Consider the following 57671-nt stretch of genomic DNA (forward strand, 5'->3'; position numbering starts at 1 on the left):
AATGGGTGCCACAGATTTAGGTGTAAACAGCCTGGATATGCTTTCAAATGCATCATCAGCAATTTCAACCATTGATGCAGCGATTTCAAAAGTATCTGAGCAGCGCAGCAAGCTTGGGGCCGTACAAAACCGCCTGGAGCATACAATCACAAACCTGCAGACAGCCAATGAAAATCTGACAGCGGCTGAATCACGTATCCGCGACCTGGACATGGCAGAGGAAATGACCCAGTTTACGAGAAACAACATTTTGAACCAGGCAGGACAGGCGATGCTCGCACAGGCGAATCAGCTTCCGCAGGGCGTTCTGCAGCTTCTTCAATAATTAAACGGAGTGAATACGAATGGAAATCCAGCGCGTAAATAGAGTTTCCGCGTCCCGGACCGAACGAAAAGAAGAAACCGCGAAAGCATCCGTGACGTTCACGGACGTGATCGCAAACAAGCGTCAAAACGCCGCACTTGAAAAAATGAACGGCATGATGAAGGAAATAGAAGTGCAGGGCGAAAAGCTTGCCGAGCACCGGACCATTGACGACCTGCGCAAGTACAAAAAAATGGTCAAGGAATTTATGGAGGAAGCCGTAAACAGCGGTCTTCAGCTGGAAGAACAGCGAGGCTTTAACCGTCGCGGCCGCACAAAGGTATATAAGATTGTGAAAGAAGTGGACAGCCGCCTGACGCAGCTTGCCAATGATGTAATCAACAAAGAAAAATCACAGCTTGATATTTTGAGCAAGGTCGGCGAAATTCGGGGCCTGCTCGTTAACATTTACACATAAAAAGGGGGAGCGTCATGCTCATCGAAACGCTCGAAAAACAGCTGGCGCTTCATAAAAGCCTGCTTGGGCTGGCTTATGCAAAAAGAGCCGCGATTAAAGAAAACAAGATGGACGAATTGAACCGGATTGTCCGAGATGAACAAAAGCATGTGAGTGCCGTAACCATTTTGGAAAAGCAGCGTAACGCCAGATCAGAAGGCACGGTCATGGAACAGCTGCCGCAGCTTTCAGAAGAGGAACAGAGCCGGGTCTTTGCGCTTCGTGATGAGCTGATGGCGGTACTGGCGGATTTGAGGGCTGCTAACGACTTAAATGCAGAGCTATTGGACCAGTCGCTTCAATTCGTTCACCTGCAGCTGGATTTACTCGCCCCGCAGGACGCAGGAAATTATGCGCCAGAGGGCGATGGGGACGGGCCGTCATCCGGACCGATATTTGATTCGAAAGCATAGGAGAGAAAACGATGACATCAACTTTTATGGGGCTCGAAACCGCAAAACGCGGTATGTTTACACAGCAAAGCGCTCTTTATACAACGGGGCATAACATTTCCAACGCCAACACGCCGGGCTACTCGCGCCAGCGCGTAAACTTTGAAACCACAACTCCTTATCCGGCTGTCGGATTAAACCGACCGAATATTCCAGGACAGATGGGAACAGGGGTCGAAGCCGGATCGGTTCAGCGGATTCGCGAGGGCTTTCTGGATGTGCAGTATCGCAATGAAAACACAAAGCTTGGCTACTGGAGCGCACGTGCCGATGCACTTACGAAAGTAGAGGATATTGTCAACGAGCCAACAACAGAAGGACTGGCGGCGACAATGACGGAACTGTGGAAGTCATTTCAGGATCTGGCCGGCGCTTCGGAAAACGAAGGGGCGCGTGGTGTTGTATTGGAGCGTCTTCAAGCGGCCGCAGACACATTCAACTACATGTCAGACTCTCTGCAAGCGGTGAAAAAGGATTTCGGTAACCAGGCGGGTGTAACCGTTAGTGCAGCCAATTCGGTTATTGAAAAGCTATTTGCGATTAATCAGCAAATTAGCGAGATAGAACCGAACGGGTATTTACCGAATGACTTATACGATGAACGCGATCGGCTCGTTGATGAATTATCCCAATATGTAAATGTGACAACTTCAGCAGAGCCAAGCGGCGGAAACGCACTGCCGATTGCAGAAGGTGTTTATACGGTCAGCATTTTACATGCGGACGGCACGAAAACAAACTTGCTCGACAAAGATTCTTACGCTCTTTTAAGCTTTAGCCAATCGTCAGTTGATACGTCTGTTCCAGCAAACAGCAACCGGGTGGACAGCTTTTATTTGATCGAGCACAACAAGGCAGGCCAGGCAGCAGGAGCCGGAACGGGAATTCCTTTTGCGGATGTAAACGGTACAGCCACATTTCCAAACGGTGAAATCAAAGGGCTGATTGAAGCTTACGGCTATAAAGGAATGAAGGATACAAATGGAGACGGAACAACAGAAGAAGCAACGGTTGGTATCTATCAAAATATGATTGATGAGCTTGATAAATTCGCCTATACGTTTAAAACGCTTGTAAACGATGTTCATAAGCTTGGTTTTGATGCGGAGGGCAATCCAGGAAAAGAAGTGTTCGCAACCGAAGCGGCTGCAGATGGACAGCCCGTTTACACAGGTGCGGCAAGCTCCCTTAGCCTGACAGGGATTACGACGAAGCAGATTGCAGCATCTGCGGTTGGTCCGGATGGAGCCGTCGTCAACATTGGCGATGGGAACAATGCATTGAACCTGTCGAATATTGGTGCGATGCTTTTAATACCGGGGCAGACGGTCGACCTATTAGGAACAGAGCAAGCCCACACAGTTCCTGCAGACCTGCCTATTAAAACAGGATCATTGAATTCGTTTTACGAAGGCGTCATTGGCCGTCTCGGCGTTGATTCCCAGCAGGCATCCCGAATGGAAAGCAATGTAGAGGTATTGCGTTCATCAGTCGTGACAAACCGCGAGTCTGTTTCTTCTGTTTCTCTGGACGAAGAAATGACCAATTTAATTAAGTTTCAGCATGCGTATAACGGTGCGGCACGTATGATCACCGTTATGGATGAAATGCTCGATAAAATCATTAACGGCATGGGTGTGGCCGGCCGCTAATAAGGAGTGAAAAAAATGCGTGTAACGCAATCGATGCTGTCATCTAATATGATGAACAATTTAACGTCCAGTTTATCTCGGCTGGACAAGTTAAATACACAGGTAGCGACACAAAAGAAAATTACCAAACCGTCAGATGATCCGGTTGTGGCCATGAAAGGCATTGTATATCGCCGGAGTCTTGAAGAAGTCGAGCAGTTTCAGCGTAATTTTAATGAAGCTTATAACTGGGTTGAAAATACAGATTCCGCACTCGATAAAGCAAAGCTTGCGATGGACCGGATTCGCGAACTCGTTGTGCAAACGTCCAATGACACGTACGATGCCGAACAGCGTGAAGCAACAAAAGCGGAAGTGGTACAATTAAAAGAGCACCTGGTTGAAATTGCCAACACAAAGTTTGGCGAAAAGTATTTATTTAACGGTACGGCGACAACAACAAAGCCGGTGGAAGCATCGGAAACAGGTGCCACCGTTTCAGCTAACGGGGGAAAAGTCGAGCTTGAATTATCAAAAGGCGTACATATTCAAGTGAATATTACCGCTCAGGAAGCATTTCCAGCCGGGTTATTTGAAGATGTGCAAAAAGTAATTGATACTCTCGAAGACGACACCAAAACAGGCGCTGACCTGAGCGCATTGCTTGATGAGCTGGATGTTCATCTTGCGGATAACTCAACGGCCCGTGCAAAAATTGGAGCCCGTTTTAACCGGATTGAATTAATAGAAGCAAGAGCCAGCGAACAGCAGGTCATAGCGTCTCGGATTTTATCGGAAAATGAAGACGTTGACTTTGAGCAGGTGGTCACCGATTTAACGGTACAGGAAACGGTTCATAAAGCCGCTCTTTCAGTCGGCGCCCGCATCATTCAGCCGTCACTAATGGACTTTCTCCGCTAATAGGAGGTTTTTCGTATGAATATCCCGGCCATTCAAATAAGCACAACACCGGCGAAGCTTGGTATTTCTTCCTCACCCGGCCGCTTGTCCATTGAACAGCCGGCCGCAACCGTTGACTTAAAGCAGCCAAAAGCAGAGGTGCATATTCAGACAACACCCGGCAAGCTGACTATTGACCAGACCCAGGCGTGGGCCGATATGGACCTGAAACATATTTTTACCCGCATTAAAGAAGCCGCCTCAGAAGGACGCCAGAAAGCACTGGAAGGCACCGGCCGCCGTGCAGCAGAAGGGCGCGAACTTGCGGATATTCATAAAAGCAGTAACGCTATTACCATGCAGGCGGCCCGTGCTTCGAACCGGACCCACGAATTGGGCATTGCGTACATCCCGTCTCCTGGCAGTGTGAAAACCAATTATCAGCCGGGCGACGTACAAATTGACGCCCAGGCCCGGCCGGTGGAGAACAACACCCGTGCCAACAAGCCGATTATCAATTATGAGCCAGGCAAAGTCAGCTTTCAGATGAATCAGTATCCGTCCATCCAGTTTCAGGCAGTGAATAAAACGATTTAAAGGATGATCTATGTGAAGATTCAAACGAAATACCACGGTGAACAAACCATTGAACAGAGCGACATTCTTACCTTTTCAAACGGTATTCCGGGCTTTGAAGGAGAAAAGAAATTTGTTCTGCTCGCTTTCCCGGACAATGATGTGTTTTCCGCGCTTCAATCCGTTTCCACACCAGATTTAAGTTTTATTGTCACTGATCCATTTTCCTTTTTTATCGATTACAACGTGAAAATTGATGATGCGACGATCGAAGCGCTATCGATTGAAAGAGAAGAAGACGTGAAGCTTTTCAACATTTTAACCGTACGTGATCCATTCCAGGAAACGACCGCTAACCTGCAGGCACCGGTCGTCATCAACAAAAAAACAAACAGCGGCCGCCAGCTCATCTTAACTGGCACGCCGTACGAAACACGCCACAACCTGTTTCAGGAAAAGGAGGCGTAACCGATGCTTGTGTTAACAAGAAAACCCGGAGAATCGCTCATGATCGGCGACGATATCGAACTTACCATTGTTTCCGTTTCCGGTGACCAGGTTAAGCTCGGCATCAATGCACCGAAGCATGTCGACATCCACCGAAAAGAAATTTATGTACAGATCGGTAATGAAAACAAATCGGCTTCGGCTGGTGTAACAGATTTATCTGGATTATTTAAACTCCCTCCAATGAAATAAATGGATGGGAGTTTTTTGTTGGTGAAATAAATTTATTCAAAAATAATTGCCTCCTCAATAAGAATATAAGTGACTTGCTCTTTCATAAAAGATGTTGAACAAGCAATAACTCTTTCCTTTTTCATTTCAGTTATTTTCTAATACAAGTAAATATCCAAAAATAATCTAAAAGTCTACCTAGTTATTTCACGAATTTGGTAAAAAAATAATTAAAATCTATTAAACATTTCTACACGGAGACGATAATACTAGTGTAAGCAAAAAGGAACAGGGCGGCCGACCTGGAACGGATTGCTGAACAAAAGAAAAACTGTTCACACGGATGTGAACAGCCACACTCAAGGAGGAAAAATCAATGATTATTAATCATAATATTGCTGCGATCAACACGTACAACAAATTCAGTGCTGCTGGTGCAAACCAAGCAAAATCAATGGAAAAATTGTCTTCAGGTCTTCGTATTAACAAAGCTGGAGATGATGCTGCGGGTCTTGCGATTTCTGAAAAAATGCGCGGACAGGTTCGTGGTTTAGACCAGGCATCGCGTAATTCGCAAGATGCTATCAGCTTGATTCAAACAGCTGAAGGTGCATTAAATGAAACACATTCTATTCTACAACGTATGCGTGAACTTGCTGTTCAAGCGGGTAACGATACAAACACAGATAAAGACCGTGGTGAAATTCAAAAAGAAATCAATGAATTGACTTCTGAAATCAACCGCATTGGTAATACAACAGAGTTCAATACACAGAAATTGCTTGATGGCAGTAAAGACGTAGCCACTAGTGGGCAAGCTGCAGTATCTGGATCATCGGGAACAACAGGTGTCTTTAAAATCGCTGTGGGTGACGTTGCATCAGGTGCTCAAAGTATTACAATTGATGGCGAAGCTTTAAGTATAACATTTGCTTCTGGTGGTGCATCAGGTGCGGATGCTACTAAATTAAAAGAAGCTATTTCAGGAAACACTGCCTTAAGTGCTAAATATGATGTTAAAGTAAGTGGTGGTACGAACGTTATCCTGACGCAAAAAACAAACACAACTGCTAGTACCTTAGCAATAAGTGGATCAGCGGCTTTGTCTGGTTCAACAGTTACATCTGGAGCAGCAGCTGTTGCAGCAAAAGCTGAAGTGAAATCAGGGGCTTCACTTCAATTCCAAATTGGTGCAAATGAAAAACAAAGCTTGACTTTAGACATTGCGGATATGCGTTCATCCGCTCTTGGCCTTACTGGAACAGGCTCAGGCTTTGCTAGTGATAATGGTGTGACAAACGGAACAGATAATACAAAAGCTGAAAAGGCACTTGATGTATCCACACATGCCGGTGCAGCAAATGCTGTTACGAAAATTCAAGAAGCAATTGATAAAGTTTCAGCTGAACGCTCAAAACTAGGGGCAACTCAAAACCGTCTAGAGCATACAATTAATAACCTTGGTACGTCTTCTGAAAACCTAACTGCCGCTGAATCACGTATTCGTGATGTAGACATGGCGAAAGAAATGATGAACCAAACGAAAAATTCTATTATGTCACAAGCAGCGCAAGCTATGTTGGCTCAAGCAAACCAACAACCACAAGGCGTATTACAGCTACTTGGTTAATAATAATACTAGATTCATAAAAAAGACCTTAGGAATCATCCTAAGGTCAGACTGTAGACAAACTCGAAGAAATTCGAGTTTGTCTGCAGTCTTTTTATTTTTTACAATAGAAATAAGATATTTTGGCTGAGGTGATGGAAAATGATGACGAGAAACAACCAGACAGAACGAGACCAACTAGAAGTGATTGCACTGGATCAGCTGGTGCCGCAGGACCACCTTGTGCGGAAGTTGGAGGCAGCGATTGATTTCTCCTTCATTTATCCATTGGTTGAAGATTTGTACTCGAAGTTTGGGCGTCCAAGTATAGACCCGGTTGTCCTATTTAAGATGACCTTTATTCAGTATGTGTTTGGCGTCCGCTCCATGCGCCAGACGATCAGGGAAATCGAAACGAATGTGGCATACCGCTGGTTTCTCGGATTTGGTTTCTACACAGAGGTTCCCCATTTCTCTACCTTTGGCAAGAACTATGAGCGCCGCTTCAAGGACACGGATGTCTTTGAGCAGATTTTCTACCGCATCTTGAAAGAAATTGCAGACCGGGGACTACTCAGTGCCGACCATGTCTTCATTGACTCTACGCATGTGAAGGCAAGCGCGAATAAGCGCAAATTTGAAAAGAAAGTGGTGCGCAAGGAGACACGCGCCTACGAGGCAAGGCTCCAGGAGGAGCTAAACCAGGACCGGATTGACCATGGAAAGAAACCATTTCCGCCAGACAAATTTGAAAAAGAGGAAACCAAGGAAATCAAGCAGAGCACGACAGACCCGGAAAGTGGCTACTATGTGAAAGATGAGCGCACGAAGCAGTTTGCCTACTCATTTCATGCGGCGACTGATCAAAAAGGTTTTGTACTGAGCACGATCGTGACGCCTGGAAATGTTCATGACAGCCACATCCTTCAGCCATTGGTGGAAAGCATTATGGAAAAAATCAAAAAGCCGCTTGCCGTTGCAGCGGACGCTGCCTACAAGACACCAGCGATTGCGAGTTTCCTTTTCGAGCACGGCATCCTGCCTGCCCTTCCGTACACACGTCCGAAAACAAAGGAAGGGTTCATGCGAAAAAGCGAATACGCTTATGATGAATACTACAACTGCTATATTTGTCCGCAAGGAGAGATAATGCGCTACACAACAACCACGAAGGAAGGATACCGCCAGTACAAGTCTGATCCGCTGGTATGTGCAAGCTGCCCGCTGTTGACACAGTGTACGCAAAGCCAGAATCATCAAAAGCTGATCCAGCGCCACCTTTGGGAAGGCTGCGTCGAAGAGGCAGATCATCTTCGCCATACATTGGCAGTAAAAGAAATCTATGCACGCCGCAAGGAGACTATCGAGCGTGTCTTTGCCGATGCGAAGGAAAAGCATGGCATGCGATGGACAACCCTGAGGGGACTTAAAAAATTGTCCATGCAGGCGATGCTAACTTTTGCTGCCATGAATTTGAAGAAGCTGGCCTGCTGGACATGGAAAGGTCCAGCAGCAGCCTAAAAATAGGCACTCGCAGAGGGCGGAGTGCACAATTCCTGCTTATTTTGCAATTAATTTTGAGAAAACCTCATTGAAATTTGAAAAGGGACTTGGAATGAGGGCATTCCAAGTCCCTTTTGTCTACAGTCTGACCTTAGGAATCATCCTAAGGTTTTTTTCGATTAGAAGAAGTCTATATTTTATGGAGAAGAAAGCTTGAAGATTAATCGTAATATTTTTTACATATAAAAGTGGAAACGAGTACACTCTTAAGATAACTTCGATATGTCTGATTGAAAGCATAACGGCTTCTAAATCAAGAAGTTATTTTCAAGACTAGTAACTCAGATGATGGTACCACAGAAAAGCAGTACCTGCAAGATATTATTAGGTAGTTTGAACTATAAAAATAAATCATTAATATTTTGTTTTAAAATCAACCCTGAAAATTTCAGGAAAGGAACCGATATAAAAGGTAGCCTATGCTAAAATTTAAAACAACGTATTATTTGGAGGAACCACATTGTGAAGCTTTTGTTTCAAGAACAAATCATTCAGTTTGAGCAAGATTCAACCGTAGAAAAAATCATGGAGCAAATAAATACCTTATTAGGCGATTCCTATTATTTTAGCCATCTTGTTGTAGATGGTATAGAGGTTTATGAGGAACCGGAACACTATTTAAACGAAAACTCTGAAAGTATTGAAAAGCTCCAGTTAATAGCCCGAACAGCGAAGGAGTTTACAAACGATATTTTAGTATCAGCTGAAATGTATTTAAAAGGAGCAGCAAGTGAGCTTGCTAAACTGTCAGACAGCTTTTATAATAATCCTTCTGCAAACAGCTGGAGTAACTTTTCAGATATGCTTGAAGGGATGCAATGGCTGAATCACATAATTAATTGCATTGATCAGATGAACGAAAAACCTCAAAATTGGGATGAGTATTTAAAGCTGGCAGCGGCACTTGAAGTTGAATTGAAAAACTTAGAAGAAGCAGTTGGAAATCGTGATAATGTTCTTATTGGAGACAGCATCCAATATGAAATAATGCCGCTGTATGATGCTCTTGAAACAGAAATTCAGACAACTATCGACACCGAGGGAGCGCGTCATGATGCTAACTGATAACCGCAACTACCTTCGTATTCATCAACGGCCACTTCTTGAAGAACTGACAAAATATGAATCTGTAGAAGAGCCTACTGTTGAAGTTGAACCATCACGCAAAGGTATACCAACTGCTAAAATGATGATTAAAAGTAAAGTTCAATACGTTCATAGTAAATACGATCCTGAATCCGAAGCAGCTAGACTGGTCGAAAAAATTAATGATATACATGCTTATAGTCACGTCCTTTTTATCGGTTCTGGGTTAGGCTATCATATAAAAAGTTTTTTAAAAGAGCACCCAAAGGTTAAAATATCCATTTACGAACCGAATCTGGAAATGCTCATTCAGTTTTTGACTCATCAAAACATAACTGATTTTCCAAAAGGGTCTCTACAAAAAATAATTACTACATCGAAAAAACAAGATTTAAAGCAAGAGATAGAACAACTGCACAAATTAACTGGAACAAAGACATTTGTTTATTTACTGCCTTCACTGACAAAGCTGTATGAAAATGAAGAAAAAATGATTTTAGAGTATGTCAAAGGTTTACTTAAAGAGAAAAGAAGTGAAATGGCAACCAACTTTTCCTTTCAAAAGCGCTGGACGATCAATTCCATTAAAAATTTTCCAAAAGTCTTGCAGACACCCAATATTTTACATGATATTGATAGAGAAGTGTTTAGAGGAAAGCCGGCTATTATTGCCGCAGCAGGGCCTTCGCTCTCTGAAGAGTTTGAGAACCTGCAGTATATTAAAGAAAATGGTTTGGCTTACATCTTTTCAGTTGGATCGGCAATTAATGCACTTATTGAACATAATATCTACCCTGATGCAGCATGTACTTACGATCCAAAAAGTCATAATTATACAGTCGTTGAGGCTATAAAAAATAAAGGAATTAAAGAAATTCCTTTAGTGTTTGGTAGCAGTGTAGGATACGAAACACTCGAGCGGTATCCCGGGAAAATGTTACATATGCTTACAAGCCAGGATACGGTAGCGCCAAGATATATAAATAATCCAGAAAATATCAATGTCGTTTTGGATGCGCCATCGATTGCTGTTGTGACTTTTCAATTATTACAAATGCTTGGATGCAGTCAAATTATTTTAGCCGGGCAAAACTTATCTTTTCAAAATAAAAAAAGGTATGCTGCAGGCATAAACTATGAGCACACTTCTAGTGAAATAAACGATGATGAAGAGCAAAAGCTGATTAGTATACTTGATGTGCACGGAAATGAAGTGAAAACTGATGAAACTTACACAAAAATGCGCCAACAATTGGAGGCGTACATTAAACTTTTTTCTAATCTTGAAGTAATTAATACAACAAATGGTGGAGCGCGAATAGAGGGCACGACCTTCATGCCGATGAGTCAGGTTATACAAGAGAAGTTAAGAGATAGACAAGTTGTGGGAAACTGGTATAAAGGAACAAATCAGTACGATTATCATTTTGTTCAACGGCAAATGAACAAAATGAACATTCAGCAAAAGGCCTGTGAGATATCTATTGAGCAAGCATTTAATGAGTTAAAAGAAATCGATAAGCTTGTTAAGTTAAAACGTACTACACAATTAGAAAGAAGCTTTATCCGATTTGATCGATGTTTTAGTGAACTGCGAGAAAACTTATTTTTCAAGTCATTCATTGAACCAATGGTGCGTATTCATCATAAACTTCTCTCAGAAAAAAGCCAGGAAGTTCGATTTGAAAAAGATTTAAAAGTAAAAGGTGAGACAATCGTTCACATATTTTTGAGTTTTCTTATTGACTGTCAGAAACATATAGAAGCCATTATGCCATATATTCAAGAAATGAACGAGGAAATAGAAAAAGTAACTAAAGAAAATAAATGATACTCCAAATGCTGTAAGGAAAAGCCATACTAGTAACTAACGAAACAGGTTCGTTCGGATAGAAATTTATTAAAAAGTGTTTGAACAGGCGTGAAAAAAAGCCATCGTTTTCAGTCGTGATGAATTGAAGCAATATGAAACGGCTCAGGAATTTACTGATCCGCGCATGCGTTTCTTTATTAGGGATATGATAAATAAAGAACGCTTGTATCGTGCATTTGATGGAGTGGATATTGTTATTCATGCAGCCACATTAAAGTATGTATTGCATGTGAATATAATCCTTTTAAAGCAGTTAAAACAAATATAAATGGTGCTCAAAACATTGAAGAGGTTGCCACTGATAGAAAAGTGGAAAAAGCTATTGCACTTAGTACAGATAAAGCGGCAAGCGCGGTAAGTTTGTTTGGAGCGATAAAATTAGCTTCTGATAAATTATTTGTAGTTACAAATTTCTATGTTGGCGAAAGAGACATGAAATTCTCTGTTATCCGTTATGGAAATATGGTAGGCAGCCGAGGCTGTGTTTTACCATTTTTAAAAAATGAAGGAAACAGGCCGCTTACCTATTACAGATAAGCGCATGAACCGTTTTTGGATTACATTAGATCAAGGAGTGGGATTTGTTCTGGATAACATTAAAAGAATGTCTGACGGTGAGGTTTTTATGCCGAAAACCCGCATATCTTTACGTTTTATGGCTTCCCTAATTCTGTTTGGCTCAGCCTTTATCGAATAAACCTAATCGAATCGTTTAATAAACAGATCGAGAAATATTACGAAGCGCAAGGAGCGCTTTCTTGTTTCATAGTTTGAAGACTACAACCAGTGTTTCGCTTTGCGGTGCCACATTGATTTCGACCAGGCGCGAACAGTGCGCGCAATCATGTTTAATTAAAAATAATTAAAAAAGCTGATTAAATGACAGCTTGCAGGAAAAGAAATTCTTCATTTATACAAAATTATTGGCGATTTCCATCGCGTAATCAAAATTTTTGTTAATTAATGAAAATAATATATAAAAGAGTGACAATATGGATAAACAAGTAAATGAAATCTTGAAAATGTACAACAAGTTAAATAAGAATATTGAGATTGCATTAAATGAAGGAAAGTTAAAAGAGGCGGAGTTGCTCATTAGTGATTATAAAATATTTAGCAAGGACAAAGATATTTATACACAAAAAGCCATTCTGTATTTTCAAAAGCAAGAAAATAATAAAGCTATAAAAATATTAGAAGAAGGACTTAAAAAGCATCCATTCAGCTACGATATTAACTTTAATCTAGGTTTTATTTATAGTGAAATTGGACAACGATCTGAGGGGTTTAAATATTACTTGTATGCTGCTAAATATGCTATATCGGCAGAGCAACAAAAAAATGCCATTCAAATGGCACAGGGCATTGTAGATAGAGCAAGTAAAAGAGGAGATCCTAATTTCAAGAATTTCGAGCAAAAAGTAGATGAATATCAGCAAGTTTTACAAGAAGTTGATGGGAGAATTTATCCACTAGACTATAATAGAAAAAGCATGATCCGAAAAGTTCAAAAAGCTGAAAATCATCAACAATACTTAGTGAATATGTATAAATCGTACTCTGTTCCTGACGTTGATTTAACTAGCCGGATGTTTTTTAAAAGTGAACTAATCAAGGGGACAGAAGTAAAAAATAAAACAACCCTTCAACTTGAGTTTCCTTCCGTAATACCTGTTTCTTTGATTCACCCTAATACAAGAATCGAATTTTTGATGGAAGAAGATAAATTTGTATTTAATAAGGGCGATTTAAGCCACAATAAATTTCATTATATCAATATTGATAAGCCGGGTAAGTTAATTATTAAAGCTGACAACAATATTTTTGTCGGAAATCCAATAGAAAGAACTGAGCCGGCAGCCGAAAAAAAAGTTGTTTTAAAAATATTTGTAGATGGGTTGTCCATGAAGTTCTTGGAGCAAGAAGGTTTGGAAAAACTTATGCCTAATACATACCGATTCTTTAAGAACGGATTTATTTCAACGAATTGTTATGGCACAAGTGAATGGACTTTGCCTTGTAAAGCGAGCGTTCATACAGGGAACTATGCAACTAAGCACAAACTGCTACACCCTAATTTTAATTATCCATTTGAAAAGTATAATAAGCTCATGGCTGAGTATTTTAAAGAAGCCGGATACCTAACAGCTAATATTAGTTCGAATTGGCGAATAACACCTACCTTTGGTTATTACAAAGGGTTTGATCGGATTATTTATCAAAACTTTTTGGGTGGAATGGATTGTAAGGACATTGTGATGGAAACAATAGAGCATTTAGAGAGTTTTAAGTTTAAAAATAATTTTTTGGCTATTTCCATGACAGACCTGCATAATGTGCCCGATGAAATAGAGAATCATTTGATGGCCGAAGTAAATACAGACATTTCTTATCGAGTAAATACAAACAATAAAGGAATAACGTCCGTTCAAACAAAATACGATGAACATAAAATTTATAAATATGGTTTAGAAATCAAGCGTGTAGATACATTCTTAGGTACACTATATGATTATTTAACTAAAAACTATAGTGAAGATGAAGTAGTTGTATTATTGCACTCGGATCACGGGCAATCCTTTTTGGAAAATAAAAATAGTATTTTGCACGACAGCAGGATTAAAATTCCTATGATGATTAAGGGGACTGGTGTTCCTGAAGGGTCTTCCGACGAGATTATTGAAATGATTGACATACTCCCTGTTCTACTGAAAACAAATAGGCTTGATATTCCTGAGAATATTGATGGAAAGCTGCCAAAAATTTTTGGAGGAGAAAATGAAAGAGATTATTCAATAGTACAAGTTATTCATCCGGGGCAGCCTTACAGAGCAATTATTAAAGATAAAGAACACAATTTTCATTTTGAAACCAAAGAAATTGTTAAAAATGATTTAACTATTTATATTGAGGACTATCAATCTTCTTTAATAGATCAGTTGACTGGCAAAGATGTAACAAACGTAAGTAAAGACATAAAAGAGAAATATGAATCGATTATTTTCAATCATATTAAAGAATTTATCAGGTGGGACAAATAAGGTTGGGAAGAAGATAGGAAACAGTAAGTTCATGGATTTTAAGTTGTTAATGAATAATAAAAATAGGAGGGGATAAGTTGGACGTTTTGATTTTTATCGAACAACTTAAAAAGGTTAGTGGTGATTTTTTTACAGGAGTTCCAGACTCACTGTTAAAACCGTTATGCAATTATTTAATGGATCATTACAGCATATCTAATAAGCATATCATTGTGGCCAATGAAGGAAACGCTGCTGCAATTGCAGCAGGGTATCACATGGCTACTGGTAAAGTCCCTTGTGTGTATCTTCAAAATAGTGGTCTTGGAAACCTTATTAATCCTGTAACTTCTTTATTGAATAACAAAGTGTATGGAATTCCTTGTGTCTTTATTATTGGGTGGAGAGGGGAACCGGGAGTACCTGATGAGCCACAGCACATATTTCAAGGCGAAAATACATTGGATATTTTAAAAACTGTTGATATTGATTATATGATCTTTGATAAAAATACTACTGAAAGTAAAGTTGAAGAAAAGATGGCTGAATTCCAATACTTACTTAAGGCGGGTAAAAGCGTAGCTTTTGTAATGAAGAAAGATGCCTTATCCTATAACAAAAAAGTAGTATATGAAAATAAATACGCAACTTCCCGTGAAGAAATTATTCATATCATTACTGATGCAGCAAAAGAAGATATAGTGGTTTCCACAACTGGCAAGACCTCCAGAGAATTGTTTGAAATAAGAGAACAAAAAGGACAGCCGCATAATCATGATTTCCTTACAGTAGGTTCTATGGGACACAGTTCTTCTATTGCTTTAGGTATTGCTTTAAACAAGCCTAGGACGAGAGTTTGGTGTATAGATGGAGATGGATCTGCTTTAATGCACCTGGGTTCTATGGCGGTTATCGGAGGTCAATCTCCAAATAACTTTATTCATATAGTCATTAATAATGAAGCTCATGAATCTGTAGGTGGACAACCTACTGTTGCGAAGAGTATAAATTTTAAGCAAATTGCTTTAGGATGCGGCTATAATGAAGCTCATTGTGCGGAAACTATAAATGATTTTAAGAATGTTCTTTCAGAAGTAGAGGAAAAAAAGGGACCTATTTTCATAGAAATAAAATCAGCAATAGGATCAAGAGGGAATTTGGGGCGGCCAACGAAAACGCCAACTGAAAATAAACAAGCCTTTATGAAGTTTCTTGCGGAGTGTAATGCATGAAAGCTTTAATTCTTAACTCAGGTATGGGTAGGAGAATGGGAGATTTAACAAAGATAAAGCCGAAGTGTATGACTGAAATCAAACAAGAGGAGACTATACTGAGTCGGCAGTTAAGGTTATTAGAAAATTTAGGGGTAACTGATGTAGTGATGACGACGGGCCTCTTCGATAAAGTGCTTACTGGTTACTGTAGCTCATTGGATGTTTCACTAAATTTTACTTTTGTAAAGAACCCTCTATATGATAAAACAAATTACATTTACTCTATATATCTTGCGAAAGATTATCTAGTTGACGATATTATAATAATGCATGGTGATCTTGTTTTTGATATTCGGGTTTTAGAGAATATGTTAAAAGAAAGAAATAGCTGTATGGCTATAAGTACATCGCAACCATTACCTCAAAAAGATTTTAAAGCCGTTATTAAAGATAATTTAATAAAAAAAATCGGTATCGAATTTTTTGAAAATGCTGTAGCAGCACAACCGCTTTACAAGATCAATAAAAAAGAATGGGCAGTATGGTTAGAGAGCATCAGGTTATTTTGTGAAAAAGGACAAGTAAGTTGTTACGCTGAAAAGGCTTTTAATGAAGTGTCAGCTAATTGTGCAGTTCATCCAGTTGATTTTAAGGATCAATTATGTGCAGAAATTGATAATCCAGAAGATTTAAAATTAATAAAAGATATTTTATCTCAATCAAAATAGTAAACATATAAAGGGACGAATACATCATGACTGAAAGAAAAAAAACAGTTTATATGAGTTTTAGTACGGATTTGATTCATGGGGGCCATACGACAATTATTCAAAAAGCAGCTGAGCTTGGAGAGTTAACTATAGGAATGTTGACAGATGAAGTAGTAGCGAATTATCGCCGGTTCCCTGTGTTAAATTACGAAGAAAGAGTGAAGCTTCTTGAAAGTATTAAAGGTGTAGCTAAAGTTATTCCGCAAAAAACACTTAGCTATAAAGAGAATTTACGTATGCTCAAGCCTGACTTCGTAGTTCATGGTGACAACTGGGTAAGGGGTTTTCAAAAATCGATTAGAGAAGAAGTAAAGCAAACTCTTTTGGAATATGGTGGAGAACTTGTTGAATTTCCATATTCAGAAAATGAAGAGTACCAAAAACTAGAGCTTAGCCAAAGAGAGCAGCTTGCTATGCCAGATGTACGTAGAACAAGGCTTAGAAAATTACTTGAAATGAAACCGTTAGTAAGCGTAATTGAAGCCCACAGCGGTATCACCGGATTAATTGCTGAAAAAACAACAGTATTAAAAGGCGGGGAAACGAAGCAGTTTGATGCAATGTGGTGCTCTAGCTTATGTGACTCAACTTCTAAAGGGAAACCGGATATTGAGTTGCTAGATATGTCGAAGCGTCTGCAAACAATCGATGAAATTATGGATGTTACCACAAAACCTATTATTGTCGATGCTGATACTGGTGGATTGACAGAACACTTCGTATATAATATAAAAACATTAGAGCGCATGGGCGTATCGGCAGTCATCATTGAAGATAAAACGGGACTCAAGAAAAATTCACTTTTTGGTACGGATGTTGAACAAACTCAAGACAGTATAGAAAATTTTTGTGCAAAAATTAAATCCGGGAAAGCTGCGTTGAAAACAAAGGACTTTTTCTTAATCGCAAGAATTGAGAGCTTAATTTTAGAAAAAGGTATGGACGATGCCTTGAAAAGAGCCTTTGCATACGTAGAGGCGGGAGCCACTGGAATCATGATCCATTCGAGAAAAAAAGATCCGGAAGAAATATTCGAATTCTGTGAAAGATTCAGGAGGAAAGATTCAACTACACCATTAGTTGTCGTTCCATCTTCTTTTAACAGTGTAACTGAAGAAGAATTTGCTAAACGTGGTGTTAATATTGTGATTTATGCGAATCAGTTAACACGCAGTGGGTTTCCAGCTATGCAGAAGGTTGCAGAATCTATTTTAACAAATGAAAGAGCTAAAGAAGCTGATGATATGTGCATGTCAATTAAGGAGATTCTTACACTAATTCCGGAAGATTATTAAATGTAACAGCGTCAGAAGTAATTGTAATAAGACCAAAATTATTCTAAAAATAGAAGTTGTAGAATGTAGATGCTTAAAGGAGAAGGATATGGAATATCAATCATTCTGTAATACAGAAATTTTATTTTCTAACATGCAAGAACTTGAGCAGACACTCCTTTCCTTAAATAAATCAAACATTGTGTTAGTAATGAGTGAATCATCAGTTTTAAGATGGGGCATGAGTACAGTTATTAAAAAGATAAAAATGAATTGCGAAAAGCTTAATGGTAGACTAACTTGGATAAAGGAAGTAGCTGCTAATCCAACACAAAAAGATATTGTAAAGTCTCTCAAGCAAATTGGAAATAGAAAACTTGGAATCATAATTGCTTGTGGAGGTGGCAGCGCTATAGATCTTGCAAAAGGAATAAGTGCTTTCCACAACAATTATAAAAATGATAAATGTACAATTGATGAGATTACAGATAGAATAAAAAATAAGAAGTATAGTGATAATGAATTTGTGGATATCATAGCCGTGCCAACCACAGCAGGAACTGGCTCTGAGGTTACTCAATGGGCTACTATTTGGGATGAAAATAAGCATTGTAAATTCTCAATTGATTCACCGCAACTTAAGCCTAAAAAGGCAATTATAGTGCCAGCGTTAACATTAACAGTATCTCCTAAAATGACATTGTCTACTGGTTTGGATTCGATGTGTCAAGCGATAGAGGCTTACTGGTCTAAACATACTACACCGATTGTTCAAGAAATTGCTTACAGATCTGTAGAATTAGTAATTCGAAATTTACAGAAATCAGTAGAAGAACCTAATGACATTGTTAGTAGAGAAAATCTTTGTAGAGCCTCTATATTATCAGGGTTAGCTTTTTCCCAAACAAGAACAACAGCCTGCCACTCTATCTCTTATCCATTAACTATTCTATACAATATACCGCATGGCTTAGCTGTATCAATTACTTTGGATAAGGTAGCTAAAATTAATGCGGGTCATTTCCCTAACGATAAGCAATTATTCTCTCTATTTCATGAGTACGGAGGAATAAAAAGTTGGTTAGACACAGTTAGTAAAGACATAGTTACTATGAGGTTGTCCACGTTTGGAATAATAGAAGATGATCTTTCGGTGATTATTGATAATGCTTTTACAAGTGGAAGAATGGATAATAATCCTGTAGACTTAACCAAAAATGACGTAAAAAGGATTCTTGAATCAATAATTTGAATAAGATAAACACAGCGATTTATAAACTACCATAAGCAATTCAAAGTAATACTTATAGAAAGTTCGCAAGCTAAGAAAGAACCTAAAAAGTATCTAAATAACCTTTATTTAAATCCAATTTGGATGCTTATATATTTATTCAAATCTTTGGTTGAAATAAGAAGGCCAAGTACAGTAAGAGAAAATTATGTTAAATTTCGGTCCTGGCTCAGCCAGGACCCTTTTTTTTATAAGTAAAAAGCTGAATTGAACAGGTTGTATTCTTTTTTTATTTCCTTTGAAACCAAGCGGTCACGAGCAGTGACACAATCAGCATCAATTCAAACATATTCGTAACAGCCCCGCTCTCAATAGGCATCTTCACGGCACTCCCCACAATCATTACAAGCGAGCCAACGAAGAACCAAATCCATCCTTGCTTTCGCCAAACCACAATGGAAGCAACCAGCAGCACTAGTGAAACAACGAGGACCATAAGTGGCGGCCCGCCCGATAGCTCGGCACTCGTATAGCTCAATGTTCTATATTCCCATCTTGGTTCAAGGGAAAGGCCAAATACTTCTGTAAACAGTTCAAACAAAACAAGCGCCACGGTGAGGAGAATAGCCGCCCATTGAAACCAGGCTGTCTTCGCCCAGGAGACGTCCGCTTGTTTTAATGCCATCCACGCATACAACACGAGCAGCGGGGTAAAAAAGGCATGCAGCCAGAACCGGGCAGCATTCAACCCTTCTAAAAAAGACCCTTCACCAATGAAGCGCCCGGTGGCAATAATGCCATTGTCGTAAATGAGGCCGGCTATGACGGGGAGGAGAATGGCAGCACTCAAGACTCGGTGCTTTTTAAATAGATAAAGTGCAAGAATGAAGAGAACGAGGTAAGCGATTGAAAACAGGCTGAATAAAAGGGTATCCATATAATCTCCTTTTTAGTTTATCCTTTACCCTTCTTTTGAAAAACAAACTACTTGCTTTAATGCTTATATGCGGTAAAGCGTTAAAAATTTTCGTTGCTTTTTGCCAGAATCTTGTATACAATTTTAACAACTTCAAGAGTAAGGGGTCTGGCAGAATGAAAGATTTTTTCAGTAAGCTTTTAACGGGTATGAGTATGGGGATTGTGGTGGCGTTGATTCCAAATGCGCTGCTGGGTGAAATTTTAAAGCTAATTATACCGCATGCACCGGCGCTGCAGTCGGTGCTGGATATGACGGTTGTTGCGATGAGTTTATTGCCGATTTTAATCGGTGTGATGGTTGGAATGACGTTTAAATTAACGCCGATTCAAACAGCAAGTGTCGGCATTGCTGCAATGGTTGGCGGCGGGTCGGTGCAGCAAACGGCTGACGGACTGTTTGCTTTAAACGGGATTGGCGTTGTGATTAATACAGGTTTAACAGCAGCGCTTGCCGTACTATTTGTACAGTGGATCGGCGGGCGGTTAAAGGAGTATTCGATTTTGCTGATGCCGACGCTTTGTATTGTCGTGCCGGGTATGATCGGTGTGATGACAATGCCGTATGTAAAGTCATCGGCAGGTGTGATTGGTGTGGCGGTGGACAATGTAACGACATGGCAGCCGGTGTTAATGGGAGCGATTATTGCGGTTATTTTTTGTATCATTATTTTATCTCCTGTTTCAACAGTTGGTGTGGCAACGGTGATTATGCTGTCAGGCATTGGCTCGGGTGCAGCGAATCTTGGTGTAGTGGCGGCGGGTGTCGGTTTTGCGATTGCAAGCTACCGGGCGAATTCATTAGGAACAGCCCTGGCTCACGTGCTGGGCTCACCGAAAATTCAAATGCGCAACTTTTTCATGAAGCCGAAAATCGGACTGCCGATGCTCATTACGGCGGCAATTCTGGGCGCGTTGGCGGGCATGCTGAATGTGCAGGGTACGCCATATAGCGCCGGATTCGGACTGTCCGGTCTTGTTGGTCCGCTTAATTATATTCACCTGGCAGAAGGCGGCTGGTCGGCGAAAAATGTCTCGGTGATGCTCAGCTTGTTTTTGGTACTGCCAGTTGTATTAAATCTTGGCTTGATTTATGTTTTTGCAAGAAAACTGAAAATGATCAAAGCAGACGACTACAAGCTGCAGTTTGATTAACAGGAGTAGCAAAGGAGCTTTTAACAGCTCCTTTTTTTGTTGGCTATTGTCTAAAGTACTTCTTCGATATAATGAATGAAAGGAAAAAAGGAAAGGACGGATACATATGATAGGCAGGAATGATCCATGTTCATGTGGAAGTGGAAAAAAGTTTAAAAAGTGCTGCGGGAAAAACGGCACAGTATCTTCTATTAGGCTGCTGCTGGCAGAAGAGCTGCGCGATGTACAGAAAGCGATGCTGACGTACACGGAAGAAGTGGCGGGAATGCGCCTGGAGCAGGAATACCGAAAGCTTTTAAGAGAGTATCCAAATCTTCACGCGCTTGAGACGATGGGTGAAATTTTTTACCGTTACTGGGTGATGTCTGTGGAAAGGGATAAGAATGGCGAAACGATCATGGGCTACTTTGTAAAAGAGCATGCGGCGGAGATCCCGCGTGAACGTACGAGGAATATTGTTCATTCCTGGCCAGGACAAGCATTATTTATATCGGGTGTTATAGAAGAGGTAGAGGAAGAAACAATTATTGTTCGCGATGTACTTACGGGCCAAAGCGTTCGTATTGCTGAAAAGGAAGAATCGCTGGAGATCGGCTGTTATCTTCATGGCATCACTCTTCCCTATGAACAGCAGGCGATCTTTTTAATGATTCCATTCTCGCAGTCACCCGCTCTGGCGCCGGCATGGGAAAAGCTGGTGAAGAACACGTTTGAACATTCATCTTACACATCACCGCAGGCGTTCTTAATGGAAAGATATTTTGAGCTTGTGAATGAATTGTATAAAGAAGAGGGATGGATTGAGTGGGAAGACCCGCGCCATCAGGAAGTGTGTGAACGTTTTACTGCTTTTATGAAGGAGCAGGAGATAGATGAGGAAACCATCGAGGAAGCGGCGGCGCTCTGGTGGGCCTTTTGTAAAGAGAACCATCCGAAGCCGAGAAATACCGGCATCTTTGCGGCCGCGGTTTATTATTTGTTTGCCGACGAAATGGGTCGGGTGCCTTATTGGAGCCAGAAAAAGCTGGCGGCGGCTTTTGGCACGTCTGCTAACAGTATTTCCGCCCGCACCGATGAGCTGGCTGATTTTCTGTATGAAACGGCCCAAATAATGCCGGAGGAAACCCCATTTCCGATGCTTGCTTCTGAGCGAGCCCTTTGGGAGATGATGATGAAGGTTGAAGCGCAGGGAGCAGAGAGCATGGAAGAAGTTCAGCGATTAATGAACAGGGAGGTTAACAGACCGTTTAAGCCGCAGACAGATGAGCAGCGGGCGCAGATGATGCTGTATGACGCTTATGAAGCAAAAGGACCGATGCGGAGAGAAATGGCAAAAAGAGCGCTCGAGCTCGATCCGGATGCGGCAGATGCATACACCATTTTGGCGGAATTTGCAGAAGAAACAGGTCAGAGGGAATCGTATTTAAAACAAGCAGTTGAAGCGGGAAAGCGAAAGCTTGGACCTGATTTTTTCAAAGAGAACGAAGGGGATTTCTGGGGCATTGTAGAAACACGCCCATTTATGCGAGCGAAGCAAAACTATGCGATGTTTTTAGAAGCGCAGGAGAGGTACGAGGAGGCGGCTTGCCAATTGGCAGAGTTGATCCGGCTGAATCCAAACGATAATCAGGGAAACCGGGATATCCTTCTCGGGCTATATATTAGATTGAAAAAAGGGGCAAAAGCGGAAGAGCTGCTGAATGAATACCCGAACGGTTTTATCGGGGAAGGATATCAGCGTGTTTTAGTAGAGCTGCTGAAAAATGGTGTAACGGAAAAAGCAAAGCGTCTTTGGAGGAAGGCAGTCATCGATCTCCCTTATGCAGAAGCGTATTTAAAAGGCAAAAAAGAGCTGCCGCCCCTGCCGGAATTTTATCAGCCAGGGTCTGAATCAGAAGCGGCCATATACATTACACATAATATCGGTCTCTGGATTGACAGCGGAGCATTCCAGTATTTATCTGAGCTGCACACGTAAATCAGCATTCGTTAAAGGGCTTTAATAGAATCGTAAAAAAGAGAGCAGGGAGGCAAACAGCATGCTGTATATTGTTCGCCATGGAGAATCCGAATGGAATGCACTCGGGCGTCTACAGGGGCAGATGGACATTGGGTTAAGTGAGGAAGGCCGAAAGCAGGCAGCGGCACTCGGCGGCTATTTTGAGCGGGAAGGCATTTCATTTGATTATGTGTTTTCCAGTGATTTGGACCGAGCGTTTCAAACGGCAAAGCTTGCAACCGCCTGGATGCCGGTTGAGTCGATTACGGCAAGCCGTCTGCTTCGGGAGCGGTTTTACGGGGAGCTGCAGGGCCAGCTGCTCACTGATATTTTAAATCAGGTCCCGAATTACGCCGACAATTTCGGCATTCCGATGACGCACGGCATGGAATCGATTGAAGACATGCAGGAGCGAATGGTGAAGGTGCTGACCGCCATTTCAAAGGAAACAAACGGTGCACCGGCGCTTGTTGTAACACATGGCGGGGCGGTTAATGCACTCGTTCATAAGCTGACAGACGGGCAGTCGGGCACCGGCCGTGGGAAAATTGATAATACATCGATCACAAGGGTTGCCTGGGATGGCCAGAAGCTGTCTATTGTTTCAGTGAATGAAACCCCTCATTTAAAAAATGTACGTGATACTTTTGAAGGATAAAAAACAGTATAAAAAGGATGGTTTCTCTAAAACTATCCTTTTTGTACTGGCTTGGTAAAACTTTTTAACTATTACTATATCATTAAAAAGGAAAAGATAGTATAATTTGGAGGTATGTTGCTGGGGGGCAAAAGACCGTAAAAAGCCGTCAGTTGGGTTTAGCCTGGCTGGCGGCTATTTCAATGAAGGGAGAAGGGAAAATGAAAAGAACTTCATTTATTGCGATGTTACTGGCTTTGTTTGTTGGGTTATCGGCTGCTCCGGCAGAAGCAGCCACATTCTCAGATGTACCGTCCACGCACTGGGCAGCAAAAGAAATTTCTTATTTGAGTGACCGCGGCATCCTAAAAGGTGGTTCAAACGGAAAATATAATAAAGATGCTTCTGTGACAAAAGCGCAGGCAGCTGCGATTTTGGTACGGGCGAAAAAACTTTCACTTACAAACGTACCAAATCCGAAATTTTCGGACGTTCCGACTTCTCATCCTTTTTATAAAGAAATTGCCGCTGCGGTAAACGCAGGCTGGTTTTCAAAAGGAACCAAGTTTCAGCCGGACAATCAGCTGAAGCGGGTGGAGATGGCCAAAATTACACAGCTGGCGTTTGACGTTAAAGGCTCTGTACCGGTTCAGTGGGAGGACATGAATACCTCTTACTCGGGAAATACATACGTTACACCACTGTTAGCGAGTGGTATTACATCTGGCTACACGACCACTACATTCAATCCGTCAGCGAAAGTGACACGCGCCCAGTTTGCGGTGTTTGTGGCGCGGGCGATGGATTCAAAGTTCCGTCTGAAGGTAGTCAATTATCCGAAACGAGCTGCAGAGGGTATTTATTATCCGCAGTTCGTCGATACAACAAAGCAGCATGACTTTTCTTCTTTGAACAGCTACTTCCGTGAATCAGGTTCAGACCTTGTGGCAGAGCGGGATGAAATTATGGAATTAGCTCAGGAAGATGATTACTTGGGTGAATATTACGAATTTGTGGTGGATTACACCGTGCCGCGGGCGGATGGAAACTATATTAGTGTGTTATTTGAAAGCTACCAGTACACAGGCGGTGCACATGGATATGAACAGCTTTTTGCGGATAATTATGATGTAAAAAGTAACTCGTTTATCTCGCTCGATGATTTAGCCACGAAGTACTACTATGAAGAAAATGTAATCGACCGGATTAACACGCAGGCGTATGCAATGCAAAATCGGGGACAGATCGGGTTCTGGGACGGGCTTTACAGTCTGGACGAGCATCAATACCAGTTTTATATGAAACCAAATGGCTTTGTCATGTTTTTTAATCCATATGAATACGGACCATATTCAGACAGCATCCGTCAGTTTACAATGCCGTACTCATTAATTCGTTAACCAAAAAAGCGTTCAGGATACAAATTCCTGAACGCTTTTTTATTAGGCTCTCGCCCATCCGGCAATGGTTCCGATATCCGACGGCTTCGTGCGGCAGCACCCGCCAATGAGCCGGGCACCGCACTCAAACCAGTGGAGCGTATGCTGGCTGTACGCTTCCATATCCGGGGCACCGGACCATGTTTTTGTTTCAGCGTCATACACCTCGCCAAGGTTCGGGTATACCACAACAGGCTTTGTCGATTCGCGTTTGATTTCCTGGATCAGTTCCGGCATGTATTCCGGCGCTGTGCAGTTTACGCCGATCGCTGCAATCTGGGGAATAGATTCAAGCTCTCGTGCACAGTCTGCGATCCGTTCGCCGCTGCTAATGTGCTGTCCGTCTTTAGCGCTGAAGCTGATCCATGCATATGTCTCCGAGAATTCCTCCTGAAGCAGGCGGGCAAGTGCTCTTGCTTCAGCCAGATTCGGAATCGTTTCACAGGCAAGTAGGTCTGCGCCTGCTTCAATCAGCGCTTGAATGCGCGGACGATGGAATTCGATAAAAGCTTCTTCTGTCAGCTTGTAATCGCCCCGGTATTCAGAGCCGTCTGCTAAAAAAGCACCGTATGGTCCGACGGAGGCAGCGACAAGCGGCTTCGGCCGGCTCTCCTTATCAGCAAGTGACTGCCAGAATTCGTCCCGTGCTTCCGCAGCAATACGTACAGAGGCTTGAATGACCTGGATCGTCTCCTCTGCACCAAGGCCGTGCCGGGCAAAGCCGTCAATGGTCGCCTGGTAGCTTGCGGTAATGGCACAGTCCGCTCCTGCGTTGAAATAATCAAGATGCACCTGTTTAATCAGCTCGGGTGTTTCCATTAACACGCGCGCCGACCAGAGGCTGTCGTTCAGCTGGCAGCCGTGGCGCTCAAGCTCTGTGGCCATCGCACCGTCCAGCACGATAACGGGGAATTCTGTTAAAATCGATTGAATCGGGTTCATCAGGCTGCACCCTGCTCTGCCGCTTTTTGTAGAGCAGCTGTATCCGGTTCGCTGCCAATCCATTTTTCATAAATTTCAGCATACGTGCCGTTTTCGATAATCGTCTTCAACGCTGCGTCCAGGTCATCCGCGACTTCGCTGCCTTTCGGGAACATTAAACCGTAAAACTCGGAGCCGAATGTTTCCGGGTCTGTCAACGTGTTGTACTTCTCGTTCGGATTGTTTTTCATGTATTCCGTTACAACGGTATTATCGGCGACCGAGGCTTGAACCGCTCCATTTTTCATTGACATGATCGAAACGGCGTCACTTTCATATTTTTTTAAGTTCGGATTGTTCTGGCCCATTATCTTCTCAGCAGCGATCTGGCCTGTTGAGGCGTTCAGCACGCCAACCGCCATGTGTTTTAAATCATTGGCGCTGTCCACTTTCGTCTCTTCCTTCGTCATAATCATATGAGTTGATTGATAGTAAGGAGATGAAAAGTCGAATGTTTCTTGGCGTTCACCGCTGATGGTAATCGCACAAACAGCCAGATCAAGCTGTGCCTGGCGTGTGCTTTCAAAAAGGCCGTCCCAGCCCATGTTCTTAATCTCATATTCGTATCCGGCTTCGTCCATAACGGCATCTACAACGTCAATGTCAAAGCCGACAATTTCTCCTTTATCCATATACGTAAACGGGGCGTAGGCGGCATCTGTACCGACCACCAATGTTTTCTTTTCCGTTTCGCTTCCGCCGCCGCTCGCTTCTTCCTGACTGCAGGCAGATGTGAAGGCAAGAACGGCTGTTAGCCCCAGAGCGACTGCTCCTTTTGATGTCCACTTTTTCACTGCTTGTTCCTCCAAATCTCTTTTATCTATTTACATTAGAGTTAATCATACCTGAATACTAGGAATTTGACAAAACAAATTTTGAATTTTTTGATAAGAAAAAATAGGAGTGAAGACAATGGTCAATGAGGGAAAGATGAGAGGCAAGGAAGCCATTTGTGTTAAGAATAAAAAAGACTGCCAGCACGGCAGTCTTTTGGGAAGTCAGTTAAGCTTGTGGTCCGCGCGAATTTTTTCGAGCAGGGCAGCACAGCCGTCCAGCACAAGGTCATAGGTTTCCTGGAAGTCACCTGTGTAATACGGGTCCGGCACGTCTTTTTGATGCTCGGTTAAGTCGAGGAAACGGAGAATTTTCGGATGGTCCGGCTGGCCAAGCATAGTACGGATGTTGGTGATATTGCTTTCATCCATACCGATGATATAGTCAAACTTTTCAAAGTCGGCAGCGTCAAGCTGGCGGCCGGCAAGACCTTCTGAAGAGATGTTATATTCCTTCAGCTTGGCAAGTGTTCCTTTATGAGGAGGGGAGCCGATATGCCAGGAGCTTGTAGCTGCGGAATCAACTGCAATGCGGCCGTCCAATCCTTTCTTTTGAACAAGGTCACGAAACATGGCTTCGGCCATTGGCGACCGGCAAATGTTGCCGAGACAGACAAATAAAACGTGAATCAATGCGTTCACTCCTTTTTTGTTCATTATACCATTAACGGAGATCCCGCTTCATCAGCTGTAAATCAATGTACAGCTGGCAGCGTGTATGAAAATCATCGAAATCAATCGACGTCAGCTCATCGATTTGCCGGAGCCGGTACTTGAGTGTATTCGTATGAATAAACAGCTCTTCCGCTGTCGGCTTGATCCGGCAGTTGTTCAGTAAAAATACCTCTACTGTCCGGAGCAGATCAGCGTGGCCGTCTGCATCCCGTTGACGGAGCGCAAGCAAATCTTCATTTACGTAATGCGTGCTTAAATGATACTGCGCAATCGTCTCCAAATAACGAAGAATGCCAAGGCGGCTGTATTCAGGTTCCATCTCGCTGCTGTCATGCAGAAAAGCAGCCGTACGGCATACTTCAAGAGCTTCAAGATAACTTTTTCTGAGCATAGCCATGGAAGAATACGCATTTCCAATACCGGAATAAAGCCCATGCTCCTGAAACTGACTTTTCACTGTTCGAAGGAGCAAACGGGCACTGGCCGGCAGCTCCTCCGATGGTCCGCCGAGCAGCACGGTGACTTGCAAATGATCAGTGAACACATGAGCCGGCTGGTCCAGCGTATTCGCAAAAAGGGTGATCGTTTCATACAGGTCATCGATCATTTCTTCTTCGATCGAATCAAGCAAAAAAACCGTGACAATAAATGAAGAAGGCAGCGCAATGTTTAATTGCGCCGCTTCCCATTTCATTTCGCTGTCCGTCCGGTACGATTGATGAATCAGCTTGCGAAAAAAATCATTTTTTCGTTCATTATGCCGCCGTGCCAGTCCTTCCTTTTTATGAAGCACCCTGCCGATATGAAATGAAACATCGTGCAGGAAACGAAGCTCCTGATCCGTTAGGAGAGGAGGTGTTTCCTGCACCCAGATGTAGCCGAGGATTTGCTTTTTAAAACGCGCACTGACGACAACACGCTGATTCAGCCCAATTTCCTGCATTTCTTTTACCCGAAACGGCTCCTGCATTGATTTAAGCTGATCCACAATACCTTTATCCATAAACGTTTTCAAAATAGAGGTCGTCCAGCTTTTTGAAAAAATCGTCTGCTGATTGGCCTGATCAAACTGTTCAATGTAATAGGAGCTGTATGCTAAAAGAGAAAATCGATCGTTTTCAATGACAACCGGTTTTTTTAGCACACCACTGATCACATCGGTTATTTCGTTTAAGTCAGTCAATGAAAGAATTTTTTCAAGCGGCCGGGTTAAATCCATGATGGACCCTCCTTATTTTGATTCGTTTAATGTTTTCTCAAATTCATCAAATTGCCGGCTAGTTCCTTCCGATGGCTTTGTCAGCAGGCTGACCACCACGATCGCAAGCAAGCTTGCCGCAAAGCCAGGGATCATTTCATAAACGGTTTCCGCCATAGGCGTTTTCGTCCAGATGATGACAGTGACAGCCCCGACGATCATGCCGGCAAGCGCTCCCCAGTGGGTCATTCGCTTCCAATATAAGCTAAGCAGGATCGCTGGACCAAACGAAGAACCAAAGCCAGCCCATGCATAGCCGACTAGTGCCAGAATGGTGGCATTTTGCTCCCACGACAGGATCAGGGCGACAATCGAGACAATTAAAACAGCCAGGCGGCCAAGGAAAACAAGTTCCCGGTCCGAAGCGTCACGACGGAAAAACGTCTTATATAAATCTTCTGTCAGTGAGCTTGATGTCACAAGCAGCTGTGATGAAATGGTACTCATAATGGCCGCTAAAATGGCGGAAATCAGGAAGCCGGTAATGATCGGGTGGAACAAAATATCGCCAAGCTCGATAAAAATCGTTTCCGGATCAGCAATTTCCATGTTATTGCTTGTATAATAAGCAAGCCCGACAAAGCCGGTGATCATAGCGCCGATAACAGAGAATACCATCCAGCTCATGCCGATGCGGCGTGCTTTTTTAATTTCCTTGACCGATGTAATGGCCATAAAGCGGACGATAATATGCGGCTGGCCGAAGTAGCCAAGGCCCCAGGCAAAAAGAGATACAATACCAACGAAGCTTGTCCCGGTAAAGATGTTTAAAAGAGCCGGGTCTACCGAGCGAACCGTATCAATTGAAGGACCGATCCCGCCGACATGCATAACTGTTACAAGCGGGACTAGTACAAGTGCCAGCACCATAATAATGCCCTGGACAAAGTCGGTCCAGCTAACCGCTAAAAATCCGCCGAACAGTGTATAAGCAATCACGACACCGGCGACGATCCACAGTCCGATATGGTAATCAAGTCCAAATGTACTTTCAAACAGAACACCGCCGGACACCATGCCGGAAGAAATATAAAAGGTAAAAAAGACGATAATCACAAGGCTGGAAACAAGACGGATCACTTTTGACCGGTCTTGAAACCGGTTTTCAAGGTACGCTGGAATCGTAATCGAATCTTCAGCAATTTCCGTGTACATGCGCAGGCGGGGAGCCACATACAGCCAGTTTGCCCAGGCGCCGAGCGTTAAACCGATGGCGATCCAGGATGCGCTGATACCGCTTGCGTACATGGCACCGGGCAAGCCCATCATCAACCAGCCGCTCATATCCGAAGCGCCGGCAGAAAGAGCTGTAACAGCAGGACCGAGCCCGCGTCCGCCAAGCATATAATCGGATAAATTTGATGTTCGTTTGTATGCATACCAGCCGATTAAAAGCATTCCGGACATATATACAACGATGGAAACAATCAAGGAAGTGTCGACCAAGTAAATCCCTTCTTTCTGTATAGAGTGATAATAAAGAAAAAGTAGGGCATCGTGTAATGGGAATGAAGCATGATCGATTTCATACAGACTGCGCTCATAGAATCATTGTTTCTATTAAACAGGAGGCGTCTCTTAAGCTGGTGATGGCAGCGTAAGAGACAGCCTCCTTTTTTTAAAGCATTTCTGATGTTGTTTTTGCCTGCATATGAAGCTGAAGGTAATCCGGGCCGCCCGCTTTGGAATCTGTACCGGACATGTTAAAGCCGCCAAATGGCTGGTAGCCGACAATGGCACCTGTACAGCCTCGGTTAAAGTACAGGTTGCCGACATGAAACTCCTCGCGTGCTTTTTCCATGTTAAAGCGGTTTTTCGTAATGACCGCACCCGTTAAGCCGTAGTCGGTGTTGTTGGCGATTTCGATTGCTTCATCAAAATCTTTTGCTTTCGCAAATGCCACGACCGGGCCAAAGATTTCTTCCTGCATCAAACGGGCATCTGGTGCTACATCAGCGACAATTGTCGGCTGAATAAAGTAACCGGTTTTGTTGTCGCCGCTTCCACCCGCCACAATGCGTCCTTCTTCTTCACCAATTTTAACATAACTCATTATTTTGTCATATGCCGATTGATCAATAACCGGTCCGACAAAATGGTTGTCAACGGGGTTGCCGACAGTCAGGTCATTCGTCAGTTTAATGGCTTTTTCGAGCACTTCATCGTATACGTCTTCTACGATAACGGCTCGGGAGCAGGCCGAGCATTTTTGGCCGGCAAAGCCGAAGGCGGACTGAACGATCGATTGGGCTGCGAGATCCAGGTCTGCTTCTTTATCGACGACGATGGTATCTTTGCCGCCCATTTCTGCAATCAGGCGCTTCATCCATTTTTGACCGTCACTGACTTTAGATGCCCGTTCAAAAATACGCAGGCCAACGTCACGTGAGCCGGTAAATGTAATAAAGCGGGTTTGTGGATGGTCAACAAGATAATCGCCAACCTCTGCACCGCTGCCCGGCACAAAGTTTACGACGCCCGGCGGCAGTCCTGCTTCTTCCAGCACCTCTACAAAACGCGCTGCTACAACAGGTGTGGTCGATGCCGGCTTGAGGAGGACTGTATTGCCTGTCACGATCGAAGCAACCGTTGTACCGGCCATGATTGCAAACGGGAAGTTCCAGGGAGAAATCACGATGCCGACACCGAGCGGAATGTAGCTGTACCGGTTGTACTCACCGGGACGGCTCAGAACCGGCGCACCATTTTTTAGCTCGAGCATTTGCCGCCCGTAATATTCCATAAAGTCAATCGCTTCTGCGGTATCAATATCCGCTTCGCGCCAAGGCTTGCCCGCTTCTTTTGTCAGAAGGGCAGAGAATTCATGGCGGCGTCTGCGGACGATGGCTGCGGCTTTAAACAGGACATCGGCCCGAATTTCAGGAGCGGTTTTTTTCCAAGTTTGGAACGCCTCGGACGCTGCCTGCATCGCTTTTTCAGCAAGCGCCTGATCCGCTTTTGACACGGAGCCAATAACTTCGCCCTTGTCTGCCGGATTGTAGGAAACAATCTTGTTTTCTGTTGTTACCTGTTCACCACCAATAATGAGCGGATAGTGTCTGCCAAGGCCGCTTTCTACGTGATCAAGTGCTGCTTTGTATGCGGCTTGGTTTGTTTCCTTTGAAAAATCAGTAAAGGGTTCGTGTTTGTATGGAATCATGTCATTCACTCCTTTTTATTTTTTGGTTATGCCTTTAAAAGCAAAAGCGATATTCGCCGGCCGTTCGGCAAGCCGTCTCATAAAATAGCCGTACCAGTCTTTTCCATAGGGCACGTATACACGGACACGGTAGCCCTGTTTTACAAGTGCCTGCTGCAGGGAGGTACGCATACCGTACAGCATTTGAAATTCAAATTGCTCAAGCGGGATATTGTGCTTGCGCTGCATCGCTTTTGTAAATTCGATCATGTTTTCGTCATGTGAGGCAATCGCTGTATAATTGCCAGCCAGCAGGCTTTGTTCGATGAGTTTCATATAGTTGGTGTCGACATCTGCTTTGTCGGGATAAGCGTGCTTCGGGCTTTCCTTGTAAGCTCCTTTCACAAGGCGAAGAAAAGGCTTGAGGCGGCTTAGTTCCTTCAGATCCTGCTCGGTCCGGTACAAATAAGCCTGGAGCACGGTGCTCACATTTTTGTATTGCTTTTTAAACTGCTTAAACAGGTCAATGGTCGCCTGGCAGCGAGTCACATCCTCCATATCAATGGTGACCATAATATCGTATTTTTCCGCTTCGTCTAAAATTCGTGTCATATTCCGGGACACCAATCCCCGGTCAATATCAAGACCGAGCGATGTCATTTTTAAGGAAACGTGGGAATCAAGCCCTTCTTGGTGAATCATGCGGATCGTCTGGATGCATTCTTCCGTCCGCTCAGCCGCGACTTCGGGTGAATGGACAAATTCACCGAGATGATCGACGGTTACAGACAGGCCCTGTTCGTTTAACGCTTTAATACACGCAATAGAGCTGGCGAAGTCTGTACCGCCAATGATTTTGCCGGCCGCAAAGTGGCTGCCCCGGCTTTTCGCCAGATGATTTAACGCTTTATTTTTAGAAAGAAAAAGAAAGAAATCTCTCGTGACCGTTTCCATAAGAAGCACCTCCTAAATGGAATATAAAGCTTGTTACTAGTGTATGCGGGTTTCGTTTTTGGAACAATGTTCAGTAAAACCAAAAATGTAAGCGCTTTATTGTTGGCGAGTGACAATAAAGCGGATAGGCTTCTTTGTTTCTCGAGCATATGTGCTAAAATAAAAGAAAAAACAAAGAGGTGTTTGCATGCTGGAAGAGGCACGCAGCTTTTTGCAGTCGCATTTCGGCTATGATTCGTTCCGGACGGGCCAGGAGCAGGCAATCTCCAATGTGCTCGGCGGCGAGAATACGATTTGTGTGATGCCGACAGGCGGAGGGAAGTCGATTTGCTACCAGATTCCGGCGCTTGTATTGGAAGGAACAACGATTGTTGTTTCACCGCTTATTTCATTAATGAAGGACCAGGTGGACGCACTGCTTGCGGCTGGCATCCCGGCAGCGTACATTAACAGCACGATGACGGGCGCAGATATATATGAAACGATCAGAGGGGCGCGAAACGGAGAATATAAGCTTCTTTATATCGCCCCGGAGCGGCTTGAGTCGTTTTCTTTTATAGAAGATTTAAAAGAGCTGACAGTACCGCTTATTGCGGTTGATGAAGCACACTGTATTTCCCAGTGGGGGCATGACTTCCGGCCGAGCTACCGCCACATTCAGCGAATAACTGAGCTGTTTCCAAATGATCCTGTTGTATTGGCGCTGACCGCTACAGCAACGCCGCACGTGCGCGAGGATATTTGCCGGCTTCTTTCGATCGAAGAGTCAAATACAGTCATAACGGGATTTGAACGGAAAAATTTATCGTTTTCTGTTATTCAGGGACAGGACCGGAATGGTTTTTTAAAAGACTATTTAAAGAAAAATGAAAAGGAATCCGGCATTATTTATGCGGCGACCCGTAAAACAGTTGATGGGCTGCATGAACGCCTGCAGCGAGCCGGCATATCCGTCGCCCGCTATCACGGCGGAATGAGCGACATGGAACGAGAACGGGAGCAGGACCGATTTTTGGCGGATGAAGCGACCGTTATGGTGGCAACAAACGCATTTGGCATGGGGATTGATAAATCAAACATTCGGTACGTGATTCACTATCAGCTGCCGAAAAACATGGAAAGCTATTATCAGGAAGCAGGCCGTGCGGGGCGTGATGGATTGGATAGTGAATGCATCGTTCTGTATTCGTCACAGGACGTACAGACGCAGCGCTTTTTAATTGACCAGTCACTCGAGCGTGACCGCATTCCGCAGGAGCTTGAAAAGCTGCAGGGAATGGTAGATTACTGCCATACGGAAAAATGCCTGCAGCAATTTATTGTGGCGTATTTCGGCGATCCGACTGCCAGACCATGCGGCCGCTGCGGTAACTGCACCGATTCACGCAGCAGTGTAGATGTGACGAAAGAAGCACAAATGGTGCTTTCCTGCGTGATTCGGATGGGGCAGCGATTCGGCAAAGCGATGACCGCACAGGTGCTGACGGGATCACGGAATAAAAAGTTAATCGAATTCGGCTTTGACAGCTTATCTACCTATGGCATTTTAAAACAGCAAAGCGTGAAAGATGTAACAAACTTTATTGAATTTTTGATTTCGCAGGAGCTGATCGGCGTTGAGCAAAAGCAGTATCCGACCATTTTTGTAACGGAGCAGGGACGCGACGTGCTGCTGGGAAAACAGCCGGTTATGCGCAAGGAAGCAGTGCGGACGAAAAAAATCGCCACAGACGATCCGCTGTTCGATGTGCTTCGCGCGCTGCGCAAAGAAATGGCGGAGGCGGCGGGCGTACCGCCATTCGTGATTTTTTCGGATAATACATTGCACGATATGTGTGCCAAGCTGCCGATGGACGAAGAAGATTTTCTTTCTGTCAGCGGTGTAGGGGAAAGTAAAATGGCAAAATACGGAGCTGCCTTTTTAGCCGAAATCAAAGCGTACACGGAGGAACATCCAGAGCGGCAAAAGGGAATTGCCGCAGAGCCTGTCGCGGTAATCCCGAAAAAGAAATCGGTGAATTCCTATTTGGATACACTTGAGCTTCACCAAAAAGGACTGACGGCTGAAGCAATCGCGGCGGAGCGGGAGCTGACGGTTGGCACCGTGGAAAATCATTTGATTCAATGCATGGAAGAAGGACTGGATGTGAATCTTGATCTGCTTGTGCCGGCCCAGTACCATGAAGCGCTCCAGCGGGCTGTTGAGGAAGCGGGCGCAGACCGCTTAAAGCCCATTAAAGAACATGTGCCGGAAGAGATTACGTATGGCATGATCAAAGTGTATCTTGAAATGCGGAGACGGAACCATGTTTGAGGTAAAGGAGTTTCCCGAGTTTTCCTGGTCGTTTTCACGTCACAAAACCTTGATGACGTGTGCCAGAAAATACGCCTATGATTATTATGCCGGCCATAACGGCTGGCTGTATGACGCAGACGAAGCCGTCAAGCATGTGTACCGGCTGAAAAAGCTGAAAAACGTGCCGATTGCGTTCGGGCAAATTGTGCATGAGCTGGCAGAAAAAGCATTGCGTACTTTTCTTCAGCACGGTTATGTCATGACAGAAGCAGAGCTTACAGCAGCGGCAAGGGATATGCTGAACCGGGCGTACCTGGACTCGCGTGACCGGAAGCAGCAGTGGATGCAAAAGCCGGCCCGCTTTCATATGCTGTACGATATGTACTACGAAGGCGAGCTCAACCGGATGGAAGCAGAAGAATACAGGCGGCGCCTGTCCATTGTATTTAAACACTTTTTAGCCAGCGGTTCATTCCGCGACATCACTGATCGTCCGCAGACAATGCAGTTTCAACAGGCCGAGGAATTCCGCTTTATGACCGTTGACGGCGTAAAGATTTTCGTTGTAATGGATCTTTTATACCGTGATTTGGAAACGAATAAATGGGTCATTGTTGACTGGAAAACGGGCAAAGAAGCAGAGGATGACCGGAGCCAGCTGGCACTGTACGCGTATTACTTGATGCAAAAATACGGCGCACGTGTAGAAGAAATTCAAATCCGGAATGAATATGTGTTGACGGGTGTCCAAAGGACATACACACTGCGTGAAGCGGATATTGCGCTTATGCTGGAGAAAATGAAGCAAAGCGTTCATATGATGCGTCGCTATCAGCTTGATATTCTTTCAAATGAACCAGCTGAACTTGATGACTTCCCGCGAACCTCGTACGAGCAGCGCTGCCATACCTGCAATTATAAAGAGATTTGCCTTGCACCGTCCTAGGACGGTGCTTTTTGTTTTAAAAAAGGGCAGAACGGTAAAAGTAGCTAGAAAGAGATACGGTCGTATAAAAACGAAACGAAGGAGTTTTTTAAATGAAGGTCTTGAATGGAAAAAAGCTGGCCTCCAGTGTACTGCTGCCGGTCGTCGGCGGATCGATTGTCGGTGCAATTGCCAATCAAAACACGAAAGAAGACTATCGCCAGTTAAAAAAGCCGTCCTTTTCACCGCCAGGCTGGGTATTTCCCGTGGTTTGGACAGGTCTTTACACGGTAATGGGCATTGCCAAGTACCGCGCATCAATACGGGAGCCGAAAACCGCGATTCCTTACAATATCCAGCTGGGATTGAACTTTTTATGGTCGTTTTTATTTTTCCGATGGGGGCTGCGCGGAACCGCTTTTGCAGAAATAGCGCTGATGCTCGGAGCTATTACGTGGACAACGTATGAATTTTATCAGGCGGATATAGCAGCCGGTACTTTGATGGTGCCTTATGCTGCCTGGGTCACGTTTGCGCTTGGATTAAACTATTCGATCTGGTCTTTAAACAGAGCTCATTCGTAAAGGGTGAGCTTTTTCGTTGAATAAATATCAGTTTAACATTAAACTGAAAAAGCAATGGAAGGGAAGTGAGCCGGATGCAAAAACGGGAGCGAATGATCAGTATTCTAGCCTGGTTTCGGCTGTCACGCTTTTACAATGAAAGTATCCGCAGATCTAATCAGCATTTAAAGAAATGGGGATTGTCTGTTGCTCAATTTGACGCCCTGGCTCAAATCGGAGCGGGCGGCCGTATCTGCCAGCAGGATTTAGCCGAAAAGCTGCTCGTCACAAAAGGCAACGTAACGCATATGCTTTCGAAAATGGAAGCACGGGGCTGGATTGAGCGGGAGCGGGAGTGGAAAACAAAATATATTACATTGACCCAATCGGGCAGAACACTTTTAAATGAAGTACTGCCCGTACAGGAACAGTTTCAAGCCGATCAGTTTGGCAGGCTTTCAATAGAAGAAAAAAAACAGCTGCTCGCGCTGCTGAAAAAAATGCAGTCTTAAAAGGGAGGATTATAATGCAATTCAAAGGGATTCATCACGTATCAGCCATTACCGCCAATGCAGCCAAAAATGTCACGTTTTACACAGAAGTGATGGGGATGCGTTTGATTAAAAAAACAGTGAACCAGGATGCGACATCGATGTATCACTTGTTTTATGGAGATGAAAAAGGAAATCCCGGAACAGAGCTGACGTTTTTTGAAATTTCGATGGCTGCACCCAATCACAATGGAAACAATTCTATTTCAGGATTATCGCTTCGTGTGCCGAACGATGCGGCACTCGTTTACTGGCAAAACCGATTTGACGAATTTGGTGTGGCGCACCAGGACGTGATCGACCAGGGCGGACGAAAAGCATTGCCGTTTCAGGATTTTGAAGGCCAGCGCTTTTTCCTTGTGTCAGATGAAGGGAACGATGGTGTTGCAGGCGGCAAGCCGTGGGAAAAAAGTGCAGTACCCGCCGAGGTTGGCGTTATTGGACTCGGACCGGTTCATTTAACGGTACCTTCTGCAGAACCGACTGCCAGGACACTAACCGAACTGATGGGCTTTCGTGAAGTGAACCGTTATCCGTCGCCTGTAGAAGGACAGCCGGAGGTCATTGTATTTGAGACGGGAGAAGGCGGCACGGGCGCGGAGGTACACGTAGAAGAGCGAAATGATCTTCCGCCGGAGCGTCCGGGACGCGGTGGTGTCCACCATGTGGCTTTCCGGGTGGAAGATGAAGATGAACTGCGGCAGTGGATTGACCATCTTCGAGAAGCCCGTATTGGCAACTCGGGGTTTGTAGACCGCTTTTACTTTAAATCGCTTTACTTCCGTGAAGCAAACCGTATTTTGTTTGAAGTGGCGACAGACGGGCCGGGTTTTGATACGGATGAAGACTTGGAGCACCTTGGCGAATCGCTGGCTCTGCCGCCATTTCTGGAGCCGGAGCGTGAGCAGATTGAAGCGCGCTTAAAGCCGCTGCCAACCAGGTTATAATGAAAAAACAAGCTCTCTTCGTTTAAGAAGAGAGCTTGTTTTTTTATTTTACGGCCGATTCAATTTCCTGAAATGCCCAGTGATTAGCGGGGACATCGCTAAAGGAAGCCGTATTTTGATCTGATGCTTCCCGGTTAAACAGCTGATGCAGCACTTTTACTGCTTCTGCGCGTGTGACCGTTTGATCAGGGCGAAATTCACCATTGCTGTATCCGCTCATTAGTCCAGCCGAAGAAACAGCCCGAATAGTTTCTGCTGCCCAATGATTGTCTGCAACATCCGGATAAGCAGCAGCTGCTGGTTTAGCCGCACAGTAAGAAGCAAAAGCGGCATCGTCGCAAACCGAATCCATATAACGGCTGGCAATAGCCGCAAACTGGGCGCGTGTCAGCGGTTCTGCCGGGCCGAATGTGCCGTTTGATTTGCCGCTGATCAGTCCTGCTTCTGACACGGCCGCAATCGAATCTGCAAAACGGCTTCCAGCTGGAACATCCTTAAATGGGGAGCCTGAACCGGCAACACCAAGATTACCAGCTAAAAAAGCAGTCAATTCACCGCGTGTGACCGGCTGATCCGGCCGAAATGTGCCGTCCGTGAATCCATGAATATAGCTGCTTTTTCCAATCGAAGCCGCACCGTTGTATTGAAGGGCGGATACCGTACCGCTTACTTCATTGCCGATCAGTAAAACCGGTTTTTTGGTCGGGCTTTTTTCTGCAGGGATAAAATCAAATCCTTCCGGCGCCACATCACCGGCGATTTTGTCACTGAAATCACGGGTATTCGTGTAATTGAGAAAAACTGGATTTTCCGGATTGGAAATATCATAGGTCATCACACCACCGATACGCTCAAGCCCGATCATTGCTACAAGTTTGCCATCTACAATGCCGGTTTTAATTTCTTCTGGCTCCGGCCCTTTTTTGGCACTGCGCTTATCCAGTTCATCGTCATCGTTAGACCAGTTAAAATACTCTGGCAGGCGCTCTGCTGTAATCGTTTCAAAATCACTGCCGCTGTCAAATACCTGCTCCATCGTAGACGCTTTCCAGATGGAGAATGAACGTCCGCCAAGCGTATAAACAGCATCCGTTCCGCGATCTGTCAGCACCTCCAGCTTATCGTAGGCGTCTGTTCCTTTCATCGAGCTGTCCGGCAGGTTTTCTTTCCAGTCGCCAAAGTCTGCGATATTCACAAACTCCTCCCATTCTGTCGCGTCTCCTTCATTGGCCGTTAGTAAATAATCTTCTCCATTTACGGTAATGGCGGAGATGGCATCAGGCATATAGGCGCCAAGAACCGGCAGTGGTTCAATCTCGATTCTTCCATCTCGTTTTGCGTCCAGTGCATTTTCTGCTTTGGAATGGTCTTTGTAGCCAAGGGAACGAACAGACTGAACTTCGCCTGCTTTCACATCAACCGCAGCGATTGCATTGTTTTCTTGCAGTGTCACGTAAGCAGTAGAGCCGTCAGCTGAAAGCGCAATATACTCCGGTTCCAGGTCGGTTGCGGCAGATCCTGCGCGAATGTGAACATCATCTGCAATAACGGATTGGTCCGTAAACGGAACCTGTGTAACCGAGTCGCTTGCTGTTTCAACAATGGTGACCGAACCAGCCGGATCCGTCCCGTTTTCAACACCCATACGCGGCTCTCCTTCATTCGCGCTCAAAATGAACCGGCCGTCTTCAGTAAAGGTAACCATATCAGGCTGTACACCTGCTTCGTACGTATGTAAAAGCTTGCCGTCTAAATCCATCACAATAATTTTCCCGTTTTTTGCGTAGTCTTTATGCTGCACAGCCGCTGCAACGTAATTTTCATTAATAGAAATACTGGTCACATCTCCGTACGTAAAAGAAGAGGAATTCACAAGCTCCGGCACATTAATTTCTTTTTGCTTTTTCATTTCTCCTTTTTGAAGAGACACGATATCAATTTTTTGATTTTTTCCGTTAATCACGTAAAACGTATTTTTGCCGGCATGGTATTTTACAATTTCCGCTACACCGCCGTCTTCATCGGCTGCCCCGGATGTATAAGAAGCTATTTTCTTTACACTAAGCTCATTTTTAAACGCTGCTTCTGTCGCTGCAGGTGTAAGCAATGAAGCCGTTAATACGGCAGAAGCCGTCCACTTGATCCAATTTTTCACCAAAATTTCCTCACTCGCTTTTTCTTTTTATCGTAGCAGGCTTATATAGTCGTGGTATGAACGCCATGTAAACGTTTTGTAAAATCAGACGAATTGTCCAAATTTTGTTTAACAAAAGAAAGAACGTGCCGATATAAAAGAAAGAAAATGTGCATAAAGGGGGCAAAACGATGGTTGATCGTATAGGAGAGAGCGCCATACCGGCAATCGCCAGATCAGTTGAAGCAAACGAAGTGAAAGCGGCAGAAGCAGAGCAAAAGCCTGCAGCAGAAGCGGCTGAGCAGCGCGTTCCATTAAAAGAGGAGGAGCTGCAAAAGTTTGCGGATCAGGTCAATACGTTTTTGCAGCCGACCCAGACGCACGTCCAATTTGAATACCACGATGAACTGGAGGAATATTACGCAGTGATCGTGGACAACAACTCAGAAGAAATTATTAAAGAAATTCCATCCAAAAAAATATTGGATATGTATGCAGCAATGACCGAATTTATCGGCTTATTCGTCGATAAAAAAGCGTAGGGAGGACAACGACTATGGCGCTTCGCGTAGGCGGAATGGCCAGTGGCATGGACACTGAGTCTATTATTAAAGAATTAATGAACGCAGAGCGGATACCGCTTGATAAAATGAAGCAGAAAAAACAGACGCTGGAGTGGCAGCGTGATGATTACCGTTCTATGAATACATTATTGCTTGATTTCCGGACGGAACTCACACAAATGAAACTGACATCTAAGTATCGGTCAAGTTCGGTGACAACATCCGATGACTCGAAAGTAACGGCTACAGCAGCCACTTCAGCGGCACAGACATCTTACTCAATTTCCAATGTAACCCAAATAGCGTCAGCTGCATACCGAGTTGGTAAGGCTGCAGTGACATCAGGGGCGACAAAACTTGATCCTTCTAAGACATTAGAATCGCAAAAGACGAGCTCGTTGACTGGCCTGAAATGGTCTACAGGTGCAGTAGCAAGTCAGACATTAACAGGGGATGGAGATAAAGAAATTTCGCTGGTCCTAACTGGAGACGAAAAAGTTAAAATAGGAACAGATGCTGAAGGGAAATTGGAACTTGAGAAAATGTCAGTTAAAGTAAATGGGACAAGCTATAAGGTTGTATCAGGTGCTCCAACTGCTCCAGATCAAGTTACAATTTCTGAGGCAGGAACACTTACGTTTGGCTCTGATATTGCTAAGGGTGCTTCCGTAAAAGTAGAGTATATCACAGATAAGCGTGTTCAAAAGACAACCTTAACGGCAGACGCATCTACATTTCAACTTGATCGACAAGAAATTAACAAGGAAGGCTTTAAGCTGATATCAGGCAGTAGTGAATACTTAATTGATTCAAGTGTTGATGTGACTACTAACAGCAATGGACAACGAATCGCCCAACTCGAAGGCGATAAAGGTACAGTTAATCTCACTACAGGGCTGGTGACATTCAAAGGGAGTCCTATTTCAAAGGATACTAGTATAACAGCTGAATTTAAGCAGAATTATGCGGATTTATCGATTACTTCTTATACATCAGCCAATTCAACAACTGGAGTTACGGAGAATTTTTTAATTCAGTCTTCGGAGACAATGAATCAAGTAATCAATAAAGTAAACTTATCAAATGCTGGTGTTTCCCTCATTTACGATTCATACAAGGATATGATGTCAATCACAAGGAAAGAAACAGGGAATTATCATACAACTAATGACGGAAAAGAAATGTCTATTAAAGGATCTTTCGACACAGGAGTACTTTATCTTGGTGAGGCAGAAGAAAAGGGCGGAGATAATGCCATCTTCACAATTAATGGACTTGAAACACAAAGACAGTCCAATACATTCGAGATGAGTGGCGTATCTATTACGTTAAAATCAAAATTTACAGATCCAGTTAATCTATCTGTTTCGAAAAACTCAAATGACATTTACGACAATATCAAAGGCTTTGTCGATAAATACAATACGCTAATCGGTGCCATCAGCAAGAAAACGTCAGAAGAACGCTATCGTACGTACACACCACTAACGGATGAACAGCGCGAGCAGCTTTCAGACAAGCAGCAGGAGCAGTGGGAAGAAAAAGCGAAAAGCGGCCTGCTTCGCCGTGACCCTCTTCTGACCGGGGTTTTAAATTCCATGCGCAGCAACTTCTCGCAGCCAGTGTCAAACAGTGAAACAAATGCGATGTACCGGCAGCTGGCTTCTATCGGGATTACCACTACAGCGAATTACTTAGAAGGCGGTAAGCTTGAAATTAATGAAGCAAAGTTAAGAGAAGCCATCAATACAAATCCAAATGCGGTTGAAGCTCTTTTTAGAGGCGGCAGCGATTCAAGTGCAATCGGAGAAAAAGGAATTATTCATAGACTATATGACACCGTAAATGGAGCAATGGATAAGCTGAAAGAGCGTGCCGGCAACTCATTTTCAACAAGCCAGCAATTTACCCTTGGCCGCCAGCTTTCCACAATCGACAGCAGCATCGACCGGTTCGAAGACCGCCTAACGCAAGTAGAAGACCGCTATTGGAAACAATTCACGGCCATGGAAAAAGCAATGCAGCAAGCAAATTCACAGTCGTCTTATCTAATGCAGCAATTTAGTATGTAATATAAAAAAGGAGTGACCTTCTAATGGCAATAAATAACCCGCATCAGGCATATGCAAATAACTCGGTTAATACTGCGTCACCTGGTGAATTAACATTGATGCTATATAATGGATGCCTTAAATTTATTCATTTGGCTGAACGCGCAATGAAGGAAAACAATATTGAACAAAAAAATGTAAATGTACAAAAAGCACAGGCGATTATCCGCGAGCTGAGCATTACACTTAAAACAGATACGGACCTTGGTAAAAATATGCTCGCTCTTTATGAGTTTCTTCATGAACGTCTTGTTGAAGCAAACATTAAAAATGACCCAGCTATGTTAAAAGAAGTAGAAGGCTTTGTTGTTGAATTCCGAGACACATGGAAGCAGGTTATTCAGGAAAACCGCCGCATGCAGCAAGTGGGTGCGGGCGGGCGTGTGTAATGACGCCGGTTCATGACTGTCACAAAATGACGAAACGGCTGCTGGATTTGCTTCAAGCAGCCGACGATAATCGTGACAGTCAAATTGAAGGAGTCGAGGAACTGCTTGATCAGCGCGGGGACATTCTCCCAAACATCCAGCCCCCTTTTACAGAAGAAGAACAAAAGCTTGGGCGCGAGATCAATTTAATGAACCAGGAAATTGAAGCCCACCTGCAAAAGCTGAGCCGGGCTGTAAGGGAGGACTTACATGAGGTAAAGGTAAAAAAGCAGACGATGGGCAAATATGCAAATCCATATGAAGCACTGCAAACAGATGGTGTTTTCTACGATAAGCGTAATTAAAAAATCCGTGGCTCACTAAGCCCGGATTTTTTATTTGAAGATAGCCAGAACGCCTTTGGCCAGTTCACTTGTATCACCAATTAAGATGTGATCCGCCTGCTGGCGAATGTTTGTTAGAGCGAGCTGAATAACCTCTTTCGATATATCTGTATCACCGATCAGCGACATTCCTTTTTTTAAGTTGTCCTCCAATACGCTTGAATTGGATAATTCATGTTCGAGAGATTCATAATAGCTGCCGATTCTGGTGAGTTCACCTGTTACGAGTGTCGTTGCTTTTTGGATTTTCGGAAACAGCTTTTTCGCTTCTTCGAATGGATCAAGCTTTGCATTTGTTAATCCAAGAGCATCCACGTTCATTGTTTGAAGCTGAATTGTCATCGTTTTACCAGAATGGCTGCCGGCGATTTGAATATTCCTGTCACTGCCAAACAAGTTGATCGTGTTAAATTCAAGGTAATTGGCGGTGTCGTCAATGGTATCAAGAATTTCATCTAATTCCATTTGAGCTGCTTTCCGGTCTTCGTCTGCCAGCGTATCATTGGCGCTCATGACAGAAAGCTCGTATCCACGGTGAAGCTGTTTGGTTACATGGTTTAATCCTTCATCTGCGGCACTTAAAAGAGACAGGCCGTCCTGCATATTCCGCTGGCCCCGTTCAAGACCCCGTACCTGGGCTTTCATTGTCTCTGTCATCACAAGACCAGTTGGATTCTGACTGGCTTTGCTTACCTGTGAACCGCTAGAAATTTTTTCGAGGGATTTCTTTGATTGAAGGTTATTTTTCTCATAAAGAGATTTTGAATAGGTCATGCTTTGCAATCTCATTTTCTTCACCCTTTTGTTATTTTCCATTAATATAATTCTTATCGGTCAAAAGGCGCAGTTTTTTAACAAAGTTTGAAAAAATTGAAAGGAAGTGAAAAAATGAATCGAAAAAAAGCATCAAAGGCCTACACGCATACTTCTATTACAACAGCTTCTCCTAAAGAAATCGCCGTGCTTCTCCTGCAGGAAGCATTGAAATGTACTAAAAAAGCAAAAAGTACCTGGAAAGAGGCAGGCCATTTTCAGCGTAATGATCAATTAAAAAAAGCACAGCAGTGTATTGGTGAAATCATTCCTTATTTTAATGAGGAAGTGAAAGAAGGCCAGATAACAGCAGCGGTTTATTGGCATGTGTACCATTTGCTTCTTCAAGCAAACGTTCAAAAAAATATGGACAGTCTCGTAGAAGCAGAGGAAATCATCATTTCATTAATAAACGCATGGAAAGAAACTCAGAAGAAATAAGTTTTTTGAAAATTCGACAAATTTTTTTGTGGATTAAGAAGGATTTTGGAGGGTAGATAAAGAATATAAAGTTATAGCAATTAGTTGAAGGAGGAGTTCTAGCATGATGAACTATAACATTCGCGGTGAAAATATTGAAGTGACTCCGGCTATTCGTGACTATGTAGAAAAAAAGATCAGCAAGCTTGAGCGCTATTTCACCGAAACTCCTAATGCGAATGTGCACGTGAACTTAAAAACGTACAATAACACAAACGCAAAAGTAGAAGTAACGATTCCGATGAAAAATCTTGTTCTTCGCGCAGAGGAACGGAATCAGGATCTATACGCAGCCATTGATTTGATTACTGATAAACTAGAGCGCCAAATCCGTAAGCATAAAACAAAAGTCAATCGCAAGTTCCGTGAAAAAGGCGAGCCGCAGGATTATTTCGCGGTACAAGCTGATAACGCGGTTATTGAGGAAGAAAACGACGATCTGCAGGTCGTCCGGACGAAACAATTTGACTTGAAGCCGATGGATTCAGAAGAAGCCGTTCTTCAAATGAATCTACTGGGCCATAACTTCTTTATTTACACCGATGCTGAAACAGACGGCACAAACATCGTATATAAACGAAGCGACGGCAAATATGGCTTAATTGAAACAAACTAATGCTTTTCTGACGAACAAGAAGCCTGTGATTCTCGCGGGCTTCTTTTTTGTGTCTGCAATTCATGATATGATAAAGAGCGTGACTTTGCACGAGGAGGAAAAAAAGAGATGTCAATTGGACGAAATGATCCGTGCCTGTGCGGCAGCGGAAAAAAATATAAAAAATGCTGTGGAAAAACAGAAGGAGCGGCAATTGTAGCTGTTCTGGCGGAAGAAGCAAGTTCGATTCAGCGGGAATTGATTGATTACGCGATGGAAAACCATTCGGCTATGCTGAAAAAAGAATTTCAGCCGCTGCTTAAAGCCAACGAAACACTGCGTCAAAATGAGCAGGTTTTTTTAGTAACCTTTGAAATCTGGGCCATTTTAACGCGGACAATTAAAGAAAATGAAACGATTTTAACAAAATTCGTGAAGCGCCGTGTTCCGTCTATTTCGCGTCAGCGCACAGCGGAGATTGTATCCTCATGGGTAGATTACCGCTTTATGGCCGGTGTGATTGAATCGTGTAACGGTCCGGTCTATCAAGTGCGTGATATTTTAACAGATGATATCTATTCAGTTCGAGCGCTTCGAAGCGTCGATCTTGCAGGGGCGTTTGTAACAGGAGCACTACTGCCACACGAATCTGATTATACATTTTTTATGACCGATTTTCATTTTGAAGCAGCACATGCCGACGCAATGGCCAGCGCTATCCAAAGCATGTACAAGGAGTCTTCTTTTGAGGATCCACAGGACTTTTTCAAGCATGATTTTGCCGGTGTTATGGATGCATTGTTTGCAGTATATGAAAAAGGGCATGCAGCCATCGATTTAACGACGCTGATGTGGTCAAAGGAATCGCACCGTGAAACAGCCGAGCATATAGAAGCTTCTTTTGAGCAGGAACAATATGGACAGCCTGTAGCGCAGATGGCTGTGCTGCTGTGGAATTATTATTGCTCGAAAGAAGATCCAGCAGTCCGGAAGCCGGAAGTATTTACAGCTGCGATGATCGGTCTTCTTCAGGCGCACGGGCTTGTGGATGGGAAGGAATCAAAAGCAGCAATTGCCGGCCGCTATGCGATTTCTGCCGCTACGCTGTCAAAACGTCAGAAAGAAATGGAAGCAGTACTGGAAGAAAAACTGCAGGCGGCCGGAAGCGGACAAAAATAAACCATATGAGTGTACGCTCACCTTCAGAAGTGGTACTATTAACTAGGAAAAATGCGAAGGTTTTGCCCTGTTGAACCTGAAAAGGAGCGTTTAAAATGGGTTTATTAAATAAAGTATTTGATGCAAATAAAAAAGAGATAAAAAAGCTTGAAAAAACAGCTGTAAAAGTGGAAGCGCTGGCGGATGAAACAGCGGCGCTTTCGGATGCAGCGTTAAGAGATAAAACAAACGAATTCAAAGAGCGTTACCAAAAAGGCGAGTCACTCGATGAGCTGCTTGTGGAAGCGTTCGCGGTTGTACGGGAAGCAGCAAAGCGTGTGCTTGGGCTTTATCCGTACCGTGTACAGCTCATGGGGGGAGCCGCTCTTCACGATGGTAACATTGCCGAGATGAAAACCGGTGAGGGAAAAACGCTGACAGCGACAATGCCCGTTTATTTAAATGCCATTTCCGGCAAAGGAGTCCACGTCATTACCGTCAATGAATATCTGGCGTCTCGTGATGCGGAAGAAATGGGCCGCCTGTATGAGTTTCTCGGCCTGACGGTTGGCTTGAATTTAAACAGCCTGTCAAAGGAACAGAAAAAAGAAGCATACGAGTGTGACATTACGTACGGAACAAACAATGAATTGGGCTTTGATTACCTGCGTGACAATATGGTGCTGTACAAAGAACACAAGGTACAGCGTCCGCTTCACTATGCGGTCATCGATGAAGTAGACTCCATCTTAATTGATGAAGCGCGGACGCCGCTGATTATTTCTGGACAGGCAGCGAAGTCGACGCAGCTGTACATTCACGCGTTTTCATTTGTGCGTACATTAAAAGAAGAAGAAGACTTCACGGTTGATATTAAAACGAAAAGTGTGCTGTTAACCGAGGAAGGGATGACGAAAGCGGAAAAAGCATTCGGCATTGAAAACTTGTTCGATTTAAAGCATGTAGGCTTAAACCACCATATTACACAGGCGCTAAAAGCACGTGTCACGATGCACCGCGACGTGGACTATGTGGTACAGGACGGCGAAGTGGTGATTGTTGACCAGTTTACCGGCCGTCTTATGAAAGGACGCCGCTATTCGGACGGGCTTCATCAGGCGATTGAAGCAAAAGAAGGTGTCCAGATTCAAAACGAAAGCATGACGATGGCGACGATTACGTTCCAGAACTTTTTCCGGATGTATGAAAAGCTTTCCGGCATGACTGGTACGGCGAGAACAGAGGAAGAAGAGTTCCGCAACATTTACAATATGCGCGTTGTGGCGATTCCGACCAACCGCCCGATTGCTCGTGATGACCGGGCCGATTTAATTTATGCCACAATGAACGGCAAATTTATGGCGGTTGTAGAAGACATTTATGAACGCCACCAGAAAAAACAGCCTGTTTTAGTTGGGACCGTAGCGATCGAAACATCCGAGCTGATTTCTGCCCACTTAAAGAAAAAAGGCGTTCCGCACAGCGTACTGAATGCGAAAAACCATGAAAGTGAAGCGGAGATTATTTTACACGCTGGTCAGCCGGGGGCTGTCACCATTGCGACAAACATGGCAGGGCGCGGAACTGACATTAAGCTTGGTGAAGGTGTAAAGGAAATTGGCGGGCTGGCCGTTATCGGAACGGAGCGCCACGAATCACGCCGGATCGACAATCAGCTTCGCGGACGTTCCGGTCGTCAGGGAGATCCTGGTGTGACGCAGTTTTATTTATCGATGGAAGATGAATTAATGCGCCGCTTCGGTTCAGACAATATGAAATCGATGATGGCGAAGCTTGGTATGGATGACACGCAGCCGATTCAAAGTAAAATGGTGTCACGTGCTGTGGAGTCTGCACAAAAACGCGTAGAAGGCAATAACTTTGATGCGCGGAAACGTCTTCTTGAATATGATGATGTATTGCGTCAGCAGCGTGAAATCATTTATAAGCAGCGCGACGAAGTGCTCGAAGCAGAGAACCTGCGCAGCATTTTAGAAGATATGGTAACCAAGTCTATTGCGGCGACGATCGCAGCACATGCGAACAACGACGAGGAATCGGCTGAACCGTATAACGCAGAAGGCATCGCCGACACGATTAATGCCAATTTGCTTGAAGAAGGAGCCGTGTCAGCAGATGAGCTTCGCGGCCAGGACCTTGACACGATCAGCCGTATCATTTCCGACAAAGTAACCGAGCGTTACAATGAGCGGGAGGAACAGCTTGGCGCTGAGCAAATGCGTGAATTTGAAAAAGTCGTACTGCTTCGTGCGGTGGATTCAAAATGGATCAATCATATTGATGCGATGGACCAGCTTCGTCAGGGTATTCACCTTCGTGCATACGGTCAAATCGATCCGCTTCGCGAGTATCAAAACGAAGGCTTTGCCATGTTTGAACAGATGGTTGCCGCTATTAATGAAGAAGCATCCAAATATGTTATGAAAGCGGAAATCCGCAGCAACCTTGAGCGTCAGGAAGTCGCAAAAGGCCAGGCGGTCAACCCGAAAGAAGAAGAAGCACCGAAAAAGAAAAAACCGCTCCGCAAAGCGCCGGAAATCGGCCGCAACGAACTGTGCCCATGCGGCAGCGGCAAAAAGTATAAAAATTGTCATGGACTTCAGGAGTAACAGGCGTAAAACGCGCCTGCCGCTCCCTTATCAAATTAATTTAGAGGTGGACTAGATGGAACTATTTGAAATTCGCAACACGCTTGACAATTCAGCCGAAAAATTGGCGGACTTCAGGGGGTCTCTTTGACTTAGAAAACAAAGAGGCACGAATGGCGGAGCTTGAAGACCGCATGCTTGATCCTGATTTCTGGAATGACCAGCAGGGCGCACAAACGGTTATTAACGAATCGAATGCGCTAAAAGAGCTTGTGAACGAATACAAGGATTTAGTGGAAACGCAGGAAAACCTTGAAATGACGCATGAGCTTTTAAAAGAAGAGAACGATGCAGACTTGCACGAAGAGCTTGCGAATGAAACGAAAGAGTTTCAAACGCGCCTTGACAATTTTGAGCTTCAGCTTTTGCTGAGCGAGCAGCATGATAAAAATAATGCCATTTTAGAGCTTCACCCGGGTGCCGGTGGAACGGAGTCTCAGGACTGGGCGTCGCTGCTGCTCCGGATGTACACCCGCTGGGCGGAGAAGCGCGGCTTTAAAGTGGAAACCATTGATTATCTGCCGGGTGATGAAGCCGGTGTGAAAAGTGTTACCCTGCTGATTAAAGGTCATAACGCTTACGGCTATTTGAAGGCAGAAAAAGGCGTTCACCGCCTTGTGCGGATTTCACCGTTTGATTCATCAGGACGCCGCCACACTTCTTTCGTATCATGTGAAGTAATGCCGGAATTCAATGAGGAAATTGAAATTGAAATCCGAACTGAAGATTTGAAAATTGACACGTACCGGGCAAGCGGCGCCGGCGGTCAGCACATTAATACAACCGATTCCGCTGTTCGGATTACCCACATTCCAACAGGGGTTGTTGTCACGTGCCAGACCGAGCGTTCGCAAATTAAAAACCGTGAGCATGCAATGAAAATGCTGAAAGGGAAGTTGTATCAGCGCCGCCTGGAAGAACAGGAAGCAGAGCTTGCTGAAATTCGCGGTGAACAAAAAGAAATCGGCTGGGGAAGCCAGATCCGTTCTTATGTATTCCACCCATATTCGATGGTGAAAGACCACCGGACAAGTGAGGAAACAGGAAACATCCAGGCAGTCATGGACGGCGATTTGGATGCCTTTATTAACGCTTATCTTCGCTCCCGCCTATAAAACAAACAAACCACCTGAACCTATTTGGTTCGGTGGTTTTTTCATTATTTCTTTTCCGCTCGTTCTGCCTGTTCCCAGTGAGAAAGAGACGGGTACGGGTCAAATGCCCACTCCATTCGTCCATTGTATTTGTACATACCGTAATGAAGGTGAGGTGGAAACTTGCCGGATGTACCGGCTTTACCGTAGCCGGAGCTGCCGACATAACCGACCACCGTGCCTGGTTTTACGATCATACCCTCTTCTACACCTTTTTCAAAGCCGGACAAATGCGCAAAGTAATGATATACGTTATGAACATCCCGAATACCGACCCGCCAGCCGCCGTATTCGTTCCATCCTTTTATTTCAATAATTCCGTATGTGGTCGCCCGCACCGGGACACCATAAGAAGCAAATAAATCGGTTCCTTCATGCATGCGCCGGCCGCCCCATCCGCGTTTGTCTCCCCATGTGCTTCGGTAGCTGTAATTATGACCCAGCGGAAGCGGAAAGGCGTGGCCATCCAGCTCAATCGTATCAAAATGGCGGTACAGGGCGGCAATTGTCATAATTTGTTTAACAGACGCCTCTTTTTCATAATAATTCTTTAAAGATTTTTTTATATCTGATTCCCGGTAGCCATTTTTGGTTAAAACCTGCGCCATTGTATACAACAGATCATCCGGATTATCCGGATCGGCTTTGCCGTCGTTATTCCCATCAAGCCCGCGTCCGCCAAAAAAAGAAATAACAGCCGGTGTTGTTGTTTTTTTGATCGGATTGAGCCGGCCCGCCCAGAAACTGCGCGAAAAATGAATACGAATAATGCCATCTCGATCTGGAAGGTCGTTGCGGACTTCTTGAATGTTTCGCTCGTATTGATCGACGGCTGCTAAATAATACCAGGGAAGCTGGGTCGCTCGTTCCCATTTCTGATAATAAGCCATTCGATCATCCTGCCGCTGCTCCGCCGAAACGGGCAGCGCACACAAAAAACAAAGAAAGAAGCATGCCGTCAGCTGCCGGCTCCAGTTTAACATTTTATACCCCTCCGTTTCTTTACACCTTTTATCGTACCCATCTATCCGCCAACATTCCCTGTTACATCTTGGATGAATAAATATGGCTTTTTTTTGTCACGCTATCTCTGTTCAGGCAAAAAAATGTGACAGTGACCAATAAGGATGTGACAACATGGCAGATCAAAAAAAGAAACAATTAACCCCGGAGCAAACAGAATATCAGCAGCTGCAAAAAAAGCGCGAAGCAAAGCGTCCGGTTATCCAAAACTGTATTCATGCTTTTTGGGTAGGCGGCCTGTTCTGTGTAGTAGGCCAGGCAATTCAATACTTCTATATTTTCTTTTTTAATTTTACCGAGCAAACAGCCGGAAACCCGACAGCCGGTACGATGATTTTTATCGCGATGCTCCTGACCGGATTTGGCGTTTATGACCGGATCGGCCAATTTGCGGGCGCCGGGTCTGCTGTGCCGCTGACCGGATTTGGCAATGCAGTTATTTCAGCAGCGATTGAGCACCGCTCAGAAGGGTTTGTGCTTGGGGTCGGCGGCAACATGTTTAAACTGGCCGGATCGGTCATCTTATTTGGTGTGTTCTCCGCTTTTGTCGTTGCGACCATTAAAATTTTATTGATTCAATGGGGTGGTTTGTAATGCAGGCCGGACATCGCACATGGGTATTTGACCAGCAGCCAGTAATTGTGTCAACGGGAACCGTGGGCGGACCGTTTGAAGCACAGGGTCCGCTCGCGAATGATTTTGATATGCTGCATGAGGATTTATGGCTTGGCGAGGATTCTTATGAAAAAGCGCATCGGCTTTTGTTTGAACAAGCATGCCAGAAAGCGCTGGAAAAAGGGCAGCGTCAAAAAGAGCAGGTGCAGTTTGTGTTAGGCGGGGACTTGATCAATCAGATTACGCCGACGAGCCTGGCTACCCGAACACTTGGTGCGCCGTATCTCGGGTTATTCAGCGCCTGTGCGACGTCCATGGAAGGACTGGCGCTTGGTGCGATGATTATCAATGCGGGCGGGGCAGACTATGTGATTGCCGGTGCCTCCAGCCATAATGCAGCGGTTGAAAAGCAGTTCCGTTATCCGACTGAATACGGCGGCCAAAAACCGCCAACTTCCCAGTGGACCATTACCGGAGCAGGCGCCGCTCTTTTAGGAAAAGAAGGAAGTGGCCCGAGGGTAACATCGGCAACGATTGGGCGAGTGATCGATATGGGGCTGACTGACCCATTCAACATGGGTGGCGCAATGGCACCGGCTGCCGTGGATACGATTGAAGCGCATTTGAAAGAGCGCGGCGTAGATCCGTCCTATTATGATTTAATTGTGACGGGTGACCTGGGCCGGATTGGTCATTCCGTTTCCATGGATTTATTCAAGAAAAACGGCACGGCTATTGAGGAATCTCAGTATAAAGACTGCGGCATTATGATATACGATGAAAGCCAGCCGGTTTATTCAGGAGGAAGCGGTCCGGGCTGCTCAGCCGCAGTAGCGTATGGTCATTTATTAAACCGCATGAAAAAAGGAGAGCTCAAGCGCATGCTTGTTGTCGCAACCGGCGCGCTTTTGTCGCCGCTCACCTTTCAGCAGGGTGAATCCATTCCCTGTATTGCCCATGCGGTTTCGATTGAGGCTGAATCAGAATGACGCTCGCCCGGGAAATGAATCAGTGCCTCGAAAGCTTAAGAAGTATTCAATCCAGTCTGTCAACGCTTGTAATGCTTTCGCAAAGGGAAGAATCCAAACAAGCCCTTTATGATGCGATCATAGCCGTTAAACACACAGAGGCTGACGTACAAAAGCGTGCAGAAGCCTGTCAGGAGAAGTAAAGAACAGGAGGTGCAGCTGTGCCGGAATGGCTCGAAGTAGCGCTGCGTGCTGTACTGTTTACCGTTGTATTGTTTTTAATTACCAAAATATTGGGTAAAAAGCAGCTGGCGCAGCTGTCTTTTTTTGAATATGTAGTGGGTATTACCATTGGAAGTATCGGGGCAGAAGTGATCATGGGATTAGAGCGGGCCATTATGCACGGTCTGGTGGGTCTGGCTGTGTTTACCATTATTCCATTTTTAACAGGGTATTTTTCACTGAAAAGCCGAAAGTTCCGCAGCTTTGTGGAAGGAAAAGGTGTCGTTTTTATTAAAGACGGAAAAGTCATGGAAGAAAACTTGAAAAAAGAGCGATACACCATTGACGAGCTGTTAGAGCTGCTTCGGCAAAAAGAAGTATTTCAAACGGCAGATGTGGAGTTTGCTGTACTGGAGGCTTCGGGAGATTTAAGTGTCCTATTGAAAAAAGAAAATCAGTCCTTAACGCCGGCTATGCTGGGGTTCTCTGTCGGTGCCGAAAAAGAAGCGCAGACCGTCATTATGGACGGCCAAATTCTTGATGAACCACTGGCCGCCATTCGTTTAAATAGGGGCTGGCTGCAGGAAGAGCTTCAAAAGCAGGGCGTAACCGTGGACAATGTTTTTCTCGGACAGGTGGATTCATCCGGTCAGCTGACCGTTGATTTGTTTGATGACCGGCTTCAAGCTCCGCCTACGATTTGATGAATAAAAAGCACCGGCTGTACCAGGCGTTTGCCCCGGAGAAAAGCGGGGAATAAAAAGCGGAAAGCAGCTCTGTTTTTCGTCAGGGGCCTGCAGAGTTTGGTATACTTACGGTGAGTTTTCATCAAGAGAAGGGGGAACAGCAAATGGAATGGAAAAAGTCACTGCTTGCCTTGATGCTTGGCTCATCACTGGCACTGGCTGCGTGCGGCGGTGGAGAAGAAGAGGACGCGGCAGTTGAAAAAACGGAAGAGCAAACACCTTCCACAGATGAAGGAACAGGTGAAACAACCGTTTCCGCCGGCGAAGAAGTGTATCAGCAAAGCTGCTTAAGCTGTCATGGCGAAAATCTCGAAGGCGGATTCGGACCGGAGCTGAGCGCAATCGGGTCGAAGATGAGTGAAGAAGAGATTTTAAGCGTAATTGAAAATGGGCAGGGGCAAATGCCGCCAAATGTAGTGGAAGGCGAAGACGCGGAAGCTGTTGCTGCCTGGCTGGCTGAAAAAAAATAAGGGTAAAAAGGGAACCGGCAGGGGCTGGTTCTTTTTTTATGAATAAAATGCCGATTTTTCCTCATCCTACTGAAAAAAGGGGCGATAGGCGATGCCATTTTGGCGGGAGAATAAAGGCGGTGTGTTCGGGAAGTCAGCATCCGAAAATGCAGCTGCGATCACGGTGATGGCTGATTCAAGTGATATCAAACAACGAACCTTTTCTTACGGTAAGGTACAAGGAATCCTTATCTATATAGATACGCTGGTCGAAGCGGTAAAAGTGGAAAACCATATTCTCCAGCCATTAAAGGAAAATGGTTCAAAAAAGCCGGAAGAGGCCTTAACGGTGATAGAGTATGAAGAAGCTGCGGACTACAACGACGCGTTAAAAGGGCTGTTAAGAGGAAAAACACTGCTGTTTATAGAAGGGAACCCGGGTTGCCTGCTTTGCAGAACGGAAAGAAACGCTCTGCGCACGATTACGGAGCCAATGAACGAAAAGGTCGTGCGCGGGCCTCATGATGGCTTTGTGGAAGATCTTTCAACCAATATTTTTTTAGTCCGCAGGCGGGTTGAAAGCAAGGGGTTGATGGTCGAGTATCTGGAAAAAGGGAACAGAGCCACTAAGCTGCTTGCTATTATGTATGAAAAAGACATTGCCAATCCTGAGCTTGTCCAGCGAATGAAAAAGAGACTGGAAGCCATTGATGCAGAGAACCTTTACAACGCGGGGCATGTCGAAGAGTTAATTGAAGATTCCACACTGTCACCTTTCCCTCAGCTGCTGAATACGGAAAGGCCGGACCGGGTGGCAGCCAATTTGATGGAAGGGCGTATTGCCGTTTTCATTAATGGCGGACCAACCTGTTTAATTGCACCTGTTTCATTTTTTTCTTTTTACCAGTCACCGGACGATTACACATCACGGTCGCTTGCAGGATCATTTTATCGGGTGATCCGCTTGTTTTCCTTTTTCTTTGCCATTCTCTTACCGGCTTTTTATGTTTCAGTTGTTAGCTTTCACTCGGAAATTGTACCGAGAGATTTGATTCTGCAGTTAAAAGGCTCAGTGGAACAGGTTCCGTATCCAGCTTTAATGGAAGCTCTGTTTATGGAGCTGACTATTGAGCTAATCCGGGAAGCAGGGATTCGGCTGCCGACGCCGATTGGACAGACGATTGGGATTGTCGGTGGTCTTGTGATCGGGGATGCGGTTGTGAGTGCAGGGCTTGTCTCAAACTTTACAATTATTATTGTTGCCCTGACCGCCATTTCTTCTTATGTCGTTCCATCGATAGAAATGAATACTGCGATCCGCCTTCTCCGTTTCCCATTTATGGTGGCCGCCTCTTTATTTGGTTTTTTTGGGATTGTTTTCGCTCTGATGCTTCTGCTGATTCACTTATGCAAGCTGACCTCTCTTGGCATGCCTTATTTCTCACCGCTCGCACCGCTTCGGGTAAAGGACTTAAAAGATGCCTTTGTACGGCGGACCTGGTGGAAATTAACGAAGCGGCCGTATGACAGTAAACCGCAGACAATGAAAAGAGAGAACGAAGGAAGACAGTGGGTGGAAAAATGAAAAGAGAAGCAAGCATTTCGACCTGGCAGCTCTTTTTTTTCCTGCTGCAAACCCAGGTAGGGGTGGGAATCTTAACTCTTCCATATGAAGTTCACCAGGCTGCCGGGAAAGATGGCTGGCTGTCCATTTTACTTGCCGGTCTTTTCATCCAAATAGGTATCTTGGTGATATGGCTGCTGGCGTGTCGTTTCCCTAAAAAGACATTGGCTGATTTTTCGCCGATTCTTGTTGGCCGCGTTTTAAGTATCATTATTATTACCGTTTATATGCTCTTTTTTTTCATGGTCGCCAGCCAGGTTTTAGCGGTTTTTCTTTACATTACAGCGGAATGGGCATTTCCTCGTACACCATCTATTGTTTTTGCGGTTATTATCACGGCGCTTACCATTTATTTGATTCAGGAAGATGTGCGCGTGATTGCACGGTTTCATGTATTGATGTCTTTTTTGCTTCTCGGTGTGCTCATGGTCTTTCTTTTAATGTGGAATTACTTAAACGTGTATTATTTGCTTCCGATTGGGTCTTCTGGCTTCAAAGTCATTTTATCAGGCTCCCAGCAAGCTCTTTTTGCGTTAAACGGCATTGAGGTTCTGCTCTGGCTTTTCCCGTTTACACAGGCGGAAAACAAGAAAAAATGGCAGGCTGCTGCTGGAGCAAGCTTGACTGTCACGATTATTTATACATTGCTGGCGCTTTGTGCATTTGCCTACTTTAGTGCTGAAAAGTTAACACATGTACCCGAGCCCGTGCTGTATATGATTAAATCGATTAGGCTCGGCATTGTGGAAAGGCTCGATCTTATTTTTCTTTCTCTTTGGGCTGTGTTTTCTATTACTACTTTTATGAGCTACTTATACATAGCGGCAATGAGTGCCGCTAAAGTCGTGAATGCAAAGCATCATAAGAAGTCTGTTTACGTCTTAGGTGCATTCATTGTACCGCTTGCTGTTTATACGGGTAATGAGGAGGCCATCAAAACCATTGGCGGCATCCTCGGAACAGCTACTACTGTTTTTCTATTTGTGATTCCGTTGTTTTTACTCCTTGTGGCCATTGTGAGAAGAAAACGGGAGGGTACAGGATGAGAAAAGGGTGGACCATCATTCCTCTTTTCCTGCTTTTAGCAGGATGCTGGGACCAGAGGCCAGTTAAAGATCTAAACTTAATATTTGGTGTAGGCATCGACAGAGAGGAAGAAAACAATCTGACATTGACAGTCGAAATTCCTCAGGAAAAGCAAGGAAATGTCGGTGGAGGGGGCGGAACCGAAGGGACGACCCAGGAGGCTGCAAAAAGTTTAATTGTATCGGAAAAAGGGCAGACAATTCGGGATGTCGCATACAAGATGGACCGTCGCATTGACGGTGCATTGGACATTTCTAAATTAAGCGTATTAATGATCGGCAAAGAAAGTGCGCAAAATGATTTATATTCTTTGCTGGATGCCTACTTCCGCAATCCTGTGAGCCCCTTAAACGCTAAGCTTCTAGTTGTAGAGGGGCGGGCGGATGAGTTTTTTCATCAAGACTTCAAAGGTCAGACGCTTTACAGTGATTATTTTTTCAAGTTAATTGAAACAGCTGAACAGG

At 44.3% G+C, this 57671-nt stretch carries 52 protein-coding genes and 3 pseudogenes (2 of these 55 running past the window's edge); 44 read left to right on the forward strand and 11 right to left on the reverse strand.

What is annotated here, in order from left to right; all coding sequences use genetic code 11:
• The 19 genes and pseudogenes from VP97_RS01320 to VP97_RS01410 all read left to right on the forward strand — a co-directional run.
• On the forward strand, window positions 1-325 hold the 3' end of the coding sequence (locus tag VP97_RS01320) for a flagellin N-terminal helical domain-containing protein (RefSeq protein ID WP_050179813.1). It extends 488 nt beyond the left edge of the window; the window shows 325 of its 813 coding nt (coding positions 489-813); its start codon lies beyond the left edge, outside the window; its stop codon occupies window positions 323-325.
• Between the two features lie 19 nt (window positions 326-344).
• Window positions 345-782: a YaaR family protein gene (locus tag VP97_RS01325; RefSeq protein ID WP_050179815.1), complete on the forward strand. Its 438-nt coding sequence runs from the start codon at window positions 345-347 to the stop codon at window positions 780-782.
• Between the two features lie 14 nt (window positions 783-796).
• Window positions 797-1234, forward strand: coding sequence for a flagellar protein FlgN (locus tag VP97_RS01330; RefSeq protein WP_050179817.1), 438 nt, complete (start codon window positions 797-799; stop codon window positions 1232-1234).
• 11 nt (window positions 1235-1245) lie between these two features.
• A complete protein-coding gene (flgK, locus tag VP97_RS01335; protein ID WP_050179819.1) occupies window positions 1246-2925 on the forward strand; it encodes a flagellar hook-associated protein FlgK in 1680 nt (559 codons plus the stop codon).
• 15 nt (window positions 2926-2940) lie between these two features.
• Entirely contained in the window at window positions 2941-3825 is an 885-nt protein-coding gene (gene flgL / locus VP97_RS01340) for a flagellar hook-associated protein FlgL (protein WP_050179821.1), read from the forward strand.
• Window positions 3826-3840: 15 nt separating this feature from the next.
• Entirely contained in the window at window positions 3841-4401 is a 561-nt protein-coding gene (locus VP97_RS01345; protein ID WP_050179822.1) for a DUF6470 family protein, read from the forward strand.
• A gap of 12 nt (window positions 4402-4413) precedes the next feature.
• Window positions 4414-4848 carry a flagellar assembly protein FliW gene (gene fliW, locus VP97_RS01350; protein WP_050179824.1) on the forward strand — a complete coding sequence of 145 codons (435 nt, stop codon included), beginning with the start codon at window positions 4414-4416 and terminating at the stop codon, window positions 4846-4848.
• 3 nt (window positions 4849-4851) lie between these two features.
• Complete coding sequence (gene csrA, locus VP97_RS01355; protein WP_050179826.1) at window positions 4852-5079, forward strand: carbon storage regulator CsrA; 228 nt, start codon at window positions 4852-4854, stop codon at window positions 5077-5079.
• A gap of 355 nt (window positions 5080-5434) precedes the next feature.
• Window positions 5435-6688, forward strand: a complete 1254-nt coding sequence (locus VP97_RS01360; RefSeq protein ID WP_050179828.1) for a flagellin N-terminal helical domain-containing protein — start codon at window positions 5435-5437, stop codon at window positions 6686-6688.
• 141 nt (window positions 6689-6829) lie between these two features.
• On the forward strand, window positions 6830-8188 hold the full coding sequence (locus VP97_RS01365; protein WP_050179829.1) for an IS1182 family transposase: 1359 nt from the start codon (window positions 6830-6832) through the stop codon (window positions 8186-8188).
• Between the two features lie 504 nt (window positions 8189-8692).
• Window positions 8693-9295 (forward strand): hypothetical protein, encoded by a 603-nt coding sequence (locus VP97_RS01370; RefSeq protein ID WP_050179831.1) that lies wholly within the window; start codon window positions 8693-8695, stop codon window positions 9293-9295.
• On the forward strand, window positions 9282-11147 hold the full coding sequence (locus VP97_RS01375) for a motility associated factor glycosyltransferase family protein (RefSeq protein ID WP_050179832.1): 1866 nt from the start codon (window positions 9282-9284) through the stop codon (window positions 11145-11147). Before VP97_RS01370 ends, VP97_RS01375 begins: the two co-directional genes overlap by 14 nt.
• A 124-nt stretch (window positions 11148-11271) precedes the next feature.
• Window positions 11272-11886, forward strand: a pseudogene (locus VP97_RS23075) (polysaccharide biosynthesis protein).
• Window positions 11817-12045: pseudogene (locus tag VP97_RS24165) on the forward strand (IS256 family transposase); the annotation flags it as partial. The pseudogenes VP97_RS23075 and VP97_RS24165, both read left to right, overlap by 70 nt.
• A gap of 136 nt (window positions 12046-12181) precedes the next feature.
• Window positions 12182-14230 carry a sulfatase-like hydrolase/transferase gene (locus tag VP97_RS01390; RefSeq protein WP_050179837.1) on the forward strand — a complete coding sequence of 683 codons (2049 nt, stop codon included), beginning with the start codon at window positions 12182-12184 and terminating at the stop codon, window positions 14228-14230.
• Between the two features lie 77 nt (window positions 14231-14307).
• A complete protein-coding gene (gene aepY / locus VP97_RS01395) occupies window positions 14308-15441 on the forward strand; it encodes a phosphonopyruvate decarboxylase (protein ID WP_050179839.1) in 1134 nt (377 codons plus the stop codon).
• Window positions 15438-16151 (forward strand): phosphocholine cytidylyltransferase family protein, encoded by a 714-nt coding sequence (locus tag VP97_RS24325; RefSeq protein WP_050179840.1) that lies wholly within the window; start codon window positions 15438-15440, stop codon window positions 16149-16151. Before aepY ends, VP97_RS24325 begins: the two co-directional genes overlap by 4 nt.
• A 26-nt stretch (window positions 16152-16177) precedes the next feature.
• On the forward strand, window positions 16178-17488 hold the full coding sequence (gene aepX, locus VP97_RS24330; protein ID WP_050179842.1) for a phosphoenolpyruvate mutase: 1311 nt from the start codon (window positions 16178-16180) through the stop codon (window positions 17486-17488).
• Between the two features lie 88 nt (window positions 17489-17576).
• On the forward strand, window positions 17577-18719 hold the full coding sequence (locus tag VP97_RS01410) for a phosphonoacetaldehyde reductase (RefSeq protein ID WP_050179844.1): 1143 nt from the start codon (window positions 17577-17579) through the stop codon (window positions 18717-18719).
• A gap of 268 nt (window positions 18720-18987) precedes the next feature.
• Here VP97_RS01410 and VP97_RS01415 read toward each other — a convergent pair whose 3' ends face one another.
• Window positions 18988-19548, reverse strand: a complete 561-nt coding sequence (locus VP97_RS01415) for a hypothetical protein (protein ID WP_245629810.1) — start codon at window positions 19546-19548, stop codon at window positions 18988-18990.
• 242 nt (window positions 19549-19790) lie between these two features.
• On the opposite strand from VP97_RS01415, the gene VP97_RS01420 reads away from it, so the two are divergent.
• From VP97_RS01420 to VP97_RS01435, 4 genes are all read left to right on the forward strand, one after another.
• Window positions 19791-20828 carry a PTS sugar transporter subunit IIC gene (locus tag VP97_RS01420; RefSeq protein WP_050179848.1) on the forward strand — a complete coding sequence of 346 codons (1038 nt, stop codon included), beginning with the start codon at window positions 19791-19793 and terminating at the stop codon, window positions 20826-20828.
• Between the two features lie 106 nt (window positions 20829-20934).
• Window positions 20935-22806 (forward strand): tetratricopeptide repeat protein, encoded by a 1872-nt coding sequence (locus tag VP97_RS01425; RefSeq protein WP_050179850.1) that lies wholly within the window; start codon window positions 20935-20937, stop codon window positions 22804-22806.
• 61 nt (window positions 22807-22867) lie between these two features.
• Window positions 22868-23485, forward strand: coding sequence for a histidine phosphatase family protein (locus VP97_RS01430; RefSeq protein ID WP_050179852.1), 618 nt, complete (start codon window positions 22868-22870; stop codon window positions 23483-23485).
• A gap of 200 nt (window positions 23486-23685) precedes the next feature.
• Window positions 23686-24864, forward strand: a complete 1179-nt coding sequence (locus tag VP97_RS01435) for an S-layer homology domain-containing protein (protein WP_172656723.1) — start codon at window positions 23686-23688, stop codon at window positions 24862-24864.
• Between the two features lie 42 nt (window positions 24865-24906).
• Here the strand turns inward: VP97_RS01435 and mmuM are convergent, their stop codons facing one another.
• The 7 genes from mmuM to VP97_RS01470 all read right to left on the reverse strand — a co-directional run bounded on the left by mmuM (window position 24907) and on the right by VP97_RS01470 (window position 32743).
• Entirely contained in the window at window positions 24907-25845 is a 939-nt protein-coding gene (gene mmuM / locus VP97_RS01440; protein ID WP_050179855.1) for a homocysteine S-methyltransferase, read from the reverse strand.
• Entirely contained in the window at window positions 25845-26678 is an 834-nt protein-coding gene (locus tag VP97_RS01445; RefSeq protein WP_082220179.1) for a basic amino acid ABC transporter substrate-binding protein, read from the reverse strand. The genes mmuM and VP97_RS01445 overlap by 1 nt, the downstream gene beginning before the upstream one ends.
• Window positions 26679-26882: 204 nt before the next feature.
• Window positions 26883-27350: a low molecular weight protein-tyrosine-phosphatase gene (locus VP97_RS01450; protein WP_050179857.1), complete on the reverse strand. Its 468-nt coding sequence runs from the start codon at window positions 27348-27350 to the stop codon at window positions 26883-26885.
• Between the two features lie 31 nt (window positions 27351-27381).
• Window positions 27382-28611, reverse strand: a complete 1230-nt coding sequence (locus VP97_RS01455; RefSeq protein WP_050179858.1) for a PucR family transcriptional regulator — start codon at window positions 28609-28611, stop codon at window positions 27382-27384.
• A 12-nt stretch (window positions 28612-28623) separates the two neighbouring features.
• Window positions 28624-30096, reverse strand: coding sequence for a sodium/proline symporter PutP (gene putP / locus VP97_RS01460; RefSeq protein WP_082220180.1), 1473 nt, complete (start codon window positions 30094-30096; stop codon window positions 28624-28626).
• 172 nt (window positions 30097-30268) lie between these two features.
• Complete coding sequence (gene pruA, locus VP97_RS01465; protein ID WP_050179859.1) at window positions 30269-31810, reverse strand: L-glutamate gamma-semialdehyde dehydrogenase; 1542 nt, start codon at window positions 31808-31810, stop codon at window positions 30269-30271.
• 15 nt (window positions 31811-31825) lie between these two features.
• On the reverse strand, window positions 31826-32743 hold the full coding sequence (locus tag VP97_RS01470) for a proline dehydrogenase family protein (RefSeq protein WP_050179860.1): 918 nt from the start codon (window positions 32741-32743) through the stop codon (window positions 31826-31828).
• 187 nt (window positions 32744-32930) lie between these two features.
• Between VP97_RS01470 and recQ the strand changes: the two genes are divergently transcribed.
• The 5 genes from recQ to VP97_RS01495 all read left to right on the forward strand — a co-directional run bounded on the left by recQ (window position 32931) and on the right by VP97_RS01495 (window position 38025).
• A complete protein-coding gene (recQ, locus tag VP97_RS01475; protein ID WP_050179863.1) occupies window positions 32931-35057 on the forward strand; it encodes a DNA helicase RecQ in 2127 nt (708 codons plus the stop codon).
• Window positions 35050-35985, forward strand: a complete 936-nt coding sequence (locus VP97_RS01480) for a RecB family exonuclease (RefSeq protein WP_050179864.1) — start codon at window positions 35050-35052, stop codon at window positions 35983-35985. The genes recQ and VP97_RS01480 overlap by 8 nt, the downstream gene beginning before the upstream one ends.
• 92 nt (window positions 35986-36077) lie before the next feature.
• Window positions 36078-36548: a TspO/MBR family protein gene (locus VP97_RS01485; RefSeq protein WP_050179867.1), complete on the forward strand. Its 471-nt coding sequence runs from the start codon at window positions 36078-36080 to the stop codon at window positions 36546-36548.
• Window positions 36549-36622: 74 nt separating this feature from the next.
• Window positions 36623-37039: a MarR family winged helix-turn-helix transcriptional regulator gene (locus VP97_RS01490; protein ID WP_050179868.1), complete on the forward strand. Its 417-nt coding sequence runs from the start codon at window positions 36623-36625 to the stop codon at window positions 37037-37039.
• Between the two features lie 14 nt (window positions 37040-37053).
• Complete coding sequence (locus tag VP97_RS01495) at window positions 37054-38025, forward strand: ring-cleaving dioxygenase (RefSeq protein WP_050179871.1); 972 nt, start codon at window positions 37054-37056, stop codon at window positions 38023-38025.
• Between the two features lie 43 nt (window positions 38026-38068).
• Here VP97_RS01495 and VP97_RS01500 read toward each other — a convergent pair whose 3' ends face one another.
• Window positions 38069-40180 carry a choice-of-anchor I family protein gene (locus tag VP97_RS01500; protein ID WP_050179872.1) on the reverse strand — a complete coding sequence of 704 codons (2112 nt, stop codon included), beginning with the start codon at window positions 40178-40180 and terminating at the stop codon, window positions 38069-38071.
• 170 nt (window positions 40181-40350) lie between these two features.
• Between VP97_RS01500 and flaG the strand changes: the two genes are divergently transcribed.
• Genes flaG through fliT form a run of 4 tightly spaced genes read left to right on the forward strand, consistent with a single transcriptional unit; the run spans window position 40351 to window position 43566 of the window.
• Complete coding sequence (gene flaG / locus VP97_RS01505; RefSeq protein ID WP_050179874.1) at window positions 40351-40701, forward strand: flagellar protein FlaG; 351 nt, start codon at window positions 40351-40353, stop codon at window positions 40699-40701.
• A gap of 14 nt (window positions 40702-40715) precedes the next feature.
• Window positions 40716-42794, forward strand: a complete 2079-nt coding sequence (gene fliD, locus VP97_RS01510) for a flagellar filament capping protein FliD (protein ID WP_050179876.1) — start codon at window positions 40716-40718, stop codon at window positions 42792-42794.
• A 23-nt stretch (window positions 42795-42817) separates the two neighbouring features.
• Entirely contained in the window at window positions 42818-43222 is a 405-nt protein-coding gene (fliS, locus tag VP97_RS01515) for a flagellar export chaperone FliS (protein WP_050179878.1), read from the forward strand.
• On the forward strand, window positions 43222-43566 hold the full coding sequence (gene fliT / locus VP97_RS01520; protein ID WP_050179880.1) for a flagellar protein FliT: 345 nt from the start codon (window positions 43222-43224) through the stop codon (window positions 43564-43566). Before fliS (VP97_RS01515) ends, fliT begins: the two co-directional genes overlap by 1 nt.
• 30 nt (window positions 43567-43596) lie before the next feature.
• On the opposite strand, the gene VP97_RS01525 is transcribed toward fliT, so the two are convergent.
• A complete protein-coding gene (locus tag VP97_RS01525; RefSeq protein WP_172656724.1) occupies window positions 43597-44379 on the reverse strand; it encodes a flagellin in 783 nt (260 codons plus the stop codon).
• Window positions 44380-44493: 114 nt separating this feature from the next.
• Here VP97_RS01525 and fliS (VP97_RS01530) point away from each other — a divergent pair, with 114 nt between their 5' ends.
• From fliS (VP97_RS01530) to prfB, 5 genes are all read left to right on the forward strand, one after another.
• Entirely contained in the window at window positions 44494-44859 is a 366-nt protein-coding gene (gene fliS / locus VP97_RS01530) for a flagellar export chaperone FliS (RefSeq protein ID WP_050179884.1), read from the forward strand.
• 103 nt (window positions 44860-44962) lie between these two features.
• Window positions 44963-45514, forward strand: a complete 552-nt coding sequence (hpf, locus tag VP97_RS01535; protein WP_050179885.1) for a ribosome hibernation-promoting factor, HPF/YfiA family — start codon at window positions 44963-44965, stop codon at window positions 45512-45514.
• A 108-nt stretch (window positions 45515-45622) separates the two neighbouring features.
• The gene (locus VP97_RS01540; protein WP_050179888.1) at window positions 45623-46672 is read left to right on the forward strand and encodes an SEC-C metal-binding domain-containing protein; all 1050 of its coding nucleotides are present in this window, start codon (window positions 45623-45625) and stop codon (window positions 46670-46672) included.
• Between the two features lie 95 nt (window positions 46673-46767).
• Window positions 46768-49281: a preprotein translocase subunit SecA gene (secA, locus tag VP97_RS01545; protein WP_050179889.1), complete on the forward strand. Its 2514-nt coding sequence runs from the start codon at window positions 46768-46770 to the stop codon at window positions 49279-49281.
• Window positions 49282-49336: 55 nt separating this feature from the next.
• Window positions 49337-50435 (forward strand): peptide chain release factor 2 gene (prfB, locus tag VP97_RS01550; RefSeq protein WP_156153377.1). Its coding sequence is split into 2 segments (ribosomal slippage): window positions 49337-49408 and window positions 49410-50435, totalling 1098 coding nucleotides; the frame shifts between segments, so codons are not numbered across the junction.
• A gap of 44 nt (window positions 50436-50479) precedes the next feature.
• Here the strand turns inward: prfB and VP97_RS01555 are convergent.
• Window positions 50480-51457 carry a M23 family metallopeptidase gene (locus VP97_RS01555; protein WP_050179891.1) on the reverse strand — a complete coding sequence of 326 codons (978 nt, stop codon included), beginning with the start codon at window positions 51455-51457 and terminating at the stop codon, window positions 50480-50482.
• A gap of 154 nt (window positions 51458-51611) precedes the next feature.
• Here VP97_RS01555 and spoVAC point away from each other — a divergent pair, with 154 nt between their 5' ends.
• The 7 genes and pseudogenes from spoVAC to VP97_RS01595 form a co-directional block, all read left to right on the forward strand.
• The gene (gene spoVAC / locus VP97_RS01560) at window positions 51612-52091 is read left to right on the forward strand and encodes a stage V sporulation protein AC (protein WP_050179892.1); all 480 of its coding nucleotides are present in this window, start codon (window positions 51612-51614) and stop codon (window positions 52089-52091) included.
• A complete protein-coding gene (gene spoVAD / locus VP97_RS01565) occupies window positions 52091-53101 on the forward strand; it encodes a stage V sporulation protein AD (protein ID WP_050179894.1) in 1011 nt (336 codons plus the stop codon). The genes spoVAC and spoVAD overlap by 1 nt, the downstream gene beginning before the upstream one ends.
• A gap of 200 nt (window positions 53102-53301) precedes the next feature.
• A pseudogene (locus tag VP97_RS01575) lies at window positions 53302-53997 on the forward strand (DUF421 domain-containing protein); the annotation flags it as partial.
• Window positions 53998-54152: 155 nt separating this feature from the next.
• Window positions 54153-54518, forward strand: coding sequence for a cytochrome c551 (gene cccB, locus VP97_RS01580; RefSeq protein WP_050179899.1), 366 nt, complete (start codon window positions 54153-54155; stop codon window positions 54516-54518).
• Between the two features lie 91 nt (window positions 54519-54609).
• Window positions 54610-56082: a spore germination protein gene (locus VP97_RS01585; RefSeq protein WP_245629811.1), complete on the forward strand. Its 1473-nt coding sequence runs from the start codon at window positions 54610-54612 to the stop codon at window positions 56080-56082.
• Window positions 56079-57167, forward strand: a complete 1089-nt coding sequence (locus VP97_RS01590; RefSeq protein WP_050179901.1) for a GerAB/ArcD/ProY family transporter — start codon at window positions 56079-56081, stop codon at window positions 57165-57167. The genes VP97_RS01585 and VP97_RS01590 overlap by 4 nt, the downstream gene beginning before the upstream one ends.
• Window positions 57164-57671, forward strand: partial view of a Ger(x)C family spore germination protein gene (locus VP97_RS01595; RefSeq protein WP_050179903.1) — the 5' end (the start) only. It continues 617 nt past the right edge of the window; the window shows 508 of its 1125 coding nt (coding positions 1-508); it begins with the start codon at window positions 57164-57166; its stop codon lies beyond the right edge, outside the window. Before VP97_RS01590 ends, VP97_RS01595 begins: the two co-directional genes overlap by 4 nt.

This window comes from Domibacillus robiginosus, from assembly GCF_000966195.1.
Lineage (GTDB): Bacteria > Bacillota > Bacilli > Bacillales > Domibacillaceae > Domibacillus > Domibacillus robiginosus.

Bases quoted from the DNA above. Each gene is read 5' to 3' on its own strand.
- VP97_RS01325 (WP_050179815.1), top strand. From the start codon at position 345: ATGGAAATCCAGCGCGTAAATAGAGTTTCCGCGTCCCGGACCGAACGA.
- VP97_RS01330 (WP_050179817.1), top strand. From the start codon at position 797: ATGCTCATCGAAACGCTCGAAAAACAGCTGGCGCTTCATAAAAGCCTG.
- flgK (WP_050179819.1), top strand. From the start codon at position 1,246: ATGACATCAACTTTTATGGGGCTCGAAACCGCAAAACGCGGTATGTTT.
- flgL (WP_050179821.1), top strand. From the start codon at position 2,941: ATGCGTGTAACGCAATCGATGCTGTCATCTAATATGATGAACAATTTA.
- VP97_RS01345 (WP_050179822.1), top strand. From the start codon at position 3,841: ATGAATATCCCGGCCATTCAAATAAGCACAACACCGGCGAAGCTTGGT.
- csrA (WP_050179826.1), top strand. From the start codon at position 4,852: ATGCTTGTGTTAACAAGAAAACCCGGAGAATCGCTCATGATCGGCGAC.
- VP97_RS01360 (WP_050179828.1), top strand. From the start codon at position 5,435: ATGATTATTAATCATAATATTGCTGCGATCAACACGTACAACAAATTC.
- VP97_RS01365 (WP_050179829.1), top strand. From the start codon at position 6,830: ATGATGACGAGAAACAACCAGACAGAACGAGACCAACTAGAAGTGATT.
- VP97_RS01375 (WP_050179832.1), top strand. From the start codon at position 9,282: ATGATGCTAACTGATAACCGCAACTACCTTCGTATTCATCAACGGCCA.
- VP97_RS01390 (WP_050179837.1), top strand. From the start codon at position 12,182: ATGGATAAACAAGTAAATGAAATCTTGAAAATGTACAACAAGTTAAAT.
- VP97_RS24325 (WP_050179840.1), top strand. From the start codon at position 15,438: ATGAAAGCTTTAATTCTTAACTCAGGTATGGGTAGGAGAATGGGAGAT.
- aepX (WP_050179842.1), top strand. From the start codon at position 16,178: ATGACTGAAAGAAAAAAAACAGTTTATATGAGTTTTAGTACGGATTTG.
- VP97_RS01410 (WP_050179844.1), top strand. From the start codon at position 17,577: ATGGAATATCAATCATTCTGTAATACAGAAATTTTATTTTCTAACATG.
- VP97_RS01420 (WP_050179848.1), top strand. From the start codon at position 19,791: ATGAAAGATTTTTTCAGTAAGCTTTTAACGGGTATGAGTATGGGGATT.
- VP97_RS01425 (WP_050179850.1), top strand. From the start codon at position 20,935: ATGATAGGCAGGAATGATCCATGTTCATGTGGAAGTGGAAAAAAGTTT.
- VP97_RS01430 (WP_050179852.1), top strand. From the start codon at position 22,868: ATGCTGTATATTGTTCGCCATGGAGAATCCGAATGGAATGCACTCGGG.
- VP97_RS01435 (WP_172656723.1), top strand. From the start codon at position 23,686: ATGAAAAGAACTTCATTTATTGCGATGTTACTGGCTTTGTTTGTTGGG.
- mmuM (WP_050179855.1), bottom strand. From the start codon at position 25,845: ATGAACCCGATTCAATCGATTTTAACAGAATTCCCCGTTATCGTGCTG.
- VP97_RS01455 (WP_050179858.1), bottom strand. From the start codon at position 28,611: ATGGATTTAACCCGGCCGCTTGAAAAAATTCTTTCATTGACTGACTTA.
- pruA (WP_050179859.1), bottom strand. From the start codon at position 31,810: ATGATTCCATACAAACACGAACCCTTTACTGATTTTTCAAAGGAAACA.
- VP97_RS01470 (WP_050179860.1), bottom strand. From the start codon at position 32,743: ATGGAAACGGTCACGAGAGATTTCTTTCTTTTTCTTTCTAAAAATAAA.
- recQ (WP_050179863.1), top strand. From the start codon at position 32,931: ATGCTGGAAGAGGCACGCAGCTTTTTGCAGTCGCATTTCGGCTATGAT.
- VP97_RS01480 (WP_050179864.1), top strand. From the start codon at position 35,050: ATGTTTGAGGTAAAGGAGTTTCCCGAGTTTTCCTGGTCGTTTTCACGT.
- VP97_RS01485 (WP_050179867.1), top strand. From the start codon at position 36,078: ATGAAGGTCTTGAATGGAAAAAAGCTGGCCTCCAGTGTACTGCTGCCG.
- VP97_RS01490 (WP_050179868.1), top strand. From the start codon at position 36,623: ATGCAAAAACGGGAGCGAATGATCAGTATTCTAGCCTGGTTTCGGCTG.
- VP97_RS01495 (WP_050179871.1), top strand. From the start codon at position 37,054: ATGCAATTCAAAGGGATTCATCACGTATCAGCCATTACCGCCAATGCA.
- flaG (WP_050179874.1), top strand. From the start codon at position 40,351: ATGGTTGATCGTATAGGAGAGAGCGCCATACCGGCAATCGCCAGATCA.
- fliD (WP_050179876.1), top strand. From the start codon at position 40,716: ATGGCGCTTCGCGTAGGCGGAATGGCCAGTGGCATGGACACTGAGTCT.
- fliS (WP_050179878.1), top strand. From the start codon at position 42,818: ATGGCAATAAATAACCCGCATCAGGCATATGCAAATAACTCGGTTAAT.
- fliT (WP_050179880.1), top strand. From the start codon at position 43,222: ATGACGCCGGTTCATGACTGTCACAAAATGACGAAACGGCTGCTGGAT.
- VP97_RS01525 (WP_172656724.1), bottom strand. From the start codon at position 44,379: ATGACCTATTCAAAATCTCTTTATGAGAAAAATAACCTTCAATCAAAG.
- fliS (WP_050179884.1), top strand. From the start codon at position 44,494: ATGAATCGAAAAAAAGCATCAAAGGCCTACACGCATACTTCTATTACA.
- hpf (WP_050179885.1), top strand. From the start codon at position 44,963: ATGATGAACTATAACATTCGCGGTGAAAATATTGAAGTGACTCCGGCT.
- VP97_RS01540 (WP_050179888.1), top strand. From the start codon at position 45,623: ATGTCAATTGGACGAAATGATCCGTGCCTGTGCGGCAGCGGAAAAAAA.
- secA (WP_050179889.1), top strand. From the start codon at position 46,768: ATGGGTTTATTAAATAAAGTATTTGATGCAAATAAAAAAGAGATAAAA.
- VP97_RS01555 (WP_050179891.1), bottom strand. From the start codon at position 51,457: ATGTTAAACTGGAGCCGGCAGCTGACGGCATGCTTCTTTCTTTGTTTT.
- spoVAC (WP_050179892.1), top strand. From the start codon at position 51,612: ATGGCAGATCAAAAAAAGAAACAATTAACCCCGGAGCAAACAGAATAT.
- spoVAD (WP_050179894.1), top strand. From the start codon at position 52,091: ATGCAGGCCGGACATCGCACATGGGTATTTGACCAGCAGCCAGTAATT.
- cccB (WP_050179899.1), top strand. From the start codon at position 54,153: ATGGAATGGAAAAAGTCACTGCTTGCCTTGATGCTTGGCTCATCACTG.
- VP97_RS01585 (WP_245629811.1), top strand. From the start codon at position 54,610: ATGCCATTTTGGCGGGAGAATAAAGGCGGTGTGTTCGGGAAGTCAGCA.
- VP97_RS01590 (WP_050179901.1), top strand. From the start codon at position 56,079: ATGAAAAGAGAAGCAAGCATTTCGACCTGGCAGCTCTTTTTTTTCCTG.